At 73.7% G+C, this 57,671-nt stretch carries 54 protein-coding genes (2 of these 54 cut by a window edge); 10 read left to right on the top strand and 44 right to left on the bottom strand.

All coding sequences use genetic code 11. The features are described from left to right. From EDD28_RS16525 to EDD28_RS18125, 10 genes are all read right to left on the bottom strand, one after another. Window positions 1–107 carry the 5' portion of a M50 family metallopeptidase gene (locus EDD28_RS16525; RefSeq protein WP_123740797.1) on the bottom strand. The gene continues 1,186 nt to the left of window position 1, outside the view, so the window shows 107 of its 1,293 coding nt (coding positions 1–107); the start codon lies at window positions 105–107; the stop codon falls past the left edge of the window. A gap of 10 nt (window positions 108–117) precedes the next feature. Further along, window positions 118–684, bottom strand: a complete 567-nt coding sequence (locus tag EDD28_RS16530) for a DivIVA domain-containing protein (RefSeq protein ID WP_123740798.1) — start codon at window positions 682–684, stop codon at window positions 118–120. Continuing rightward, the gene (gene rlmN / locus EDD28_RS16535; protein WP_123740799.1) at window positions 681–1,991 is read right to left on the bottom strand and encodes a dual-specificity RNA methyltransferase RlmN; all 1,311 of its coding nucleotides are present in this window, start codon (window positions 1,989–1,991) and stop codon (window positions 681–683) included. Before rlmN ends, EDD28_RS16530 begins: the two co-directional genes overlap by 4 nt. A gap of 51 nt (window positions 1,992–2,042) precedes the next feature. Then, window positions 2,043–3,692, bottom strand: a complete 1,650-nt coding sequence (locus EDD28_RS18155; RefSeq protein WP_342769950.1) for a phosphatidate cytidylyltransferase — start codon at window positions 3,690–3,692, stop codon at window positions 2,043–2,045. A gap of 6 nt (window positions 3,693–3,698) precedes the next feature. Continuing rightward, on the bottom strand, window positions 3,699–4,256 hold the full coding sequence (gene frr / locus EDD28_RS16545; protein ID WP_123740800.1) for a ribosome recycling factor: 558 nt from the start codon (window positions 4,254–4,256) through the stop codon (window positions 3,699–3,701). 77 nt (window positions 4,257–4,333) lie between these two features. Continuing rightward, window positions 4,334–5,056 carry a UMP kinase gene (gene pyrH / locus EDD28_RS16550; protein ID WP_123740801.1) on the bottom strand — a complete coding sequence of 241 codons (723 nt, stop codon included), beginning with the start codon at window positions 5,054–5,056 and terminating at the stop codon, window positions 4,334–4,336. 124 nt (window positions 5,057–5,180) lie between these two features. Continuing rightward, entirely contained in the window at window positions 5,181–6,026 is an 846-nt protein-coding gene (tsf, locus tag EDD28_RS16555) for a translation elongation factor Ts (protein ID WP_123740802.1), read from the bottom strand. Between the two features lie 48 nt (window positions 6,027–6,074). Then, window positions 6,075–7,034 carry a 30S ribosomal protein S2 gene (gene rpsB, locus EDD28_RS16560; protein ID WP_123740803.1) on the bottom strand — a complete coding sequence of 320 codons (960 nt, stop codon included), beginning with the start codon at window positions 7,032–7,034 and terminating at the stop codon, window positions 6,075–6,077. 290 nt (window positions 7,035–7,324) lie between these two features. After that, complete coding sequence (locus EDD28_RS16565; protein WP_123740804.1) at window positions 7,325–7,882, bottom strand: M23 family metallopeptidase; 558 nt, start codon at window positions 7,880–7,882, stop codon at window positions 7,325–7,327. A gap of 426 nt (window positions 7,883–8,308) precedes the next feature. Then, window positions 8,309–9,481 carry a tyrosine recombinase XerC gene (locus EDD28_RS18125; RefSeq protein WP_281272587.1) on the bottom strand — a complete coding sequence of 391 codons (1,173 nt, stop codon included), beginning with the start codon at window positions 9,479–9,481 and terminating at the stop codon, window positions 8,309–8,311. A 348-nt stretch (window positions 9,482–9,829) separates the two neighbouring features. Here EDD28_RS18125 and EDD28_RS16575 point away from each other — a divergent pair, with 348 nt between their 5' ends. Both EDD28_RS16575 and EDD28_RS16580 read left to right on the top strand, forming a co-directional pair. Next, complete coding sequence (locus EDD28_RS16575) at window positions 9,830–10,069, top strand: hypothetical protein (protein WP_148059653.1); 240 nt, start codon at window positions 9,830–9,832, stop codon at window positions 10,067–10,069. A 95-nt stretch (window positions 10,070–10,164) separates the two neighbouring features. After that, window positions 10,165–10,458 carry a hypothetical protein gene (locus EDD28_RS16580; protein ID WP_123740806.1) on the top strand — a complete coding sequence of 98 codons (294 nt, stop codon included), beginning with the start codon at window positions 10,165–10,167 and terminating at the stop codon, window positions 10,456–10,458. Here EDD28_RS16580 and dprA read toward each other — a convergent pair. The 16 genes from dprA to EDD28_RS16660 all read right to left on the bottom strand — a co-directional run bounded on the left by dprA (window position 10,437) and on the right by EDD28_RS16660 (window position 26,433). Then, a complete protein-coding gene (gene dprA, locus EDD28_RS16585) occupies window positions 10,437–11,606 on the bottom strand; it encodes a DNA-processing protein DprA (protein WP_123740807.1) in 1,170 nt (389 codons plus the stop codon). The genes EDD28_RS16580 and dprA overlap by 22 nt on opposite strands. Continuing rightward, on the bottom strand, window positions 11,599–13,152 hold the full coding sequence (locus EDD28_RS16590) for a YifB family Mg chelatase-like AAA ATPase (protein WP_123740808.1): 1,554 nt from the start codon (window positions 13,150–13,152) through the stop codon (window positions 11,599–11,601). The genes dprA and EDD28_RS16590 overlap by 8 nt, the downstream gene beginning before the upstream one ends. Next, a complete protein-coding gene (locus EDD28_RS16595; protein WP_123740809.1) occupies window positions 13,152–13,562 on the bottom strand; it encodes a YraN family protein in 411 nt (136 codons plus the stop codon). Before EDD28_RS16595 ends, EDD28_RS16590 begins: the two co-directional genes overlap by 1 nt. 288 nt (window positions 13,563–13,850) lie before the next feature. Then, window positions 13,851–14,153 (bottom strand): DUF2469 domain-containing protein, encoded by a 303-nt coding sequence (locus EDD28_RS16600; protein ID WP_123740810.1) that lies wholly within the window; start codon window positions 14,151–14,153, stop codon window positions 13,851–13,853. Beyond that, window positions 14,150–15,022 (bottom strand): ribonuclease HII, encoded by an 873-nt coding sequence (locus EDD28_RS16605; protein ID WP_342769951.1) that lies wholly within the window; start codon window positions 15,020–15,022, stop codon window positions 14,150–14,152. The genes EDD28_RS16600 and EDD28_RS16605 overlap by 4 nt, the downstream gene beginning before the upstream one ends. Continuing rightward, entirely contained in the window at window positions 15,019–15,879 is an 861-nt protein-coding gene (lepB, locus tag EDD28_RS16610) for a signal peptidase I (RefSeq protein ID WP_245968137.1), read from the bottom strand. Before lepB ends, EDD28_RS16605 begins: the two co-directional genes overlap by 4 nt. A 79-nt stretch (window positions 15,880–15,958) precedes the next feature. Beyond that, window positions 15,959–16,300 carry a 50S ribosomal protein L19 gene (gene rplS, locus EDD28_RS16615; RefSeq protein ID WP_123740811.1) on the bottom strand — a complete coding sequence of 114 codons (342 nt, stop codon included), beginning with the start codon at window positions 16,298–16,300 and terminating at the stop codon, window positions 15,959–15,961. A 183-nt stretch (window positions 16,301–16,483) separates the two neighbouring features. Then, window positions 16,484–18,031, bottom strand: coding sequence for a tRNA (guanosine(37)-N1)-methyltransferase TrmD (locus tag EDD28_RS16620; protein WP_123740812.1), 1,548 nt, complete (start codon window positions 18,029–18,031; stop codon window positions 16,484–16,486). Then, entirely contained in the window at window positions 18,028–18,606 is a 579-nt protein-coding gene (gene rimM / locus EDD28_RS16625; RefSeq protein ID WP_123740813.1) for a ribosome maturation factor RimM, read from the bottom strand. Before rimM ends, EDD28_RS16620 begins: the two co-directional genes overlap by 4 nt. A 132-nt stretch (window positions 18,607–18,738) precedes the next feature. Next, the gene (locus EDD28_RS16630) at window positions 18,739–18,975 is read right to left on the bottom strand and encodes an RNA-binding protein (protein WP_123740814.1); all 237 of its coding nucleotides are present in this window, start codon (window positions 18,973–18,975) and stop codon (window positions 18,739–18,741) included. A 5-nt stretch (window positions 18,976–18,980) separates the two neighbouring features. Then, entirely contained in the window at window positions 18,981–19,442 is a 462-nt protein-coding gene (gene rpsP / locus EDD28_RS16635; RefSeq protein ID WP_123740815.1) for a 30S ribosomal protein S16, read from the bottom strand. Window positions 19,443–19,656: 214 nt separating this feature from the next. Next, window positions 19,657–21,234: a signal recognition particle protein gene (ffh, locus tag EDD28_RS16640; RefSeq protein ID WP_123740816.1), complete on the bottom strand. Its 1,578-nt coding sequence runs from the start codon at window positions 21,232–21,234 to the stop codon at window positions 19,657–19,659. 76 nt (window positions 21,235–21,310) lie between these two features. After that, on the bottom strand, window positions 21,311–23,185 hold the full coding sequence (locus EDD28_RS16645; RefSeq protein ID WP_123741001.1) for a [protein-PII] uridylyltransferase family protein: 1,875 nt from the start codon (window positions 23,183–23,185) through the stop codon (window positions 21,311–21,313). Window positions 23,186–23,198: 13 nt separating this feature from the next. Beyond that, on the bottom strand, window positions 23,199–23,537 hold the full coding sequence (locus EDD28_RS16650) for a P-II family nitrogen regulator (RefSeq protein ID WP_123740817.1): 339 nt from the start codon (window positions 23,535–23,537) through the stop codon (window positions 23,199–23,201). Between the two features lies 1 nt (window position 23,538). Beyond that, complete coding sequence (locus EDD28_RS16655) at window positions 23,539–24,867, bottom strand: ammonium transporter (protein WP_123740818.1); 1,329 nt, start codon at window positions 24,865–24,867, stop codon at window positions 23,539–23,541. Between the two features lie 180 nt (window positions 24,868–25,047). Further along, a complete protein-coding gene (locus EDD28_RS16660; RefSeq protein ID WP_123740819.1) occupies window positions 25,048–26,433 on the bottom strand; it encodes a family 4 glycosyl hydrolase in 1,386 nt (461 codons plus the stop codon). A gap of 74 nt (window positions 26,434–26,507) precedes the next feature. On the opposite strand from EDD28_RS16660, the gene EDD28_RS16665 reads away from it, so the two are divergent. Beyond that, window positions 26,508–27,572 carry a carbohydrate kinase family protein gene (locus tag EDD28_RS16665; RefSeq protein ID WP_123740820.1) on the top strand — a complete coding sequence of 355 codons (1,065 nt, stop codon included), beginning with the start codon at window positions 26,508–26,510 and terminating at the stop codon, window positions 27,570–27,572. A 69-nt stretch (window positions 27,573–27,641) separates the two neighbouring features. Here EDD28_RS16665 and EDD28_RS16670 read toward each other — a convergent pair whose 3' ends face one another. Continuing rightward, window positions 27,642–28,016 carry a VOC family protein gene (locus EDD28_RS16670; protein ID WP_123740821.1) on the bottom strand — a complete coding sequence of 125 codons (375 nt, stop codon included), beginning with the start codon at window positions 28,014–28,016 and terminating at the stop codon, window positions 27,642–27,644. Between the two features lie 25 nt (window positions 28,017–28,041). Further along, complete coding sequence (gene ftsY / locus EDD28_RS16675) at window positions 28,042–29,226, bottom strand: signal recognition particle-docking protein FtsY (protein ID WP_123740822.1); 1,185 nt, start codon at window positions 29,224–29,226, stop codon at window positions 28,042–28,044. Window positions 29,227–29,481: 255 nt separating this feature from the next. On the opposite strand from ftsY, the gene EDD28_RS16680 reads away from it, so the two are divergent. Both EDD28_RS16680 and EDD28_RS16685 read left to right on the top strand, forming a co-directional pair. Then, window positions 29,482–32,223 carry a DUF7507 domain-containing protein gene (locus EDD28_RS16680; RefSeq protein WP_170169531.1) on the top strand — a complete coding sequence of 914 codons (2,742 nt, stop codon included), beginning with the start codon at window positions 29,482–29,484 and terminating at the stop codon, window positions 32,221–32,223. A gap of 93 nt (window positions 32,224–32,316) precedes the next feature. Continuing rightward, window positions 32,317–34,596, top strand: a complete 2,280-nt coding sequence (locus EDD28_RS16685) for an ATP-binding protein (protein ID WP_123740824.1) — start codon at window positions 32,317–32,319, stop codon at window positions 34,594–34,596. 55 nt (window positions 34,597–34,651) lie between these two features. Here EDD28_RS16685 and EDD28_RS16690 read toward each other — a convergent pair whose 3' ends face one another. The 16 genes from EDD28_RS16690 to EDD28_RS16765 all read right to left on the bottom strand — a co-directional run bounded on the left by EDD28_RS16690 (window position 34,652) and on the right by EDD28_RS16765 (window position 52,484). Further along, on the bottom strand, window positions 34,652–34,999 hold the full coding sequence (locus tag EDD28_RS16690) for a hypothetical protein (RefSeq protein ID WP_123740825.1): 348 nt from the start codon (window positions 34,997–34,999) through the stop codon (window positions 34,652–34,654). An 88-nt stretch (window positions 35,000–35,087) separates the two neighbouring features. Beyond that, complete coding sequence (smc, locus tag EDD28_RS16695) at window positions 35,088–38,714, bottom strand: chromosome segregation protein SMC (RefSeq protein WP_123740826.1); 3,627 nt, start codon at window positions 38,712–38,714, stop codon at window positions 35,088–35,090. A gap of 203 nt (window positions 38,715–38,917) precedes the next feature. Continuing rightward, window positions 38,918–39,337, bottom strand: coding sequence for a nucleoside-diphosphate kinase (ndk, locus tag EDD28_RS16700; RefSeq protein WP_123741002.1), 420 nt, complete (start codon window positions 39,335–39,337; stop codon window positions 38,918–38,920). A gap of 12 nt (window positions 39,338–39,349) precedes the next feature. Further along, a complete protein-coding gene (locus EDD28_RS16705) occupies window positions 39,350–39,862 on the bottom strand; it encodes a DUF4233 domain-containing protein (RefSeq protein WP_148059654.1) in 513 nt (170 codons plus the stop codon). Between the two features lie 2 nt (window positions 39,863–39,864). After that, window positions 39,865–40,650, bottom strand: coding sequence for a dihydroxyacetone kinase phosphoryl donor subunit DhaM (dhaM, locus tag EDD28_RS16710; RefSeq protein ID WP_245968138.1), 786 nt, complete (start codon window positions 40,648–40,650; stop codon window positions 39,865–39,867). A gap of 2 nt (window positions 40,651–40,652) precedes the next feature. After that, complete coding sequence (gene dhaL, locus EDD28_RS16715) at window positions 40,653–41,327, bottom strand: dihydroxyacetone kinase subunit DhaL (protein ID WP_123740828.1); 675 nt, start codon at window positions 41,325–41,327, stop codon at window positions 40,653–40,655. After that, window positions 41,324–42,322 (bottom strand): dihydroxyacetone kinase subunit DhaK, encoded by a 999-nt coding sequence (dhaK, locus tag EDD28_RS16720; RefSeq protein WP_123740829.1) that lies wholly within the window; start codon window positions 42,320–42,322, stop codon window positions 41,324–41,326. The genes dhaL and dhaK overlap by 4 nt, the downstream gene beginning before the upstream one ends. 159 nt (window positions 42,323–42,481) lie before the next feature. After that, complete coding sequence (locus EDD28_RS16725) at window positions 42,482–43,525, bottom strand: class I mannose-6-phosphate isomerase (protein WP_123740830.1); 1,044 nt, start codon at window positions 43,523–43,525, stop codon at window positions 42,482–42,484. Further along, on the bottom strand, window positions 43,513–44,592 hold the full coding sequence (locus EDD28_RS16730; RefSeq protein ID WP_170169532.1) for a DUF4432 family protein: 1,080 nt from the start codon (window positions 44,590–44,592) through the stop codon (window positions 43,513–43,515). The genes EDD28_RS16725 and EDD28_RS16730 overlap by 13 nt, the downstream gene beginning before the upstream one ends. Window positions 44,593–44,654: 62 nt before the next feature. Continuing rightward, entirely contained in the window at window positions 44,655–45,923 is a 1,269-nt protein-coding gene (locus tag EDD28_RS16735) for an ADP-dependent glucokinase/phosphofructokinase (protein ID WP_123740832.1), read from the bottom strand. 126 nt (window positions 45,924–46,049) lie between these two features. Beyond that, a complete protein-coding gene (locus EDD28_RS16740; protein ID WP_123740833.1) occupies window positions 46,050–46,910 on the bottom strand; it encodes a ketose-bisphosphate aldolase in 861 nt (286 codons plus the stop codon). Window positions 46,911–47,018: 108 nt separating this feature from the next. Continuing rightward, entirely contained in the window at window positions 47,019–47,924 is a 906-nt protein-coding gene (locus EDD28_RS16745; RefSeq protein ID WP_123740834.1) for a carbohydrate ABC transporter permease, read from the bottom strand. Between the two features lies 1 nt (window position 47,925). Continuing rightward, window positions 47,926–48,864, bottom strand: coding sequence for a carbohydrate ABC transporter permease (locus EDD28_RS16750; protein ID WP_123740835.1), 939 nt, complete (start codon window positions 48,862–48,864; stop codon window positions 47,926–47,928). A 79-nt stretch (window positions 48,865–48,943) separates the two neighbouring features. Then, window positions 48,944–50,251: an ABC transporter substrate-binding protein gene (locus EDD28_RS16755; RefSeq protein ID WP_123740836.1), complete on the bottom strand. Its 1,308-nt coding sequence runs from the start codon at window positions 50,249–50,251 to the stop codon at window positions 48,944–48,946. 293 nt (window positions 50,252–50,544) lie between these two features. Further along, window positions 50,545–51,366: a DeoR/GlpR family DNA-binding transcription regulator gene (locus tag EDD28_RS16760; RefSeq protein WP_211339258.1), complete on the bottom strand. Its 822-nt coding sequence runs from the start codon at window positions 51,364–51,366 to the stop codon at window positions 50,545–50,547. 116 nt (window positions 51,367–51,482) lie between these two features. Continuing rightward, complete coding sequence (locus tag EDD28_RS16765; protein ID WP_123740837.1) at window positions 51,483–52,484, bottom strand: ketose-bisphosphate aldolase; 1,002 nt, start codon at window positions 52,482–52,484, stop codon at window positions 51,483–51,485. 201 nt (window positions 52,485–52,685) lie between these two features. Here EDD28_RS16765 and EDD28_RS16770 point away from each other — a divergent pair, with 201 nt between their 5' ends. From EDD28_RS16770 to EDD28_RS16790, 5 genes are all read left to right on the top strand, one after another. After that, window positions 52,686–54,071, top strand: coding sequence for an FGGY family carbohydrate kinase (locus EDD28_RS16770; protein ID WP_170169533.1), 1,386 nt, complete (start codon window positions 52,686–52,688; stop codon window positions 54,069–54,071). A 64-nt stretch (window positions 54,072–54,135) separates the two neighbouring features. Next, a complete protein-coding gene (locus EDD28_RS16775; protein ID WP_170169534.1) occupies window positions 54,136–54,891 on the top strand; it encodes a DeoR/GlpR family DNA-binding transcription regulator in 756 nt (251 codons plus the stop codon). A 273-nt stretch (window positions 54,892–55,164) separates the two neighbouring features. Beyond that, window positions 55,165–56,487, top strand: a complete 1,323-nt coding sequence (locus tag EDD28_RS16780; protein ID WP_170169535.1) for an ABC transporter substrate-binding protein — start codon at window positions 55,165–55,167, stop codon at window positions 56,485–56,487. Between the two features lie 126 nt (window positions 56,488–56,613). Next, window positions 56,614–57,546: a carbohydrate ABC transporter permease gene (locus tag EDD28_RS16785; protein WP_123740841.1), complete on the top strand. Its 933-nt coding sequence runs from the start codon at window positions 56,614–56,616 to the stop codon at window positions 57,544–57,546. Between the two features lies 1 nt (window position 57,547). Beyond that, window positions 57,548–57,671, top strand: partial view of a carbohydrate ABC transporter permease gene (locus tag EDD28_RS16790; RefSeq protein WP_123740842.1) — the beginning only. Its footprint extends 764 nt past the window's final position; only the first 124 of its 888 coding nucleotides appear in the window; it begins with the start codon at window positions 57,548–57,550; the stop codon falls past the right edge of the window.

Here is a 57,671-nt window from a genome sequence, read left to right on the forward strand (position 1 = left end):
TGGACGAGGACGCCGAACCGTTTCGCCGGCAGGAGGTGACCGAGCTCGTGCCAGGCGATGGACACGAGCAGGCCGAGGAGGAAGACCCCGACGCCGACCCAGAACACGGTGGCGGTGCTACTCGACGGCGAGGAGCACGTCGACCACGCGGTCGAGGTACGCGTCGACGGGACCCTCGGCGTAGGCGCGCGAGCGCGGCGCCGAGGCGAAGGAGGCCGTGCGCACCTCGGCGGCGGTGATCGGGGTGCCGTCGTCGAAGTAGGCGACCAGCCGGTCGAGCAGGGCGTCGACCTGCTCGGGGTCGTAGCCGCGTCCCCGCTCCGGCGGCGCGAAGCGCTGGCCGTCGGGCCGCTTGAGCCGGTCGTAGAGGGACGTCGCGCGGTCGACGACGGCGTCCATCCACGCGTGCTGCCCACGGTCGGCGATGAAGTCGGTGCGCTCGGCCGCGACGAACGCGGCCTCCAGCCGGTCCAGCGCGGCATCGACGCTGGCCGCGTGGTAGCCGCGACGGACCAGGTCGAAGGCCGCGGAGCGGACGTCCGACGCGCCGAAGTCGGCGGCGTCCTGGCCGCCGGGCGTCACGCCGTTCTCGTAGACGGCACGCGCGTGCGCGAAGAACTCCTCGACCTGCTTGGGGTCGTATCCCCGCTGGGTCGGTGCCACCCGAGGAAAGAGCTGGCTCACCGGCTCGCCTCCTTCGTCGTCTCGTCGATCGTCTCGCTTGTTGCTCGGGATACTGCTGCAGACGCGCTGTCGTCGGAGCCCCGTCCGCGACGCGGACGGGCCCCCGGCTGGTCCTCGGCCCCCGCCGCGAGCTGGCCGCACGCGCCGTCGATGTCGCTGCCGCGTGTGTCACGGATGGTGGTCGGGATTCCCGCTGCACGCAACCGTGCCACGAACTCGGCCTCGACGGCGGGATCGCTCGCCGTCCACTTCGAACCCGGTGTCGGGTTGAGCGGGATCGGGTTGACGTGGACCCAGCCGCGGCCGCGCTTGACGAGCTCGTCGGCCAGGAGGCTGGCCCGCCAGGCGTGGTCGTTGATGTCCCGGATGAGGGCGTACTCGATCGAGACGCGCCGGCCCGTGACGTCGAAGTAGCGCCGCGCCGCGTCGAGCGCCTCGCCGACCTTCCAGCGCGAGTTGATCGGGATGAGCTCGTCCCGCAGCTCGTCGTCGGGCGCGTGCAGCGAGAGCGCGAGCGTCACCGGGATGCCCTCGGCCGCGAGCTTGTCGATCGCCGGCACGAGACCGACGGTGGAGACGGTGACGTTGCGCGCCGAGAGCCCGAGACCCGACGGAGCGGGCTCCACCATGCGGCGGACGGCGTTCACGACGGCGCGGTAGTTGGCGAGCGGCTCGCCCATGCCCATGAAGACGACGTTGGACAGCCGGGTCGGGCCGCCCGGAAGGTCGCCGTCCCTGCTGGCCCTCGCCGCGAGGCGGACCTGCTCGATGATCTCGGCCGTCGAGAGGTTGCGGGTGAGGCCGAGCTGGCCCGTGGCGCAGAACGGGCAGGCCATGCCGCAGCCGGCCTGGCTCGAGACGCACAGCGTCGTCCGGTCGCGGTAGCGCATGAGCACCGACTCGACCTTCGCGCCGTCGTGCATCGACCAGAGTGTCTTGACGGTGTCGCCGCCGTCCGCCTCGAGCGTGCGGACGGGCGTGATGAGCTCGGGCAGCAGCGAGGAGACGAGGTCGTCACGTCCCGTCGCGGGCAGGTCGGACATGGCGTCCGCGTCGCGCGTGAGGTGCGTGAAGTAGTGGCGCGAGAGCTGGTCGGCCCGGAACGCGGGGATCCCGAGCTCCTTGGCCGCGTCCTTGCGCTCGGCGACCGTGAGGTCGGCGAGGTGGCGCGGCGGCTTGCCGCGCCGCGGCGCGGCCATCTGCAGGCGCGGTCTGGCCCCGGGGGCCGGCGCGGTCGTGGTCGACGCGGACGACGGCGCGGCCGTCGCGGTCGACGGCGCGGCGGGGGCCGGCAGATCGGTGGTCATGGAGTCCTCACAGTGGTCATTGTCCCCTCGTCGGGGCGGCGCCGCACCGGATCAGGCGGGCACCAGGTAGGCGAGCAGCACGGTCACGACGGGCGCGACGACGAGCAGGGCGTCGATGCGGTCCAGCATCCCGCCGTGGCCGGGCAGGAACGAGCCCATGTCCTTGATCCCGAGATCGCGCTTGATGAGCGACTCGGCGAGGTCCCCGACCACCGCGGCGAGCACCGCGACCACGCCGAGGAGGAGGCCGGCCCACCACGCCAGGTCGAAGAACCAGATCCCGAGCCCGACCCCGACGGCGACCGCGAGCGCGATCGAGCCGCCGAAGCCCTCCCAGGACTTCTTCGGGCTCACGGTCGGCGCGATCGGGTGGCGTCCCCAGAGCACGCCGGCGGCGTAACCACCCGTGTCGCAGGCCACCGCCAGGGCGGTGATGTAGAGGACGCGGAGCGCGCCGTCGCCGGCCGCGAGGGCGATCCCGAGGAACGAGCCGAGGAACGGGACGTAGGCGGCGACGAAGACGGAGGCGCTGGCGTTGCGCAGCGCGAGCGCCCCGGGGGTGTCGATGACGCACCAGACCACGAGTGCCCCGGCCGTGACGACGAGCGCGACGACGAGCGCCTCGGGACCGACGAGGTAGGACGACACCACCATCCCGGCCGTTCCGACGACCAGCGGGAGCAGCGGGATCGCCACGCGGACCTTCGCGAGGGCCGTGCGCAGCTCCATGACCGCCATCACCATGACGGTGATGGCGAGGACGCCGAACAGCTCCTTGCGGATGAACAGGCTCGCCAGGAACAGCGCCCCGAGGCCGAGGCCGACCCCGATGGCGACGGGAAGGTTGCGCCCGGCGCGCGAGGACGGGGCCGCGACGACCGGCATGGTCGTGATCGGGTCGAGGGGCGCGGCCAGCGTCGGGATCGCGGCGGGGGGGGGCTCGTCCGCGGCGGACGCGGGCTCGACAGTGGGTTCGGCGACGATCGTGGGCTCGGTGCCGGAGGCGGGCTCGGCACCGTAGGCGGGCTCGGCCGCGGCGGCGATGGGATCGCCGGAGCTGGACGCCGATCCGGCCGTGGCGGAGGCACCGGCGTTGGTCGGGGCCGGTCGAGTCGGTGCCGAGGCCGGCTCGGCCGGCACCGTCCCGGTCGGCGTGGCGGAGGTCGGTGTGGCGGAGGTCGGCGTGGCGGAGGCCTGCGTCGCCGAGGCCGGCGCGGTCGCGACAGGTGCTGCGGTCACGCTCACGGTCGATACGGGTCCCGCCGGAGCGCCGGCAGCGACATGGGTCCGGTCGTCGGCGCCCTCCGCCGGGCGCCGGGACCGGTCCGCAGCCCCGGGCTCGGCGGCTGTCGGCTCGACGACGACCGGAATGGCTCCCGTCTCTGCCCGCAGGGCGCGCAGCTCGCGCCGGCTGAGGATGACGGTGGCCGTGTCCGAGAGCCGGTCGGGGCCCTGCGGCGCGGCGGGCTCGACCGTGGCGTCCGGGGCGGGAGTCCCGGGCGCGGTCGACGTCCGGACGGACGTCGATGCCGAGCCCGGACGCGTGCCCTCGTCGCCGGCCGTCTCCTCGACGGCGGGCTGGTCGACGGCGGGCTCCGGCCCCCGAGCGGTCGCCGACGTCGCGGCCGCCCGGCGCAGGGCGCGTCGGGAGACCGGGGGCGAGTGCTCGGGTTCGGTGGCGGGAGCGTCCGGGGTGGTCACGCGGTGTCAGACCTCGAGGAGCTCGCGCTCCTTGTGCGCGACCAGGGAGTCGATCGTCTCGACGTGGCCCTTCGTGATGCCCTCGAGCTCCTTCTCGGCGCGGGCGACCTCGTCCTCGCCGACCTCGCCGTCCTTGACGAGTCGCTCGAGCTCGTCCTTGGCCTTGCGACGCACGGCGCGGACGGAGACGCGGGCCTCCTCGCCCTTGTGCTTGGCGAGCTTCACGTAGTCGCGGCGGCGCTCCTCGGTGAGGACGGGCATGGAGACGCGGATGACGTTGCCGTCGTCGGTCGGGTTGACGCCGAGGTCGGAGTCGCGCACGGCCTTGACGATGTCGTTCGTCGCGGCGCGGTCGTACGGCTGGATGAGCACGGTGCGCGCCTCGGGGATGGTGACGCCGGCGAGCTGCTGGAGCGGCGTCGGGGCGCCGTAGTAGTCCACGAGGATGCGGTGGAAGAGGCTCGCGTTGGCACGGCCCGTGCGGATCGCGGCGAACTCCTCCCGGGCAAACTCGACGGCCTTGTCCATCTTGTCCTCGGCCTCGAGGAGAATGTCGTCGATCACTGCTGCTCCTAACGTGGCGCCCGGTCGGGCACCGCTGCTGTCGTGGTGGTCGGCCCGGTGAGGCCGTCGGGCTGGACTCAGGCCGTGACCACGGTCCCGATCTTCTCACCCCGGAGGGCGCGCGTGACGTTGCCCCGCTCGTTCATGCCGAAGACGCGCATCGGCAGGGCGTTGTCCCGGCACAGGCTGAAGGCGGTCGCGTCGAGCACGCGCAGGTCGCGCTGCAGCGCCTCGTCGAAGGTCAGGTGGTCGAGCTTCGTCGCCGTCGGGTCGACCTTCGGGTCGGCCGTGTAGACGCCGTCGACGCCGTTCTTGCCGACGAGCACCTCGTCGCAGTGGGTCTCGAGGGCCCGCTGGATCGAGACGGTGTCGGTGGAGAAGTAGGGCATGCCCGCCCCGGCGCCGAAGATGACGGCGCGGCCCTTCTCGAGGTGGCGGATCGCGCGGAGCGGGATGTACGGCTCGGCGACCTGTCCCATGGTGATGGCCGTCTGGACGCGCGTGCTCACCCCGGCCTTCTCGAGGAAGTCCTGCAGGGCGAGGCAGTTCATGACGGTCCCGAGCATGCCCATGTAGTCGGCGCGGGCGCGGTCCATGCCCCGCTGGGAGAGCTCGGCGCCGCGGAAGAAGTTGCCGCCGCCCACGACGATGGCGACCTGGACGCCGTCCGTGACGGCCTCGGCGATCTCACCGGCGATCCTCGAGACGACGTCCGGGTCGAGACCGATCTGGCCACCACCGAACACCTCCCCGGAGAGCTTGAGCAGAACGCGGCGGGGGCGGGCGGTGGGCTCGGACATCGCGGTTCCTACGCTTCCTTCGGCTGGCAGGCGGTGGATCGACTGCGCTGGCGGCTGGGACGAACGGGTGGTGATGTGCGACGGCGGCCCCGACCACGTGCGTGGTCGGGGCCGCCGTTCGGTGTCAGGCGCCGACGCGGAAGCGGACGAAGCCGGTCACGTTGCCACCGGACTCGGTGACGACCTGGCCGACCGTCTTCTTCGGGTCGCGGGCGTAGGCCTGCTCGACGAGGACCTGGTCCTTGAAGAACCCGTTGAGGCGGCCGTCGACGATCTTGGCGAGCGCGGCCTCCGGCTTGCCCTCGTTGCGGGCGATCTCCTCGGCGATGCGACGCTCGTCGGCGACCGTCTGCTCCGGCACGTCCTCACGGGTGAGGTACAGCGGGGAGTAGGCGGCGATGTGCTTCGCGATGTCGTCGGCGATCTCCTGGGCGGCGACGTCCGACGCGACGAGCACGCCGATCTGGGCCGGGAGGTCCTTGGCCGTCTTGTGCAGGTAGACCGAGATGCGCTCGCCCGGGACGCGGGTGACGCGACGCACGACGATCTTCTCGCCGAGCGTGGCCGCAGCCTCGTCCACCAGGTCCGCGACGGTGCCACCGTCGACGGCTGCGGACAGCAGCGCGTCGGCGTCGGCGGCCTGCGAGGCGACGGCGGCACCGAGCACCTTGTCCGCGAGGGCGAGGAACTTCTCGTTCTTCGCGACGAAGTCGGTCTCGGCGTTCAGCTCGACGAGGACGCCGACCTGGCCGTCGGCGTCGGGGGCGTCGACGACGGCGGCGGTCACGAGACCCTCCGACGCGGCGCGACCCTCGCGCTTGGCGACGCCCTTGAGGCCCTTGACGCGGATGATCTCCAGAGCCTTCTCGGAGTCGCCCTCGGCCTCGTCGAGCGCCTTCTTGACGTCGAGCATGCCGGCACCCGTGCGCTCACGGAGCGCCTTGATGTCAGCGGCGGTGTAGTTCGCCATGACTGTTCTCTCTTCCGATCGTGTAGTCGAGTGGTGAGCTGGCGCCGGTCAGGCGTCGCGGCCCTCGGCCGCGGCCTCGACCTCGTCCGCCGCGACCTGGGCCGCGTCCGCCACGACCTCGGCGACGACGGCGGCAGCCTCGTCGGCCTCGGAGCCCGTGACCTCGGCCACGGCCTCGGCGACCTCGGCCTCGACGAGGACCTCGTCGGCGGCGAGCTGCGCGTCAGCGGCAGCCTCACCGGCGGCGACCTCGCCCGCGAGGAGCTCGGTCTCCCACTCGGCGAGCGGCTCGGCCTCCTCGCCGGTCTGGGAGCCGGAGTGACGGGCGATGGTGCCGTCGGCGACGGCGTCCGCGACCACGCGGGTGAGCAGCGCGACGGCGCGGATGGCGTCGTCGTTCCCGGGGATCGGGAAGTCGACCTCGTCCGGGTCGCAGTTCGTGTCGAGGATGGCCACGACCGGGATGTTGAGCTTGCGGGCCTCGGCGATCGCGAGGTGCTCCTTCTTCGTGTCGACGACCCACACGGCCGAGGGCACCTTGGCCATGGTGCGGATACCGCCGAGCGTGCGCTCGAGCTTCTCCTTCTCGCGGCGCATCATGAGGAGCTCCTTCTTCGTGCGGCCGGAGGCGGCCACGTCGTCGAAGTCGACGTCCTCGAGCTCCGCGAGGCGCGCGAGGCGCTTGGAGACCGTCTGGAAGTTGGTGAGCATGCCGCCCAGCCAGCGCTGGTTGACGTAGGGCATCCCGACGCGCGTGGCCTGCTCGGCCACCGTCTCCTGGGCCTGCTTCTTCGTGCCGACGAAGAGGATCGTCCCGCCGTGCGCGACGGTCTCCTTGACGAAGGAGTACGCGCGGTCGATGTCCGCGAGCGACTTCTGCAGGTCGATGATGTAGATGCCGTTGCGCTCGGTGAAGATGAAGCGCTTCATCTTCGGGTTCCAACGGCGGGTCTGGTGCCCGAAGTGAACGCCGCTCTCGAGGAGCTGACGCATGGTGACGACGGCCATGGCACGTCCTTTCGGCGTGGGCGAGCCCACGCATCGTGCGGCGCGCGTCGGCGGGTCCTGCCCACGACGCTGCCGCGTGTCGGTTGCTGACCGTTCCCCTCTCGGGGCGGTCCCTGGTGCTCACGACGCAGCACTGCCACTCGGATCGATGTCCGAGATGGACCGAAGAACTGCGCCCCGGGCGGCTCGGTCCGCCCGCGCGAGGACCATGACGGGACTCGTGCTGGCGGCTGCCGACCGGTGGGTGGGCACGCGATGTCACTCGGCACGGACCGAGTGCGCCTTCCATCCTACTGCCTCAACGGATAGAGGCGGATCACGGGCCGCGGACTCACGAGCAGGACGGGGTCGACGTAGTCGTCACGACCGCGGCGCGCACCCCAGTGCAGGTCGGCGCCCGTGCCGTGGCCCGCCTCCAGCGTGCCGATCACCTCTCCTCCAGCGACCCGCTGCCCCGCCGCGACGCCGGGCAGGACGGGCTCGTAGGTCGTGCGCAGCCCGTCGTCGTGGTCGATCGACACCACGGGCCTGCCCGCGACGCTGCCGGCGAAGGCGACGACGCCGTCGCCCGCCGCGCGCACCTCGTCCCCCTCGCTGCCGGCGAGGTCGGCGCCGCGATGCCCCGCCAGCCAGGGAAGGGCCGGATCGTCGAAGGGGCGCGTGACGTCGCCGTCGCCGATCGGCCAGTCGTAGACGACGTCGGCGTGACGGCGCGCCGGGCGAGCCGAGGCATCGGGGGCGACGACGAAGGAGAGCGCGACGAGCGCCGCAAGGATCGCCGCGAGGGCGAGGTGCAGGGTCCGGTGGTTCGGCCCGGTCGGCCGATTCCGTCTGATCGACTGGTTCATCGCTCGAGCGTGCCGGTTCTCCGCGGCCCGCGCGGGGGGCTGGCGGGACACGGTGGACGCACGCACATCTCGCGACGCTGTGGACAGCGAGCGCCCCGGGTCAGGGGCTCGAACCGGGGCGGGCGGCGACCGTGAGCCGACGGGGTCTCGCGCGCACCACCACCCCGTCCGGCGTGCGGGTGGCCGCTCGGCACCGTTCGCCTCCGCACTCACGCGCGGGTTGGCGTGAGCGGACCGGCTCGACCGGCGATGCGTTCGGCGCCGGTGGCGGACGCGGTCCGGCGCAAGCGAGCGCCCCCTCGGCATCGTGCAGAGCACCGGCTCCAGACGCGGGATGGGCGCGAGCCTTCGGTCGCTCGGCGGCGCCCTCCGCACGCCCCAGCGCGCCGGACCGGCGCAAGCCGACCGTGCCGCCGGGCGCCGGTCTCAGGCGCGTGGGTGCGCCTGGCGGAACGTCGCGAGCAGCCGCTCCGGTGAGACGTGCGTGTACCGCTCGGTGGTCGCCAGCGAGGCGTGCCCGAGCATCTCCTGGATGGTGCGCAGATCGCTGCCACCCTCGAGCAGGTGCGTGGCGGCGGAGTGGCGCAGCCCGTGGGGGGCGATGTCCGGGACGCCGGCGATCGTCGCGGCCCGGTGGACGATCGTGCGGACCGTCCGCGGGTCGATCCGACCGCCCCGGACGCCGACGAACAGCGCGTGGCCGGCGCGTGGGCCGGCGAGGTCGGCGCGACGGGTCAGCCACCGACGCAGCGCCTCGGCCGCCGGCGTCCCGAACGGCACGACGCGCTCCTTGTTGCCCTTCCCGAGCACGCGGACGAGGCCGGCGGGCAGGTCGAGCGCGTCGACGTCGAGGGCGCACGCCTCCGACACCCGGATCGCCGCCCCGTAGAGCAGCTCGAGGATGGCAGCGTCCCGCGCCTGGACCGCCGCCAGCTCCGCGGAGTCGCCCGCCCCACGGCGTGCCGCGGCACCCGGACCACCGGAACGGCGCGCCGGATCGGCCTCGACGGCAACGCCGGAGTCGGCTCCCGTCGAGTCGTCGTCCGGACGGTCCGGACCGACCCAGCCGTCGGGGTCGGTGGAGCCGTCGGGGTCAACGGAAGGACGGTGCGCCGTCGCCACGTCACGGGCGGCATCGACGGCCAGGGCCGCCTGGCGTGCGCTGAGGACGGTCGGCAGGGTCCGGTCCGCGCGGGGCGCCTTGAGCCGGAGGGCGGGGTCGATCGCCAGATGCCCCTGCGCCGTCGCCCAGGCCGTGAACGTCCGGACGGCGGAGGCGCGCCGCGCCATGGTCGAGCGGGCGAGACCGCGCGTCGTCTGACCGGCCAGCCACCGCCGCAGAACGGCGAGGTCGAGCCGCTCCAGGTCGGCGCGCGCGGCCGTGCCCGGCGTCTCGGCGAGCAGGTCGGCGACGTCCCCCAGGTAGGCGCGCACGGTGTGCTCCGAGCGCCCCCGCTGCAGGGTGAGGTAGCTCGCGAACTCCTCTAGCAGCGCCGCGTCGCCGGGCCGTGTCCCGTCGGGCACACCGACCGACGCGCGACGGGAGGACGCCGAGCGGGCGCGCTGCGCCGCCTGCTCGACGTCCCGCGCTCCGCTCACTCCCCCACGCTCGCCTCCGAACCGCCCCGACGCAACCACCGACACCCGCCCACGTCGCCCACGTCGCCCCCGTCGCCCCGGCCGTGAACCCCGCGGAACCGAATCCACACCGCCCACCCCCTTCGTCCGGGATTGACGCAAACCGAGCACTCTCCTTAAGATGGCGCTACCCAGAAGTATCGGACGCGCCAGTGGTCACGACCGGCACTCGCGGACCGAGCAGAAGTACATCGCGGGCCCGGCGGGGAAAGCCTTCGGTATGTGCCCGGCCAGCCACCCACGGTTGGAGCTGCGGCTCGGCTACAGCACGTTCGCCGGGATCCAGTGCGTCAGGTGAAGGGGCTCTCGTTGAACAAGCGAATCCTGTACCCGAGTCTCTCGGTCCTCGCCCTCACGCTCGCGTGGGCCGTGCAGCGGACGTGGGACATGGCGGCCATCTGCCTCGTCGCCGGTGTCGTCGTCGTGGGCATCGTGTGGTTCGGCGAGAGGTCGGCCGCCCGTACCCGCGCCAGAACGGAGGCGGCGGCGCCCTCGACTCCGCCGCCCGGCGGCCCCGGTCTCCCGCCTCGGGCGCCCGACCAGCGGTAGTCGACCGGTGCTCGCCGACGCGCAACCCGCCACGGGCGTAGCCCCGTCGGACGCCACGGCGGCGGGCACCGCGTCGGCGTAGTAGAGAGGAAAACATGGACAAGGGTCTCGTCCGCGCGATCATCGCGACTCTCGTGATCGCGCTCCTGAACGCCGTGCAGTCCCGATGGGACATGGCGGGGGCCAGCCTCGCGGGCGGCGGTGCCGCCAGCGCCCTCATGTGGTGGGGGAACGTGTCGGCGGCCCGGTCGCGTCGCAGGCTCGCGGGGGCGGAGTCGTCGGGGATGGCACCCAGCGGCTCGACCCGCCCGGGCACGTCGTCACCACACGCCGCGTCCCCACCCGTCGACCCGCCGGCGACACCACCTCAGGACCCCGACCTGCGGTAGCCCTCACGCCCCTCCACGACGTGCTGCCGGGCCGCCAGCCGCCCCAGGGCTGCCCGGGTCTCCGCCACCGTGAACCCGGCCGCCCGGGCCACGGCGTCGAGCCGGACGGCCCGACGCGTCGGCAGGGCATCCCACACCCGTCGCTCGCGCTCGCTCAGCCCCGGCGCGTCCCCCAGCCGGCCGACGTCCGGCTCCGGCACCAGCGCGCTCGCCGCGACGGGACCGAGCAGCTCGCGCACCTCGTCCGCGTCCCCGACGCACACGGCCTGCCCCTCCCGGATGAGCCGATGACACCCGGCCGACGCGGCCGACGTCACCGGGCCCGGCACCGCGCCGACCGGTCGCATCAGCTCGGCTGCGTGGTTCGCGGTCGACAGCGTTCCCGACCGCCACGCCGCCTCGACGACGACGCACCCGGCCGCGAGCGCCGCGATCAGCCGGTTGCGCGTGAGGAACCGGAACCGCGTCGGGGTGCAACCGGGCGGAACCTCGGCGACGACGCAACCCTCCCGTGCGACCCGTCGCAGCAGGCCGCCGTTGGCGGCCGGGTAGAACCGGTCGAGCCCGCCGGCCATGACGGCGACGGTCGACCCACCGGCCGCGAGGGTCACGCGGTGCGCGACCGCATCGATCCCGAACGCTCCACCCGACACGACGACCCGCCCCTCGGCGGCGAGCGCCGCGACGAGGTCCGCCGCGACGTGCTCGCCGTAGGAGGTGCTCGCCCTCGCACCGACGACGGCGACACCCCCCACGCGCGCCGCCGAGAGGAGCGAGGGATCACCCCGCACCCACAGGCAGTGCGGCTCCGCTCCGCCGAGGTCGAACAGCGACGCCGGCCATCGCGGGTCACCCCGGTGCAGCACGATCCCGCCGAGCGTGCGGATCAGCTCGACGTCCCGCGCCGGGTCGAGCTCACCGACGCGGGTGCGCCACCGCTCGACAGCGGCGTCGAGATGTGGCTCGCCCAGATGCTCGCCCCCGAGGACGAGCTCGAGCGCCGGTGCCGCCCCGAGCGCCGCGACCACCTCCCCGGCTGCGCGGTCGCCCGGCTCGACGAGCCGCGACCAGGCGGCCGCCACGAGGACGGGGTCGTCGCGGTCGAACGGCACGAACGCCGCCCCGGACCACGCCCGCCCGCTACCCATGACTCCCTCGCATCCGGAGCGTCATGGCCTGACCGACGTCGTCCACCCCGGGCTCATCCCGCCCGGCCAGGTCCGCGATGGTCCACGCGACCCGGTGCACCCGATCGGCGCCGCGCAGGGTGAGCAACCCGTGCTCGACCGCCCACACCAGGTCGGCCCGGGCCTGCGGGGACAACGGGTGCGTCTTGCGCAGCCACGCGCCGGGGACCGCCGCGTTGGTCGACCAGGGCCGATCGCGCCACCGTTGCCGCATCCGTCGCCTCGCCGCCAGGACCCGGGAGGCGATCGTCGCGCTGGACTCCCCGCCCTCGACCGACAGGGACGCCGCGCGCGTCTGGGGCACCTCGACCTGGAGGTCGACCCGGTCCAGCAGCGGCCCGGACAGGCGACCCAGGTAGCGCCGACGCTGGACCGAGGAGCAGGAGCACTCCTCGCCCTTCCCCGCCGCGTGGCCGCAGGGACACGGGTTCGCGGCGAGGACGAGCTGGAACCGCGCCGGGTAGCTCGCGGACCCGAGCGCGCGGTCGAGCGTGAGCGTCCCGTTCTCCAGCGGCTGGCGCAGCGTGTCGAGCACGCGCGGACTGAACTCGGGTGCCTCGTCCAGCGCCAGCACCCCCAGGTGGGCCCGGCTCGCGGCGCCGGGGCGAGGCACGCCCGACCCGCCGCCGACGATCGCGGCCGCACTCGCCGTGTGGTGCGGCGCCTCGTACGGCGGACGGACGATGAGGCCGCGGGAGGGGTCGAACGTGCCGGCGACCGAGTGCAGCGACGTCACCTCGACGGCCTCCGCCTCGGTCAGGTCGGGCAGGATCCCCGGCAGCCGCGCGGCGAGCATCGTCTTGCCGGTCCCCGGCGGGCCGACGAGGAACAGGTGGTGTGCTCCGGCCGCGGCGACCTCGAGGGCGAACCGCGCCTGGTCCTGCCCGACCACGTCGGCCAGGTCGAGCGCGGCTCCCGGCAGCGCGGCACCCGCCTCCGCGGCGGGCGCACCACCGGCGACGGCGCGCTCCACCGGCTGGAGTCGCGGCACGGTCACCTCCGCGCCGTACCGCTCCAGGAGCTCCGCCAGATGGCCGACCCCGAGCACCTGCGCACCGGGCACGAGCGACGCCTCGGCGACGTCGGCCAGCGGGACGACGACGCGGGGGCACCCGGCCCGGACGGCCGCGTGCACCATCGGCAGCACGCCCCTGACCGGGTGGACGCGGCCGTCGAGTCCGAGCTCGCCGAGGTGCACGACGCCGCGCGGCCGAGCGGGTGCGGCGTCCGCCCCGGCGAGCACCGCGACCGCGACCGCGAGGTCGAACGACGACCCGGCCTTCGGCAGCTCCGCCGGCCAGAGGTTCACCGTGACCCGCCGCTGCGGGAACGTGATCCCGCACGAGTGCACCGCGGCGCGCACGCGCTCGCGGGACTCCGAGAGCGCCCGGTCCGGGCGACCGACGAGCGTGAAGGCCGGCAGGCCCGCGGCCACGTGGGCCTCGACCTCGACGACGTCCCCCACCAGCCCGCGCAGCGCGATCGCGGAGGTCCGACCGAGGCCCATCAGCCGGCGCCCCGGACGTGGACCAGGCGGGGCTCCGACCCGTCGGGCCAGAGGATGCCGAGCACGTCGATCCGCACGTCGCTCGGACCGCCACCGCGGCCACGCGCGCGGCCCCCGGTCCCCTGCGCCTCGCTCGACCCGGCCTCGTCGGCGCGCGCCAGCCACTCCCCCGTCAGCAACCGGAGCCGCGCGAGCTTGCGCGGTGTCACCGCCGCGAGCGGGCCGCCGAGCACCATCGAGGAGCGCGTCTTCACCTCCAGCACGACGAGGCAGTCCCCGTCCCTGGCGACGACGTCGATCTCCCCGCGCTCGCCCCGCCAGTTGCGGGCGAGCACGGACCATCCCTGCTCCTGAGCCCAGGCGACGGCGAGGTCCTCCCCGCGCCGGCCGAGCGTGTCCTTCGCTGCCATGGCCACCTCCTCGGACCCACCATCGGGCACGGGAGGAGCAGGCCGCGCGGGGCCTGTGCACGGTCAGGAGAGGGCGTCGTCTCGCGACCGTGTGGACAGCGCTGGTCGGCGTCGGATCAACGGTCGCGGCGGCATGGGCCGGCCGTCGGAGCCAGGTCGTTCACCGGCTGATCAGGCGCGTCCGGTCGCGGGCGCGGGAGACGACGGTCGAGCCGGCGGATCGGTCAGCCGCGACGACGCGGCGGGCCGGCAGCGGCTCCAGAGCGCTTGGAAGGGCTCGGGTGAGGCTCAGGGAACCTGGAGGTCGGCCTTGGACAGCTCCTCGACGTTGACGTCCTTGAACGTCACGACGCGCACCTGCTTGACGAACCGCGCCGAGCGGTAGACGTCCCAGACCCACGCGTCGGCGAGGGAGAGCTCGAAGAACACCTCGCCGCCGGCCGAGCGCACCTGCAGGTCGACGTGGTTGGCGAGGTAGAAGCGGCGCTCGGTCTCGACCACGTAGGAGAACAGTCCGACGACGTCCCGGTACTCGCGGTAGAGCGCGAGCTCCATCTCGGTCTCGTAGTTCTCCAGGTCCTCTGCACTCACGAGACCATCATGCCGCGTTCGAGCGTCTCCTCCGAGTCGAGCCCGCCGGCCGGACCGAGCCCGGCGCCCGTCGGCGGCTCGGCGCCGACTGCCGAGCCGAGACCCGCCGACCCGACGCCGGGCAGCCGCCAGCTGCGCCGGTGCAGCCCGGACGGTCCGTGCTGCGCGAGCGCGGCGATGTGGCTCGGCGAGGCGTACCCCTTGTTCTCGTCCCACGCGTACCGCGGGTCCGCGGCGTGCGCCTCGCGCATCATCGCGTCCCGCTCGACCTTGGCGAGGATGCTCGCGGCGGCCACCCCGGTGCACGTCATGTCCGCCTTGATCCGGACGACGACGCGCGGCTCGTGCTCGGGCAGGATCGCCGGCCCCGCCGGGACCCGCTGCCCCGTCGGGATCGCCGGCCCCGCCGGGAACGACTGCCCAACCGAACCGTCCTCCAGCGCGGAGAACAGGTCGACGCGGCGCGTGAACCAGTCGTGGTTCCCGTCCAGCAGCAGGACGGCCGGGACCAGGCCGGCCGCGTGGATCGCGGCGAGCGCCCGCCGACCGGCGAGGGCGAGCGCGGCCATGATGCCGACGTCGTCGATCTCGGCGGCGCTCGCGTGCCCGACGGCGCAGGCGAGCGCCCACGACCGGATGGGCCGCACCAGCGCCTCGCGGCGGTGGCTGGGCAGCAGCTTGGAGTCGCGCAGCCCCGTCGGGACGCGGCGCACGAGATCGGACACGACGATGCCGACGCTCACCGGCCCGGCGAGACAGCCGCGGCCGACCTCGTCCATCGCCCCGACGACGACGTGCTCGCCGGAACCGTCCCGCGCCGCGGCGAGCTCGCGCTCCAGCCGACGGCTCGGCGGCGTCCCGGCGGTCACGGCGTCGGGTCGGGGACGTCGACGAAGGTCGCCCCCGGGTTGTGCAGCACCCCGAACCGGTCGAAGGGCCACAGGCGGACCTGCGCGACGCCGACGACTCCCTCCATCGGGACGAACCCGCCGCCGGGACCGCCCATGTGGGCGCGGGAGTCGCCCGAGTTGCCCCGGTTGTCCCCGAGCACCCACAGGTTGCCGTCCGGCACGACGACGTCGAACTCGGTGAGGCTGGGCGCGGCGCCGGGCATGACGTACGGCTCGTCCAGGGAGACGCCGTTGACGGTGATCCGGCCGGTCGGGTCGCAGCACACCACGTGGTCGCCCGGGAGCCCGATCACCCGCTTGATGAGGTGCGAGCCGGTGTTGGCCGGCAGGAGACCGACCCACTCGCCCGCCGTGACGAGCACGCGCTGGACGGGGTTCATCGTCTCCTGCGGGTCACGCAGCCAGTCGCCCGGGTCGACGAACACCACGATGTCGCCGCGGTGGAGGTCGAGAGGTCCCGGGACGAGCCGCGAGACGAGCACCCGGTCGCCCTTCACGAGCGTCGGCTCCATCGACTCGCTCGGGATGAAGAACGACTGGACGAGGAACGTCTTGATGAGCAGGGAGAGCACGAGCGCCGTGCCCAGCACGATGGCCGTCTCCCGCAGCGCGGACATCCGGCGGGGCGGCTTGCCGTCCGTCGCCCGGCGTCCCCGCCGCGTCTCGGCCGTCGGCGTCTGCCCGGAACCGGCCGCATCGCGTCCCGTGCCGGTCGCGCTCCCCTCGGCACCCGTCGCATCGCCGCCCGCGTCCGGACCCGCGCCGCCCGCGGCGTCGTCGGGAACGGCCGAGCCCGGCTCCTCGAGGTCGGTCAATGGTCCTCCTCGTGGGCCGGGCTCGGTGCGTCGGTGTGCGTGACGGGCCTGCGGTGACCGGGTCACCGCAGGGCTGAGGTCAGCGCTTCTCCTTGATCTTCGCAGCCTTGCCGCGGAGGTTGCGCAGGTAGTAGAGCTTGGCGCGGCGCACGTCGCCGCGGGTGACGACCTCGATGCGGTCGATCGTCGGGGTGTGCACGGGGAACACGCGCTCGACGCCGACGCCGAAGCTCACCTTGCGGATCGTGAAGGTCTCGCCGATGCCGCCACCCTGGCGGGCGATGACGACGCCCTGGAAGACCTGGACGCGGGAGCGGTTGCCCTCGACGACCTTGACGTGCACCTTGAGCGTGTCGCCGGCGCGGAACTCGGGGATGTCGGAGCGCAGCGAGGCTGCGTCGATCGCGTCGAGCGTGTTCATGTTGACTCCTCGTCGCGGGCCACAGGTCCACGCGATGATCTGGGCGCGTGCGCGCCCGTCGTTGGTTCGGGTGGGGTCCGCCCCCTGAGTCGACCCACCCCTGTGGCAGTGGACCGGAACGGCGCGAGACCCAGCGGACCAGTCTGCCACAGCCGCGGGGCCGGGTCGAACCGGCCCGCCCGGTCAGAACCGCCGGAGCATCACGACGTCGTCGTGCAGGTCGTCCCCGACGCGGTACGTCCGCGTCCCGACGGCGACGAACCCGTGCCGCAGGTACGCGCGCTGGGCCGGCGAGTTCCCGGCGTTCGTGCCGAGCCACACCCCCGTGAGGCCGCGTCCGTCGCGCGGCGCGACGGAGGCGAGCGTCGCCGTCATGAGCGCGTCGGCCGCACCCGTCCCGCGCAGTCGCGGGAGCAGGTAGAACTTCGAGAGCTCGACCAGCTCCTCCGGCGGCACCCCGACCTGCCGGACGTCCTCGCCCTGGGCGTCGCCGCGCAGCAGGAGGCTGAACCCGGACGGCGTGCCGTCGGCGTCGCGCAGGAGGAAGGTCGTGTGCGCCGGGTCGGACAGGTGGCGCTGCCACGCGCGCTCCGACAGGTGCTGCGCCACGTGCCGGCGCACGTCGCCGAGCACCGCGCCGTCCGGGCAGGCGAGCGGGAACGTGACCGCGGCGACGTCGGCGAGCACGGCCTCGCAGCCCAGCTCGGCGCGCTCGACGGTGAAGGGGCCGGCGAGCCGGCCGTCCCGCGCGACGACGACGCCGACGGACGCGAGCACCTCGCGGTCGTGCCCGTCCAGACGCGCGACGTCGAGCCGGCGCACGAGGTCGGGGCGGCGCTCGGCGGTCCGCCGCAGCGAGGCGTCCCGACGCCAGCGCCGGATCGCCGCGTGGTGCCCGGACAGGAGGACGTGCGGCACCGCGCGTCCGTTCCACTCGGCCGGGCGTGTGTAGACCGGGTACTCCAGCAGGGGCTCGGACGCATCGCCGAACGACTCCTCGACCACCGACTCCGGGTTGCCGAGGACGCCCGGCAGCAGCCGGACCACGGCCTCGAGCAGGGCCATCGCCGCCACCTCGCCGCCGTTGAGGACGAAGTCGCCGAGGGAGAACTCGACCACCTCGCTCACCCGGGGGTGCTCCCGCAGCTCCTCGACGACGCGGGCGTCGATGCCCTCGTACCGTCCGCACAGCACCAGGCCGCGCACCCGCGGCACCCCGTCGCGACCAGCGGCGTCGTCGCGGTTCCGCCCGGCCTCCGGACCGCCGTCACCGTCAGGACCGCCAGCGCCATCGGTGCCGTCACCGCCGTCACCAGGGAGGCCGCCGAGGCCGTCGGGTCCGACGCGGTCGGCCGGCTCCGTCTCGCGGTGGTCCCCCCGCAGCCCCCCGAGCTCCACCGCGAGCCGGGCCGCGACGGCCTGCGTCAGCGGGGTGCCCGACGGGGTCGGCACGAGCACCACGAGGTCGCGCGGGTCGTCGGCGACGACGGCCTCGACCGCCTCGAACCAGACGTCCGGCTTCATCACCATGCCGGCGCCGCCGCCGAGCGGGGCGTCGTCGACGGTGCGGTGACGGTCGTGGGCGTGCTCGCGCAGGTCGTGCACGCGCAGGTCGACCAGGCCCGAGACGCGAGCCTTGCCGATGAGCGAGAGCTCGAGCGGCGCCAGGTACTCCGGGAAGATCGTGACGACGTCGACGCGGGGCGCGACGGTCGTGGTGCCCGCGCTCACGCCTGTCCCTCCGGCTCCCCCGGTCCCTCGTCCGGTCCGCCGGGCGGCACCACCTCGGGCTCGCCGGGCTCGTCCTGGAGCAGTCCACCGGGCGCGTCGAGCACGAGCGTGCCGCCCGCGACGTCGACCTCGGGGACGATGGCCGCGACGAACGGCACGAGCGTCCGGGCGCCGGACGGCTCGCGCACGACGAGCAGGTGGTGCGCCGGGGAGTCCTCGACCGCGACGACCGCACCGAGCACGCGCCCGTCGAGCGAGCGCGCCTCGAGGCCGACGAGGTCGTCGGGGTACCAGGCGTCCTCCTCCTCGACCGCCGGGGCGAGCAGGAGGAGACCGGTGAGCGCCTCGGCGTCCGCGCGGTCGGTGACCTGGTCGAAGGCGATGAGCTGGGCGGCACCCGACGTCCGGCGGCGGGCGATCGTCAGCTCACCGACCAGCTCGTCGTCCGTGACGACGCTGGTCCCGACGGCGAGCCGGCCGGGATCGTCGGTCCGGATCTCGAGCTTGACGTCGCCGCGCAGACCGTGCGCGGCGCCGAGCCTGGCGAGGACGACGAGACCGTCGGGAACTGGCACGGGAGCCTCCGGTTGGTGGACTTCACGGGTGGCGCGACCGGCGCGCCGCGCGGCGCCACCCAGGCTCCGCGCGGCCGAAACACCGCAGGGCCGTCCGGATGGGACGGCCCTGCGGCGGTGGATCGGTGAGGCTCAGCGGCGGTCGACGTCGACGACGTCGACCCGCACCGGGCCCTTGGCGAGCGCCCCGACGACGGTGCGCAGCGCCCGGGCGGTCCGACCGGACCGGCCGATGACCCGGCCGAGGTCGCTGGGGTGGACCCTCAGCTCCAGCAGGTCCCCGCGGCGCGCGGCGCGCGTGGAGACCCGGACCTCGTCCGGGTGGTCGACGATGCCCCGCACGAGGTGCTCGAGCGCGTCGGCGAGCACGATGCTCAGGCCTCGGTGCTCTCGGCCTCGTCGGCGGCTGCCTCGTCGGCCTCGGCCGGAGCGGCGGCAGCGGCCTCGGCGGCGGCCTTGTCGGCGGACGCCTTGGCCTTGAGCTTCTCGGCGTCGGCCTCGGCGGCGGCGACGGCGGCCTCAGCGGCGACGGAGACGGCGGCGGTGTCCTTGGTGCGCAGGGTGCCCTCGGCGCCCGGCTCACCCTTGAACTTCTGCCAGTCGCCCGTCACCTTGAGCAGCGCGAGGACCTGCTCGGTGGGCTGGGCGCCGACCGAGAGCCAGTACTGCGCGCGGTCGGAGACGATGTCGATGAGCGACGGCTCCTCGGTCGGGTGGTACTTCCCGATCTCCTCGATGACGCGACCGTCCCGCTTGGTGCGGGAGTCAGCGACGACGACGCGGTAGTACGGCGCACGGATCTTGCCCAGGCGCTTGAGGCGAATCTTGACGGCCACGGTGGTGGTTACTCCTAGGTTGGTGGTGAGCTGGCGCAGACGTGCGGGCGTGGGGCACCCACGATCTGCTGCTCGGGACACGTCGCACCGCGGAGAGAGGGCCGCAGGCGCCGGGTTCAACCGACCATTCTGCCAGACGGCGAGCGGTGCCCGTGACGCGCGTCGGCTGGCGCGCACCGGCGACCAGCGCCGGGACGCGCGCCGACGACGCGGGTCAGCGGCCGAGGAACTTCCCGAGCCCCTCGGGCAGGTCGAGCTTCGGCGGTGCGTCGGGGTCGGTGAGCCCGAACGCGCTGCCGGCGGCGGGCCGGACGCCGGACGACTCGGCCCGCTCCGCCGCCGCCCGCTCCTGCGCCGCCCGCTTGGCCGGGTTGCCGGAGCGGGACTTCTTGCCGCGCTGGGGCGGGGCCTGCATGCGGCCCTTGGACTTCTTGCCCATGCCGGGCATCGACCCCATGCCGAAGCCGCCGGGCACGCCGGGGGCTCCGCCGCCGCGAGCCATCGAGCGCATCATCGTCTTGGCCTGCTCGAACCGGTCGAGCAGCCCGTTGACCTCGGTCACGGTGACGCCGGACCCGCGCGCGATGCGCGAGCGGCGCGAGCCGTTGATGATCTTGGGGGTGCGGCGCTCCTCCGGCGTCATGGACCGGACGATCGCCTCGACGCGGTCGACCTCGCGCTCGTCGAAGTTCTCGAGCTGCTCGCGGATCTGCCCCATGCCGGGCAGCATGCCGAGCATCTTCTTCATCGACCCGAGCTGACGCATCTGCTGCATCTGCACGAGGAAGTCCTCGAGCGTGAAGTCGCCGTCGCCGGCGATCTTGGCCGCCATCTCGGCGGCCTGCTCCTCGTCGAACGCGCGCTCGGCCTGCTCGATGAGCGTCATGACGTCGCCCATGTCGAGGATGCGCGACGCCATCCGGTCGGCGTGGAAGCGCTCGAAGTCGCCGACCTTCTCGCCGGTCGAGGCGAACATGACCGGGACGCCGGTGATCGAGGCGACGGACAGCGCCGCACCACCGCGGGCGTCGCCGTCGAGCTTGGACAGCACGACGCCGGTGAAGCCGACGCCCTCGGCGAACGCGTTCGCCGTCGTGACGGCGTCCTGACCGATCATCGCGTCGATGACGAACAGGATCTCCTGCGGGTCGACCGCGTCGCGGATGTCCGCGGCCTGCTGCATCATCTCCGCGTCGACGCCGAGCCGGCCCGCGGTGTCGACGACGACGACGTCGTAGAAGGCGTCCCGGGCGTGCTGGACGCCGGTGCGCGCGACCTCGACCGGGTTCCCGACGCCGTTGCCGGGCTCGGGAGCCCACACCGCGACACCGGCGCCGTCGCCGACGATCTGGAGCTGCTGCACGGCATTGGGGCGCTGCAGGTCGGCGGCGACGAGCAGGGGCGTGTGGCCCTGCTCGCGCAGCCACTTGCCGAGCTTGCCGGCGAGCGTGGTCTTTCCGGCGCCCTGGAGGCCGGCGAGGAGGTAGACGGTCGGGCCGCGCTTGGCGAACCGGAGGTCCCGCGTGTGGCCGCCGAGGATCCGGGTCAGCTCCTCGTGGACGATCTTGACGATCTGCTGCGCGGGGTTGAGCACCTTGGACAGCTCGGCCTGCTCCGCGCGCTCGCGCACCGTCGCCGTGAAGTCCCGCACGACCGGGAGCGCGACGTCGGCATCGAGCAGCGCGCGGCGGATCTCACCGATGGACGCGGCGATGTCGGCGTCGGACAGGCGGCCCTTCCCCCGCAGGGAGGAGAGGGCCTGGGTGATGCGGTCGGACAGGCTGGCGAACACTCAGACCTCGTTCGTTGACGGTTCCGGCGACCGGGAGACGGCACGACCGCCGGGCAGCGCGTGCATGGGGCGAGGTTCAGGGTATCGCGAGCGCCGCGCGCGACCGCCGCGTGAGCGTGTCGACGAGCCCGGCCCGCCACGGTGTCCAGGCCGTCGGTCCCGCGGCGCGGGAGTCGGCCTCGGTGAGCAGTCGCAGCAGCTCCAGCAGGTCGGCGCGGCCCCCGAGCGCCTCGACGACGGTGCCGGCCGTCGCCGGATCCTCCGGGTCGGCCCTCGTCGCCAGCTCGGCCAGCAGGAGGTGGTGCCGCACGAGCAGCTCGACGTCCTCGGCCGGCTCGCGGGGAACGCCGAGCCGCGGCAGCAGCTCCCGGACGATCGCCGCGCCAGCGGCGCAGTGGTCCGTCTCCCCCGCGACCTTCCCGATGTCGTGGAACAGCGCGGCGAGCAGGAGGGTGTCCCGGCCGGACGGGACCGGCCCGGTCGCCGGGTCCACCGACATCGCCGGGCCCACCGACATCTCCGAGGCGTTCGCGGCCGTCTCGACGAGGTGGCGGTCGACGGTGAACACGTGGAACGGGTTGCGCTGCTGGCGGTTGCGCACGTCCCGCCACGGCGGGAACCAGCGGGTGACGACGCCGGCGAGGTCGAGCGCCTCCCACACGGGAAGCTGCGCGCGGCCGGACCCGAGCAGCGTCAGCAGGTCGCGGAGCGCGGGGTCCGGCCACGGCTGCCGCGGGGCCGGGGCCTCGGCGAGCGCCGTGACCGTCACGGGCGACAGGGGCAGCCCGGTGGTCGCCGCCGTGGCGGCCGCGCGCAGGGACAGCAGCCGGTCCTCGCCCGGCCGGGCGTCGGCGGCCAGCACGATCTCGCCGTCGTGCTCGACGAGGCCGTCGGCGAGGCTGCGCAGCCGGGGCGCCTCGCGCCGACCGCGGACGAGGAACGGCCGCGCCACCGCGAGCGGCGAGCGCCGTGCGGCCTTGCGCGCCCGGCGGGTCGTGACGTCGAGCGTGTAGGAGACGGTGCGAGCCGCCTCCGCGAGCGAGGCCGCCAGCTCGTCCCGGTCGGGGTAGCCGAGCCGTCGGGCCACGGCGTCCGCGTCGACCTGGAGCAGCCGGGCGCCCGGACGTCCCGTCTCGAGCGCGACGGCGTCGCGGACCGTGAGGAGGTGGTCGGCGGCGCGGTCGAAGGGGCCGTGCGGCCGGTCGGCGAGCCAGGTCGCCACCAGCGCCTCGGTCACGACGGCGTCCCGGATGCCGCCCCGCGCCTCCTTCAGGTCCGGCTCGAGGAGGTAGGCGAGGTCGCCGCTGCGCTCGGCACGCTCGGCGACGGAGTCGAGCAGCTCGGGCAGCCGCCGCCTGGCCGCCCCGCGCCAGTCGGCGAGCAGCGCGGAGCGGGCGTCGACGACGAGGTCGCGGTCGCCGGCGACCGGGCGCAGGTCGAGCAGGCCGACGGCGGCGACGAGGTCGGCCGAGGCGACCCGGCGGCACTGCGCGAGCGTGCGGACGGAGTGGTCGAGGGCGAGCCCGGCGTCCCAGATCGGGTACCACAGGGCCCTGGCCAGCTCCTCGACCTGCGCCTCGCTCAGCGAGCGGCCGTCGTGGACCAGGAGGCAGTCCAGGTCGCTCGTCGGGCCGGCGTCGCGCCGCCCCTGGGAGCCGACGACGCCGAGGGCGACCCCGGTGTCGGGCACGCCCCCGACCGATCGGGTCGCCTCGGCCCAGAGCGTCTGGAGCGCCCCGTCGACCAGCTCCGCCAGCCGGTGCCGGTGCTCGCGGCCGGTGCGCATGTCGGCCGCCGACCCGGAGGCGCGATCGGGGCCGGGGCGGGTGGCGCGGACGCGGGCGTCGAGCTCGAGACGCAGACGGGGAAGGTCCCGCACACCCGGGTGCGGGACCTCCCCCGTCGATCGTGTCGACGACACCACCTGCTGCGCCGGTGGACGGTCGGTCACGGTGACCTCCGGATCACAGCGCCCCGGCGCCGTGCTCACCGGTGCGGACGCGGACGACGTCGTCGACCGGCACGACCCACACCTTGCCGTCGCCGATCTTCCCCGACGTCGCGGCCTGGACGATGGCGTCGACCACCGTCGCGGCGGTCTCGGCGGCCACGAGGACCTCGAGCCGGACCTTCGGGATGAGATCGACGGTGTACTCGGCGCCCCGGTAGACCTCGGTGTGACCGTGCTGGCGGCCGTAGCCGCTCGCCTCGCTCACGGTCATGCCCCGGACTCCGGCCGCCTCGAGGGCGGACTTCACGTCGTCGAGCCGGTGCGGCTGGATGACTGCGGTGACGAGCTTCATCTCACTTACCCTCCGTTGCGAAGCGACCGGCCGCGATGCCCTCGTAGGCGGACTCGCCGTGCTCGGTCAGGTCGATGCCGCTGATCTCGCTCTCCTCGGTGATCCGCCAGCCGACCGTCGCCTTGATGGCGATGGCGACGAGCCACGTGATGACACCGGAGAAGACGAGCGCGACCAGCGCGATGATGACCTGGATGGCGAGCTGCTCGAAGCCGCCGAAGCCCAGGTGGCCGTCGGAGAAGAACACGGAGCCGTCGACGGCGAGGAAGCCGATGAGGACGGTCCCGACGAGCCCGCCGACCAGGTGGACGCCGACGACGTCGAGCGAGTCGTCGAAGCCGAGCCGGTACTTCAGGCCGACGGCGTAGGCGCAGGCGACACCGGCGATCGCGCCGAGGACGAGCGAGCCGACCGGGTTGAGCGCACCGGCCGCCGGCGTGATCGCGACGAGACCGGCGACGACCCCGGACGCGGCGCCGAGCGACGTGGCGTGACCGTCACGGATCCGTTCGACGGCGAGCCAGCCGAGGATCGCGGCGGCGGTCGCGGCCGTCGTGTTGACCCACGCCCAGCCGGCGAGCCCGTCGGCCGCGAAGGCCGAGCCGGCGTTGAACCCGAACCAGCCGAACCACAGGAGGCCGGCCCCGAGCATCGTGAGCGTCAGGTTGTGCGGCTTCATCGGGACCCGGCCGAACCCGCGGCGCTTGCCGATGACGAGCGCGAGGACCAGCGCGGCGATGCCGGCGTTGATGTGGACGACGGTGCCGCCGGCGAAGTCGATGGGCGCCGTGTTCGCGACGCCGTCGGCGTCGACCCCGAACAGCGCGGCCGCGATGGAGCCCTCGGCCCCGGAGAGCAGGCCGCCGCCCCAGACCATGTGGGCCATCGGGAAGTAGGCCAGCGTCACCCAGATGCCGGCGAAGATCATCCAGGCGGAGAACTTGACGCGCTCGGCGAGCGCACCGGAGATGAGGGCGGTCGTGATGATGGCGAACGTCACCTGGAAGGCGATGTCGATGATCTGCGGGTAGGCGCCGAGGCCCTCGATCCACTCCCCACCCGCGTCGTAGATGACCCCCGAGAGGCCGAAGCTCTCGAAGGGGTTGTTGAAGATGCCCCCGACACTCTGGGTGCCGTACGACATCGACCATCCCCACAGGATGTAGATGACGCCGACGATCCCCATGACGCCGAAGGACATCATCATCATGTTGAGCACGGACTTGGCTCGGGACATGCCTCCGTAGAAGAGCGCCAGTCCCGGCGTCATCAGCAGTACCAGGGAGGATGCCGTGAGCATCCATGCCGCGTTTCCGCTGTCCCACTCCATGCGGGATACCTCCTCGTCTACCCGGGCCGGCCGATGCGGCCGCCGGTGGAACGAGAATCACGGCGCGCGGTTTCGAGCAGCCCCTCCGTGGATTTCCGGGACGTCACGATCGCGAGTCGGGACGTCGCGCGCGTGAACGTCGCGTTGCGGGCGCGTCACACGGGGCGGACGACGCGGCGCCTACGGCGCCGTCAGCACCTCGCGCAGCCTCGGCTCGGCTGCGAGGTAGCCGTCGAGCAGGCGCCGGCCGAGCTCGGGCGAGCTGACCAGCGGGTGCTCGGCGAACGCGCGCCACGCCAGCTCGCGGGAGCCGGTCCGCGCGGCCTCGATGGCGAGGCGCTCGCACGCCTTCACGCCGGCGACCAGCCCGAGCTGCGCCAGCGACAGCTCCGCGTGCGGGCCGGCCGGTCGCGCGCCACCGGCGTCGACGCGGGCCGACACCTCGATGACGGCGTCGTCCGGGAGCGCCGGGACGACGCCGTCGTTCGCGAGGTTGAGGATCATCCACGCGGGGTCGCCGCCCAGGAGCGCCGCCATGAGGTCGACCGCGACCTCGTGGTAGCCGCCGCCCTGCCGATCGCCCTTCTCGTCGCGCCCGAGGTCGGTGTGCTCCCGGGTCCTGGCGTCGGCCATGTAGGTGTTCTCGCGCTCCGCGAGCGCCGCACGCCATCGCCGCGCCGCCCCGACCCCCGGTCCGGCGGCGAAGAACTCCCCCTGCTGGCGGGCGAGGTAGGCGGCGCGGCCCTCGTCGTGCCCGGCCGGTCCGTCGCCGCCCTCGTGGCTCCCGGCCGGTCCGTCAGGCGCCTCTCGCTCGTAGTAGTGCAGGTACTCCCCCGGCAGGCAGCCGATCGCGCGAAGCCACGCGACGTCGTAGAGCGCGGCCTCGTCGAGCCGGAGCAGCGCCTCGTCGCTCGCGAGCAGCGCCGGCAGGTGGTCGGTGCCGTCGTGGACGAGCGAGCGCAGCCAGCCGAGGTGGTTGAGCCCGAGGTAGTCCCCCGTCGCGCCGCGCTCGGGCAGTCCCGCCGCCCTGGCCGCGCTGCGCACCAGCCCGATGGGCGTGTCGCAGATCCCGACGACGCGGTCGCCGAGCCGCGCGCGCATCGCCTCGGTCACGAGGCCGGCCGGGTTGGTGAAGTTGACGACCCACGCCTGCGGTGCCGCCTGGGCGACGACGGACGCGATCGCGTCGACCACGGGCACGGTCCGCATCGCGTAGGCGAGCCCGCCCGGGCCGACGGTCTCCTGGCCGAGCAGCCCGAGGTCGCGCGCCACCCGCTCGTCGTCCACCCGGCCCCGCGTGCCACCGACGCGGATCGCCGAGAACACGATGGCGGCGTCGGCGACGGCCGCGCGCAGGTCGCGCTCGACGCGGACCCGCGGCGCGTCGGACCCGCCGGCGCGTCCCGCCACCTGCTCGGCCACCACGGCCCGGATGACCGCGAGCCGCTCGGCGTCGACGTCGTGGAGCACGATCTCGTCGATGTCGACGCGGTCGCGGGCTCGCGAGACCGCGTCGACGACCAGCGGGACGCGGAACCCTCCGCCGCCAAGGATCGTCAGTCGCATGGGTCCAACGCTATCCGGCCGCGCCCGCACGGCGGAGCCCGGCGCGGACGTCGCGGGATGACAGACTCACGGCCATGACCGACGAGCCCGAGCTGGATCTCCTCCTCGCGGGGACCGTGTTCTTCGACATCGTGTTCACGGGGTTCCCCCACCTGCCGCGACCGGGGACCGAGGTGTGGGTCGACGGCATGGGAACGGCGCCCGGCGGCATCGCCAACCTCGCGGTCGCGGCGGCGCGGCTGGGTCTGCGGACGTCGGTCGCCTCGGGCTTCGGCGACGACCTGTACGCGGACTGGCTCTGGTCGGTGCTGCGCGACCAGGAGCGGATCGACCTGCGCTACTCCCAGCGCCACCACGGCGAGCACACGCCCGTCACCGTCGCGCTCAACTATGACGACGACCGGGCGTTCGTCACGCACGGGCACCCGTGGCCGACGTCGGTCGCGCAGATGCTCCGGACGACGCCGCGCACGCGCGCCGTGCTCGTCGACATCGGCGACGAGACGGTCCGCGAGGAGGACTGGTGGCGCCGGTGCGCCGCCGACGGCGCGCTCGTGTTCGCCTCGGCCGGGTGGGACTCGGCGCAGCAGTGGGACCGCCGCATCCTCGACGCGCTCGCCGGGTGCCACGCGTTCATCCCGAACGCCGGCGAGGCGATGGGCTACACGCGGACCGACAGCGTCGACGCCGCCGTCGACGCCCTCGCCGAGCGCGTGCCGCTGGCGATCGTCACGTGCGGGCGGGACGGCGTCACGGCCGTCGACGGCACGACCGGCGAGCGGGCGAGCGTCCCCGCCGTCCCGGTGGCGCCGATCGACACCACCGGCGCGGGCGACGTGTTCGCCGCCGCGATCGTGCTCGGCACGCTGTCCGGCTGGCCCCTCGACCAGCGGCTGCGGTTCGCCTCGCTCTGCTCGGCGCTCGCCATCACCCAGGTCGGCGGCTCGCTCGCTGCGCCCGGCTGGGGCGACGTCGCGGACTGGTGGCGCGAGCGCCAGACGGCCGCGCGGGAGGGCGACCCGGTCGCCCTCGACCTCGTGACGCGCTACGGGTTCCTCGCGGACTGCCTGCCGAGCGTCGACGCGCCGCGGGTCCGGCGCGCCGAGGCGACCATCGCGCGGTTCTCCGACGCGGGCTGAACCGACGAGCACCGGCACCCCGGCGAGCACCGGCTCGACGCCCGCTGCGGGCCGAGCGGTCGCCGACTCCTAGGACGACGGCGGAAGCTGCTCGACGAGACCGACCAGGTTCCCCTCGCTGTCGCGGATGAACGCCTGCCACTCCCGGGTGCCGGTGGGGCCGAGGCGATCGTCGGCGTGCTCGAAGATGACGTGCGGCTCGCCCTCGATCGGGACGCCGGCCGCCCGCAGCTCCTCGACCAGCTCCCGGAGCCGCGCGACGCGGAGGTAGACCAGGGCGGACGGCGCTCCCCGGTCCAGCAGGAGCCGCGTCCCGCCGAGGTCGAAGAACAGCAGGCCGGGCGGGTCGAACCGTCCGGTCGGCCCCGTCCCGAGCAGGTCGGTGTAGAACCTCTCCGCTCGGTCGAGGTCGTCGGCGTGCTGGGCGATCTGCACCAGGTCCATCGTCGCTCCTCCCGCCGGTCGTCGGTCAGCCGAGGAGCGCGTCGACGAAGGTCTCGGGGTCGAACGGCGCGAGGTCGTCCGGTCCCTCGCCGAGGCCGACGAGCTTGACCGGGATGCCCAGCTCCCGCTGGACGGCGACGACGATGCCGCCCTTGGCCGAGCCGTCGAGCTTCGTCAGCACGATCCCGGTGAGCTGCGCGACCTCGGCGAACACGCGCGCCTGACGCAGGCCGTTCTGACCCGTGGTGGCGTCGAGCACGAGGAGCGACTCGGCCACGGGGGCCCGCTTCGTCACGACGCGGGTGATCTTCCCCAGCTCGTCCATGAGGCCGGACTTGTTCTGCAACCGGCCGGCCGTGTCGACGATGACGACGTCGACGCCGTCCCGCGCGCCGCGCAGCACGGCGTCGTGGGCGACGCTCGCGGGGTCGGCGCCCTCGCGGTCCGAGCGCACGACGTCGACCCCGACCCGCTCGCCCCACGTCTGGAGCTGGTCGGCCGCCGCGGCGCGGAACGTGTCCGCCGCACCGAGCAGGACCGTCTTGTCCTCCGCGACGAGGAGCCGGGCGAGCTTGCCGGCCGTCGTCGTCTTGCCGGTCCCGTTGACGCCGACCATGAGGAACGTCGCCGGGAAGTAGACGACGGAGTCGGGGTCCTCGGCGCTGCCGCCGAGCACGTGCCGCTGCGTGTGCAGCGTGCGGTCCATCGTCGGGTCGACCTCGGCGAGCAGCAGCTCGCGCAGGATCGACCGCACCTGCGCCGGGTCCTTCGTCCCGTCGACCCGGATCCGGGTGCGCAGCTCCGTGAGGATGCGCGTGGTCGGGTCGATGCCGAGGTCGGCCTGGAGCAGCGTCTCCTCCAGCTCCTCCCACGCGGCCTCGTCGAGGTGGTCGCGCCCCAGCACGGCCAGCAGCGCCTGCCCGAGCGCGCCCGAGCGGGCGAGCCGGGCGCGCAGCCGGACGAGCCGGCTCGCGACGTTCTCCGGCTTCTGGATCGCGCCGTGCGGGTGGGTGATGACGACGCCGTCGATGGCGCCGGGATCGGCGGGCTCACCCGTGCTGGGCGGGAAGGCCGGGATCTCGCCGCCGGTCTGGGCGTCGCCCGGCCCGACCTCCCCGGCGCCGCGCCGCGAGCGCCTCGCGAGCACGAGCCCGACGACCACGACGACGAGCACCGCGACGGCGAGGATGATCCAGACGGTCGTGTCCATCCCCTCAGTCTGCCCCAGTCCGCGCGATGGGATCGGTGCCGGACGCTCCGTAGCCCGTGAGTGGCCGCCCCCGAAAGACAGGTAGTACGCGGACGGTTTCAGGTAGTCCCACGGCCAAGTGCCGCCAGAACCGCACCGACACTGGAAGTCCTCGGGGCATCTCACCCCGGGTGTTCTTTTGTTCCGAAGAGGGGGACTCACCTGATGGACATGACAACTCGCGGGCGCCAACGCGCCTGGCGACGGCCTGTGGCGATGGCAGCGACCGGACTCGTCGCCGCGGCGGGAGCGCTGACGCTCGCGGCGACGCCCGCCGCCGCCGCGACCAACGTGCCGATGGGGCTGCTGCAGCCCATCGAGACGGGCTTCGTCGTCAACGGCGACGTGCTGACCTTCGGGAACGGCCTGCTCGTCTGCGCCCAGCCGAACCCGTCCCTGCCCCAGCTCGCGTGCCCGAGAATGCACAACGGCACCGACGGCAACAACGGCTACGTCATGAACTACGTCGACGTCGACGACGACCCGACGACGTTCAACTCGAGCAGCTCGACCGTGACGATCCCGGCTGGCGCCACCGTCGCCAAGGCGTGGCTGTTCTGGTCAGCCGACGGCTTCGACCCCGAGACCGGCGGAACCGCCGAGAACGCTCAGTGCGGCGGCGGTGCGTCCGCCGACCCGAGCTACCAGCTCCCACGGACGCCCGCCTCGATCGACGACGTGGTGGCGTCCGACCCGCAGGTGTCGATCGACGGCGGGGCCTACGCCTCCGCCGGCCTGGCCGACTACATCGCCGAGGTGCCCGCGAACAACCGCGAGCACAGCATCCGGACCCACGGCGCCGTCGAGATCACGGACGTCCTCGGCGGGCTCGGCGGCGGTACCCACACCATCACCGTCGGCAACGTCGCGGGCTCCCAGGGCATCTCGTGCGCCGCCGGCTGGGCGATCCACCTCGCCTACGACCACGGCTCGTTCGACCCGGGTGACATGGACACCGCCGCACGCAAGGTCTACACCTCCTTCGGCATCGACACGGGACGCTGGGCTGACCAGCGCCAGACGCCGCTCGTCTTCGACGGCTTCAAGACGACGACCCCCGGCGCGCGCGTCCTGGTCACCGCGACCGAGGGTGACAACTCCGACGGCCCCGGCTTCAACGAGGACTTCCTCGTCGCGAGCTGGGACGGCGGCTCCGCCAACGTCGCCAACGCGCTGGGCCAGACCGTCAACGTGTTCCGCTCGCACGCCGAGAACAACGTCTCGTTCTACCCCGGGGTGGACACGGCCGACTTCTTCAACGGGAGCCAGGACACCTTCACGAGCACCATCGCCGGGGTCCCGGCGGGCACCACGTCGATCGCGCTCCTGTTCCGGTCGGCCGGCTACGAGGGCTTCAACCCCGAGGCGGTCACCCTCGCGGTCCCGGTCGGTGCCGTGATGATCGACAAGACAGCCCCCGACGGCAACGACGGGCAGGTCCTCGTCCCCGGTGGCACGCCGGCCTACAACATCGCCGTCACCAACGCCGGCGCCGTGCCGCTGCAGAACGTCGTCGTGAGCGACCCGCTCGCACTGGCGTGCTCGGTCGACGGCACGCCGCTGACCCTCACCGACGACGGCTTCGTCGTCGGAAGCCTCCCGGTGCAGGGCGAGGTGCTCCTGGAGTGCACAGGCGAGCCCGTCGCCTCCGGCGACGACAACTTCGTCAACACCGCGACCGTCACCGGCGAGGACCCGACCGGCGACCCGGTCGAGCCGGACAGCGACGACTCCGCGGTGTTCATCGGCGAGATCGAGCTGACGAAGACCGTGTCGCAGCCGGTGGTGCCGATCGGCGGCGACGTGACGTGGGACATCGTCGTCGGCAACGTCGGCCAGACCCCCATCAGGGACGTCGAGCTGACGGACGAGGACTGCACCGGCACGCTCGAGGGTCCGACGGGCCCCGGGAGCGACACGGGCACGCTGGCCCCGGGCGACACCTGGGCCTACGCCTGCACCGAGCCGCTCGAGGAGGGCAAGGTCAACCACGCCTCCGTCACCGGCACGCCGTTCGTCGTCGTGGACGGCGAGGAGGTCACGGGACCGCAGGTCGCCGACGAGGACGACGCCGAGGCGTCCGTCGCCGGGCTCGCCCTCAAGAAGTACACGAACGGCGAGGACGCCGACGAGCCGACCGGTCCCTACGTACCCGTCGGCGACGAGGTGGTGTGGACCTACCAGGTCACCAACGTCGGCGAGGTGGACCTCTACGACGTCGTCGTGACCGACGACCAGGGCGTCGTCGTCCCCGTGACGCCGACCTCCGGCGACACGGACGAGGACGGCGTGCTCGACGTCGGCGAGGTCCGGGTCTTCTCCGCCACCGGCACGGCGACCGCCGGGCAGTACGCGAACATCGGGACGGCGACGGCCGCCTTCGACGACGACCTCGACCCCGAGACGCCGCCGGTCCCGCTCGCCCCGGTGGACGACCCGTCGCACTACTTCGGCTCGGCTCCGGCGATCGACCTCGTGAAGACGCCGGACCGCACGACGGCCGCCCCGGGCGACCTCGTCACCTACACCTTCGTGGCGACGAACACGGGCAACGTCGAGCTGACCGACGTCGTCATCAGCGAGGAGTCCTTCACCGGCGGTGGGACGGTCTCCGACCTGACCTGCGCGCCCGCCCAGCCCGCCGTCCTCGCGCCGGGTGCGTCGATGACCTGCACCGCGACGTACACGGTGCAGGCCGGTGATCCCGCGACCATCGACAACGTCGCAGTCGTGACGGGTGAGCCGCCGGTCGGTCCGCCGGTGACCGACCGGGACGACGCGAGGGTCACCACGCCTCCGCCCGCGGCACCCTCGTCGCCCTCAGCCCCGGCCACCCCCTCGTCGCCCTCCGTGCAGCTCCCTCGCACGGGTGCCGCGATCGGGCTCGCCGGACTGGGTGCTCTGATCCTGGTCGCCGGTGGCGTCACTGCCCTCACAGTGCGCCGCCGAACCAGCTGATCGAGTGCCCGACACCGTGAGGCCGGACCCTAGGGGGGGTCCGGCCTCACGGCCGTTCCGGGGCGGGGACGGCGTCGAAAGTACGGTGGCAGCATGAGGCAGATCCCGGTGCTCGGTGGTCGGTTCGTCGGACGCAGGTCCGAGCTGGCCTCCGTGAGACGCGCGTTGCAGCGGGGCGAGGTCGTCACGCTGCACGGTCCGGGCGGCGCGGGCAAGACCCGGCTGGCCGTCGAGATCATCGAGGCCCGCAGGCGACGCGGCGGCGGGACGGTCTTCGTCGACCTCGGGCCGGTCAACGCTCCGGAGCTCGTCCAGCCCGCCTTCGCGTCGGCCGTCGGGGTGTCCCCCGCGCCGGGCAGCGCCGTCGACCGGGCGCTGCGGGCCCTCGCCGAGCGGTCCGACCTCGTCGTGCTCGACAACTGCGAGCACGTCCTGGACGAGTGCCGCACCCTGATCGGCCGGATCAGGGCCGAGGTGCCCGACGCGCGGGTGCTCACGACGTCGCGCGAGGTGCTGGGGCTTCCCGGCGAGTGCGTCGTCGGCGTCGGGGCGCTGCCGCTGGACCGCGGACCCGGACACCTGAGCGACGCCGAGACGCTCTTCCTCGACCGGGCGGCCCGCGTGGACGCGGCTCAGGACCCGTCCGAGCTGGACCTCGACCTGGTGAGGCAGGTCTGCGAGCGTCTGGACGGCAACCCGCTGGCGATCGAGCTCGCGGCGGCGCGCCTGGCCGTCCTGTCGCTCACCGAGCTGGCGGAGCGGGTCGAGGACCCGCTCCAGCTCCTGCGACAGCAGGGCGGCGGCCGACGCCTGCCCTCCATGGAGGACTCGCTCGACTGGACCTTCGAGCTGTGCTCACCGCGCGGTCAGGCGATGTTCCTCGACGCCAGCGTGTTCCGGGGCTCCTTCACGGTCGCCGCGGCGGAGGCGGTCACCGGGGCCGGGCCGGACGCACTCGACGTCCTGCACGAGCTCGTCGCGAAGTCCGTCCTCCTCACCGTCCGCGGCACGGGCCCGCGGCGCTTCCGCATGCTCGAGGTCGTCCGGCGCTACGCCGCGTCGCGACTGCGCGCCACGGGGCGCCTCGACCGGCTCCGGCACGCCCACGCCGCCTGGTACGCCGGGCGGGGCGCCGACCTGGAGCTGCGCTGGCTCGGCCCGGGACAGCTCGACCGGTTCCACCAGGCGCAGGCCGACCTGCCCAACACGCGGGCGGCGCTCGAGCACGTCCTCGGCCGCCCCGCCGGGCCGGACGCCGACCTGCTGCTCGGACTGGCGGTGCTGCCGAACCCGCAGCAGTGGTGGACGGCGGGACTCGTCGAGGAGGGACGGATCTGGCTCGACCGGGTGCTGGCGGTGGCGAGCGACCCCGACCTGCGAGCCCGCACCCTCTACGCCGGCACGACCTACGCGGCCGCGCTCGGCGACGAGGCCGGGACCCGCGAGCTGCTCGCGGCCTCCGTCGAGATCGCGGCCCGGCTCGACCGCCCGGAGGACCGGTCCGGGGTCGCGTTCGTCCGGGGCTTCGTCGCCCTCCTGTCGGGCGACCCGGTCGAGGCCCGGCGGATCGCGCGGGACGGGCTGCGCGAGCTCGCGGAGGACTCGGTCGAGCCGACGGCCTTCCGGCTGCTCCAGGTCCTGACCTACGCCCAGCACCTCCTCGGCGAGACGGACGAGACGGCGGCCGCGTGCCGGGAGGTGCTGCGGCGCTCGGACCTGTGCCAGGACGAGGTCTACTACCGGTCGTTCGCCCAGCACGTGCTCGGCGCGCTCGCCTGGCGCGAGGGCGACCTCGACGGGGCGTGCGCCCTCCTGACCCGCGCGCTCGGCGTCATGGGCGAGGTCCCGCTGCGGCCGGAGAACACCGACGCGCTCGTCGTGGCCGCGAACGTCGCGTACGAGATCGGCGAGCCGGGTGCCGCCGCCCGGCTCCTCGGCGCGACGGAGACGACGCGGCGGACCGAGATCCCGCTGACCCCGGGGCAGCACGCGCTCGCCGTCACCCTCGGCCAGCGCTACGCCGAGCTGCGGCGCGACCGTCCGGACGAGTGGGCGCTGGGTCGCGAGCTGACGCCGGCCGCGGCCTGCGACCTCGCGCTGGAGGTCCTCTCGCCGCGGGTGCCGGAGGACGGGAGGGCGGGAGACGGCGAGCCGCTGCCCGCGTGGCTGCTGACGCCCCGGGAGGTCGAGGTGGCGCGGCTGCTCCTGCTCGGCAGCACCAACCGTCAGATCGCCGCGCACCTCACGGTGTCCGTGCGGACGGCGGAGGGCCACGTCGAGCGCCTCCGGGTGAAGCTCGCGGCCTCGTCGCGACGGGAGATCGTCGCGCGGCTCCGGGTGAGCGGCTTCGCCCGCGCCGACGAGGAGCGCTAGTCCTCGCGCGCGGCAGCCGGCGCGGCGCTGGGTCGGAGCCCGGCGCGGCGCTGGGTCAGTGCCCGGCGCGGCGGGCGGCGACGCGGTCGCTCAGCGCGCCGATCCCGTGCTCGATCGGCTCGGCGATCGTCTCGAGGCGGTGCTCGATGGCCTCGGGGACGGTGACGTAGCCGGGCGCGTGCTCGGCGTCGGCGAGGATGTCGACGAGCGAGACGGTGTCGCCGTCGGCGGCCTCGCGGTGCTCGGTGAGGATGCTGGTCCGCTCGCCGCCCTGCGTCGCCAGGTTCGCTCGCAGCCACGTGCCCCAGCCCTGCTCGGGGCGACGGCGGACGACCATGACCACGAGCGCGACCGCGGCGAGGACGAGGGCGACGAGGAGGGTCCACACGACTGAGGTGAGCATGCGTCCAGTATCACCGCGCGGGCGTCACCAGCTCGGGCAGGAAGGCCGGTGACCGCGTGAAAGGTTGGTGAGATCCCTCACGCGGGGTTCACACGGCGTCCTCGACGTCGTCCTCCCGCTCGATCCGCTGGGAGATGATGGCGGTGACGCCGTCGCGCATCGTGACGCCGTAGAGGGCGTCCGCCACCTCCATCGTCCGCTTCTGGTGGGTGATGACGATGAGCTGGGAGTCGTTGCGCAGCTCCGTGAAGATCTCCAGCAGCCGGCCGAGGTTCGTGTCGTCGAGGGCCGCCTCCACCTCGTCCATGACGTAGAACGGACTCGGCCGCGCCTTGAAGATGGCGACCAGCAGCGCCACGGCCGTGAGCGAGCGCTCCCCGCCGGACAGCAGGGAGAGCCGCTTGACCTTCTTGCCGGGCGGGCGCGCCTCCACCTCGATGCCGGTCGTGAGCATGTCGTCCGGCTCGGTGAGCACCAGCCGCCCCTCCCCGCCGGGGAAGAGCCGGGAGAACACACCGCGGAACTCGCGCTCGGTGTCGACCCACGCCTCGGTGAACACCTGCTCGACGCGTTCGTCGATCTCGCGGACGATCTCGAGGAGGTCCGCGCGCGACTTGCGCACGTCCGCGACCTGCTCGACGAGGAAGGCGTGCCGCTCCTCCAGCGCCGCGTGCTCCTCCAGCGCGAGCGGGTTCACCCGGCCCAGCAGCGCGAGAGCGCGCTCGGCGGCCCGCAGCCGCTTCTCCTGCGCCGCGCGGTCGAACGGGACGGTCGGGAGGGTGCCGTCGTCGTCGAGCGGCTCGGCGTCCAGGACCGGCACCGGCACCTGGGGCCCGAACTCCTCCAGCAGCGCCTCCGGGTCGACCGCCAGCTCGTCGAGGCTGCGCCGCTCCAGCTCCTCGACCCGCAGGCGGTGCTCGGCGCGCGCCAGCTCGTCGCGGTGGAACGCCTCGGTCACCTCCCGCAGCCGGGCGCTCAGGTGATCGGCGCGCGCGCGGGCCGAGGCGAGGTGCTCCTCGATCTCGCCACGCGCGTGCTGTGCCTGGTCGCGCTCGTCGGCCGCCCGCGCGAGCGAGCCGTCGAGGAGCTCGAGCGCCCGGGCCGCGATCTCGCGGACCTGGTCGGCGACGGCCGCCCGCGCCTGCCGCCGCCGCTCGAGCTGCTCGGCGCGCGCCCGCGCCTCGCGCTCCGCCCGCGCCGCGCGCTCCAGGCTGGCCACCCGGCCGTCGGCGGCGCGCTGCCGCTCCTCGACCGTCCGCAGCACCAGTCGGGCGTCCGTCTCGGTCGCGCGCGCGGCCCTGGCCGCCTCGGCAGCACGGTCCCGGGCGGCGCTCGCCGCGTCGAGGTCGTCGGAGGACTCGGTCGGCTCGGCCTGCGCCCGCTCCAGCCGGTCCGCCAGCTCGGCCAGCTCCGCCTCGCGCTCGACGCGACCGGTCGTCGCGGCCTCGATCGCCTGCTCGGCCCGCTCGGACTCGCCCTTGGCGGCGCGGATCGCGGCCGAGAGCCGGCCGAGCCGCTCGGCCACGGCGGTGTAGGCGGCGTCGGACTCGTGCAGCGCCGCGAGCGCCGCCTCGACGTCACGCGCGGCCGCGGCGAGCGGGTCGGCCAGGGCCGCGAGGGCGAACCGCGACCGGTCGGCCCGCGCGAGCGCGGCGTCCCGGGTCGCGACGGCCTCGTCGCGGGCCGCCGTGAGGGCGAGCACGTCGGCGCCCGACCCCGTGCCGCCGGCCAGGTGGGTCGGGGCGACGACGTCTCCGTCGCGCGTCACGGCCAGGCGGACGCCGCGGACCGCGCTCGCGCCGTCCGCGCCGCGCACGAGCCCGAGGCCGGCCGCGAGATCCGGCACGAGCACGACCCCCGTCAACGCCGCGCGCAGCGCCGCCGCGACCACGGGCTCCGCGCTCACGACGTCGAGCGCCCACACGGCGTCCTCGGGCAGGTGGGCGTCCGCCGGGGTCGTGGCCTCGAAGGCCGTGCTGCCGTCGACGGCGCTCCCGTCGACGGGCTCCGCGAGGAGGAGGACGGCGCGGCCGGCCTCGTGCTCTCGGACCCAGCCGAGGATCGACGCGGCGGCGTCGGCGTCCCGGGCGACCACACCGTCCACGAGCGGCCCGAGCGCGGCGGCGACCGCACCCTCCCAGCCCGGCGTCACGGTGAGGTGGTCGGCCAGCGCGCCGAGGACGCCGTCCGGCCCGTCCTGCGCGAGCAGGACGCCGGCGGCGTCGCCCCGCTGCAGCGAGAGGGCGAGGGCGTCGATGCGGGCGGTGAGGCGGTCGGCCTCGGCGGTCGCGACGCGCTGCTCCTCCGCGAGCGCGTCGCGCTCGGCCTCGAGCTCGGCCAGCCGGGACTGCGCGGCCTCGTGCGCCTCGTCCAGCCCCTCCTCGCCCTCGCCGAACCCGGTCGCCTGCAGCTCGAGCTCCGCGAACTCCAGCTCGGCCTCGCGCCGGCGGGCGGCGGTCTGCTCCCGGACGGCGTCGAGCCGCTCCAGCTCGGCGGCCTGCGCCTCGAGCCGCGACCGCACGGCACCCACCTGACCGGCGAGCCGGGCGAGGCCCTCGCGGCGGTCGGCGACGGCGCGGTGCACGGCGGCCAGCTCGCGCTCCGCGGCGAGCGCGGCCGACTCGGCCTCCTGCCGCGCGGCGACGGCGGCGGTCAGCGCCTCCTGGGCGGCCGCGAGCTCGGCGGCGATGCCCCGGGCGTGGACACGGGCGCGCTCGGTCTGGGCGTCGAGGTCGTCGGGATCGGGGCCGGTGGGCTGCGCCTGCGCGACGCCGAGCAGTCGGCAACGTTCCTGCGCGAGGGTCGCGGTCCCGCGCAGCCGTTCCCGCAGACCGGACAGGCGGTACCAGACCTCGGTCGCCTCGGCCACGGCCGGAGCCAGGCGCGCGGCCTCGGCCTCGGACCGCGCCAGCACGTCGCGCGCGGCCGCGAGCTCGGCCTCGATCTCCTCGCGGGTGCGGGTGAGCACCGCGACGTCCGCCGACTCCTGGTCGTGCGCGGCGCGGGCGGCCGCGAGGTCGTCGGCGAGCAGGCGGGACCGGGCGTCGCGCAGGTCGGCCTGGACGACCGCCGCCCGACGCGCGACCTCGGCCTGCTTCGCCAGCGGGCCGAGCTGGCGCCGGATCTCGGTGACGAGGTCGCTCAGCCGCGCCAGGTTTGCCGCGACCTGCTCCAGCTTGCGCAGCGCCTTCTCCTTGCGCCGACGGTGCTTGAGGATCCCGGCGGCCTCCTCGATGAAGCCGCGCCGTTCCTCGGGTGTCGCGCGCAGGACGGCGTCGAGCTGCCCCTGCCCGACGATGACGTGCATCTGCCGGCCGAGGCCGGAGTCCGAGAGCAGCTCCTGGATGTCCAGGAGCCGGCAGGGCGTGTTGTTGATCGCGTACTCCGAGCCGCCCGAGGCGAACATCGTGCGCGAGATCGTCACCTCGGTGTAGTCGATCGGCAGCGCGCCGTCGGAGTTGTCGATCGTGAGCGAGACCTCGGCGCGACCCAGCGCCGGACGGCTCGCGGTACCGGCGAAGATGACGTCGGCCATCGCGCCGCCGCGCAGCGTCTTGGCCCCCTGCTCGCCCATCACCCAGGCGAGCGCGTCGACGACGTTCGACTTGCCCGACCCGTTCGGACCGACGACGCAGGTGATCCCCGGCTCGAGCGTCAGGGTGGTCGCCGACGCGAAGGACTTGAATCCTCGCAGCGTCAGCGTCCTCAGGTACACGGCAGGAAGCCTAGTCGGCGGCGCCGCCGGCCGCCCTCCCGGCGTCGGTGCCCCCGCACCCCCCACCTCCGACATCGGGGTGGGCTCGATCGCCATTCACGATGCGATCCACCCCGTTGTCGGAGCAGGAGCAGGTGCGGGCGTCGACCCAGGTGCGGGTGCCGACCCGTTGTCGAAGCAGGAGCAGGTGCGGGCGTCGAGGATCAGGCGAACCAGAGCGCGATCTCGCGGGCCGCAGCCTCCGGGGAGTCCGAGGCGTGCACGAGGTTGCGGTGCACCGGCGCGTCCGTGGCCGAGGCGAGGTCGCCGCGCACGGAGCCCGGCAGGGCGAGCGTCGGGTCGGTCGCGCCGATGAGCGTGCGGATCCCCTCGATGACGCGGTGGCCCTCGATCACCGCGGCGACGAGCGGCCCCGAGGCCATGAACTCGGCGAGCGGCGCGTAGAACGGCTTGCCGACGTGCTCGGCGTAGTGCTGCTCCAGCAGCTCGGCGTCGGCGGTGCGCAGCTCCAGGGCGACGATCCGGTACCCCTTCGCCTCGATCCGGGCGAGGATCTCGCCGACGAGGTTGCGGGCGACGCCGTCGGGCTTGACGAGGACGAGGGTCTGCTGGGGCTGGCTCACGAGCACCAGAGACTACCGGCCGGCGTCCCGCGCGCCGCGGTCCGCCCAGTAGTCGAGCTCGCCCTGGTACCGCTCGGCGCGCTCGACGTCGATCCTGCGCCCGACGACGAGCGAGACCACCCACAGCAGGGCGAAGGTGACGGCGACCGCGAGCAGGTGGACGCGCAGGTCGGCCACGAGCGCGCCGGCGAGCAGGAACGCCACCTGGATCGCGCTGCCCGCGACGTATCCGGCGACGCCGCGGAGCATGCCGGCGGCGAGGAAGCAGACGAGCGCCCCGCCGATGCCGACCGCCAGCAGCACCGGACCGGACGCGGTCCGCATCCCGTACGCGGCGAGCGTCGCGAAGAACACGACGAACGCCTGGCAGGCGAGCACGGTCGCGCAGAACATCCGCCGGGCCGACCGGGGTGGACGCGGCGGCCCCCCGGCGGGCGTCGGGTCCGCGGCCTCCGGCGCGCCGGACCCGTCCCGCGGCGCCTCGGGGGTGCCGGGGTCGGTGGGGCCCGTGGGGTGCTCGGTCACGGTCACAGCTCGCCGAACCCGTCCTCGAACGCCGCGACGACGGACGCGAGCGCCGCGGCGGCCTGCGGCCCCGTGGCCACGACCTGCGCGGTCGCGCCAGCGGCGAGGCCGAGCCCCATGAGCGAGAGCAGGCTGGAGGCGTCGACGCCGTCGAGCGTCACGGCGGCGTCGAACTCGGCGACCTGCCGGGCGAGGAGCGCGGCCGGCCGGGCGTGCAGCCCCTCCGGGTTGACGACGGTCACCGTCGCCCGAGCCTCGCCGTCGGTCGCCGGGCCGGCGTCGGCGGCCGCGTCGAGCTCCGTCCCCGCGAGCGGGTCGATCGCGCCGGCATCCTCGGCGTCGCCGCCGGCGGAGAGTGGAGCGCCGGCAGCCGGGAGCTGGTCCGCGAGCTCGCGCGTCGTCCGCGCGACCACGGCGACGACGCCGGCGGCATCCGCCCCGGTCTGCGCGGCGACGGCCCCGGCGACGGTGCCCTCGACGAAGGCTCCGGTCGCGAGGTGCAGCCGCGGGTCCTCCGTCAGGTCGAGCACGGCCTCGGCCGTCATCCGCGCCGACCCGAGGTCGGCGAGCACGACGACCCCGGAGCACCCGGCCTCGAGCACCTCCTGGACCGCGGCCTCGACGACGTCGAACCCGGTGCCGAGCCGGCCGTCCGAGGTCCCGCCAGCCGGCCGCAGCACGACGTCGGGCGCCATCTGCCCCGCGAGGTCGGCGAGACCGGAGGCGAGGGCCGCCGAGTGCGAGACGAGCACGAGGCCCGTCCCGCGACCCGGCTGCGACCCGGCCACGCTCAGCTCTCGGCCGCGGCGCGCGCCGCGGCATCGAGCAGGAGCGCCGTCGAGGCGGCGCCCGGGTCCTTGTGACCCGCGCTGCGCTCGCCGAGATAGCTCGCCCGGCCCTTGAGCGCGACGAGCGGGATGGTCGCCTCGGCACCCTCGCCCGCGGCGCGGGCGGCGGCGGCGAGCGCGTCGGCGGCCGAGCCACCGGCCGCGGCGACCTCGCTCGCGGCCGCCACGGCGGGCGTCCAGGCGTCGACCATCGTCTTGTCGCCGACGTTGGCCTTGCCGCGCGCGACGATGCCGCCGAGGGCCGCCTCGAGCAGCGCGTGGACGCCGGCCGCGTCGACGTCGGCGACGTCGCTCACCTTGGCCGCGCGCAGGAAGGCGGTGCCGTACAGCGGACCGGCCGCGCCGCCGACCGTCGACATGAGGGTCGTCGCCACGAGCTTGAGGATGCCGCCGACGGTCGTCGCCTCGCTGGCCTGGACGGCCGCGTCGGCGGCGGTGAACCCGCGGGCGAGGTTCTCGCCGTGGTCGCCGTCGCCGATCTCCCGGTCCAGCTCGGACAGCTCGACCCGGTGCGCCAGGACGTCCGCCGTCGCGAGGGCGATGAAGCGCCGCGCCCAGGCGACGTCGATGGTCGATCCGTCGGGTGCTCCGGTCGGGGTTCCTGCGTCAGTCGTCACAGTCCCCACCGTAGCGCCGCGGTCCGGACGGGGGCGTCGTAGAGCTCGGTCAGCTCGTCGTCGAGACGCAGCACGGTGACCGACGCGCCCTGCATCTCCAGCGAGGTCACGTAGTTGCCGACGAGCGAGCGAGCCACCTCGGCCCCCATCGCCTCGAGCCGCTGCCGCGCGTGCAGGTAGACGATCGACAGCTCCGACGCCGGCGTCCCGCCCATCCCGTTGACGAGCAGGAGCACCTTCTCCCCCGCGGCGAGGCCGAGGTCCTCGACGACCGGGTCGAGCAGCATGTCGGTGATCTCGTTCGCCGAGGCGATCGGGATGCGGTGCCGGCCGGGCTCGCCGTGGATGCCGATGCCGATCTCGATCTCGTCCTCGCCCAGCTCGAACGAGGGCTTGCCGGCGTGCGGGACGGTGCAGGCCGTGAGCGCGACGCCCATCGAGCGGACGTTCGCGTTGACCCGCTCGGCGATCGAGAGGACGCCGGCGAGCGAGTCCCCGCGCTCGGCGGCCGCCCCCGCGATCTTCTCGACGAGGACGGTGCCGGCGACCCCGCGGCGCCCGGCCGTGTAGAGGGAGTCCTCGACCGCGACGTCGTCGTTCACGATGATCGTGGCGACCTCGATGTCCTCGGCGTCGGCCAGCTCCGCCGCCGTCTCGAAGTTGAGGACGTCGCCCGTGTAGTTCTTGACGATGTGCAGGACGCCGGCCCCGCCGTCGGCGGCGCGGGTCGCCTCGAGGATCGGGTCGGGGGTCGGCGAGGTGAACATGGCGCCCGGCACGGCCGCGTCGAGCATCCCGACGCCGACGAACCCGGCGTGCAGCGGCTCGTGCCCGCTGCCACCGCCGGAGATCACGCCGACCTTGCCCTGGACGGCGCCCCCCACGCGCGCGACGACCAGCCCGTCGAGCTGGGTCACGATGTCGGAGTGGGCCGCCACGAAGCCGGCGACGGCCTCGCTCGTGACGTCCTGCGGATCGTTGATGAGCTTCTTCACGGCTCGCTCCCTTGCGTCGGTTCGTCCTCGGCCGCGCAGGCCGCGCGGCGCCGCCGGGTCCTGCGGACCCACCTCATACTCTGCCGCGCCGGGGGCGAAGTTGGAACACCCCGGAGGACGCGAGGATCCTCCGGGGTGGCACGGGCGCGGTCCGCGCCGTCAGGGAAGCGGCGGGCGGCACAGGACGAGCTCGACCGGCTCGGCGTCACCCGCGTCCTCGACCGTCACGTCCCCCCACGCCGCCGGGACGAGCAGCGTCTGGCCCACCGTCACCTCGACCGGCTCGACGCCTCCGCCGGGCTCTCCGGAGCCGTGTCCGACCAGCCGTCCGACACCGTGCGTCACGACGACGACCGCAAAGCCGGCCGGCCACGCGTCGCCGGCACCGAGCCGGTCCGCGCGGAAGAACGCCGCGCCCCCGGGCAGCAGCTCGCCGCGGGTCCCGGCCCGCGCCTGGACGAGGGCGCGCACGTCGTCGGCGGAGCTGGCGCGGCGGTCGACCGCACCGAGCGCCGTGGGGAAGCCGAGGCCGAGGTGACCGTCCCGCGGGCCGTCGATCGCGAAGTCCTGCCACTCCATGAGGATCGAGAGGTCCGTCGGCTCCTGCAGCTCGACGACGAGCGCGCCCGCGCCGATCGCGTGGGCGGTGCCGGCGGGCACGAGGACGGCGTCACCCGCGGAGACCTCGAGGTGGTGCATCGCGCCGAGCATCCCGGCGACGTCCTGCTCACCGACCCACCGGTCGAGCTCCTCGCGCGAGACGTCGCGCGTGAAGCCGAGCCCGACCCGGCACGGCGCGAGCACGATCCAGGCCTCCGTCTTGCCGTGGGCGAGCCCGAGGTGCTCGCGCGCGAACGGGACGTCGGGGTGGACGTGGACGGGCAGCCGCTCCCCCGCGTCGAGGAGCTTGACGAGCAGGCCGACGTCGGCGCCGTACCGCTGGACGTGGGCGGCGCCGAGCCAGGCGACCGGGTCCGCCTCGACGGCCTCGCGCAGGAGACGGCCGTCGGGCAGGCGGCTGAGACCGAGCTCCCGCTCGCCGAACAGCGTCGTGCACGAGCCGACCCAGTCCTCCGGCGTGCGCAGCAGCGCGGACGCGTCGGGGGCGGGCAGCCGGGCTCCGTCGCGGAAGGCGGCGATGCGCTCGCCCCCGCGGTAGAAGCGGTCGGCTGGCTGGTTCGGCGCGAGGGTCACGGGGTGCACGGGTCCTCCTGGGACGGGGTCGGGGCTGCGGTCGGGCCGGCGGGAACGAGGGACGGCGACGCGGGGTCGACGTCGACGACGACGCGGGCGCGCAGCTCCTCGCCCGGCGCGAGGACGGGGGCGCCGGCCCACGGCCGGGTCCGCTCGGGGCCGAACAGCGCGGCGTTGGCCGGCTCGATCCCGAGCGCCCACGTGCCGGTCTGGGGGAAGCACCAGGTGTCGAGGCGCGGCAGCGTCGCCGTCGTCCAGGTGACGCGGGCGCGGGGCGCGCCGTCCGGACCCGTCAGGACCGCGACGGCGGTGTCGGTCGCCGTCGCGGCGTCCCAGGCGGGGCTGCGGTGCTCGGCGACGACCGGAGCGTGGCCGGGGTCGGCGCCCGGGACGTCCAGCGCCGTGCGACCCTCCGGCAGCGGCTCGCGCGTGCGGGTGGTCAGCCGCCCGTCCCCCGCGTCGACCTCGACCCGGCCGCCGGGAGCGAGCAGCGGCGCGCCGAGGTTGACGTGGTAGAGCAGCGCGATCCCGGCCGAGGCGGCGCCGGCGTTGCGCCACACGTCGTCGACCGTGACGGCACCCGACCCGGTCGCGACGCGGATGGTGCGCCGGACGACGAGCCGCGGGCCGCCGAGGCTCGTGTGCGCGACGCTGCCGGAGACCTCGACGACGATCTCGCCGTCCCGCTCGACGCGGCGCCAGGTGACGTCGTGGGCCGGCGTGCCGTGGTGCGTCCCGTGCTGGCCGCGACCCTCGCGCGGCTCGCCGATGTTGTCCGGCCCGCAGGTGACGAGCAGCCCGCCGCGGAACCGCGACTCCCAGTCGGCCCACGGCCCGGGGTCGACCGGGTTCGGGGAGCGCCACGCGACGGGCACGCCCGCGTACCAGGCCTGGCCGAGGTCGAGGCCGTGGTCGAGCAGCACGTCGAGGTGCAGCCCGCCAGCCAGCCGGAGGCGCAGCACGCGCTCTCCCCCGGCGGCGACGACCTCGCCGACGTCCGCGACCAGGTCGACGAGCGGCGCGTAGCCGGCGGTCACGAGATCGGCCCAGCCGGACGGCTGCGGGGAGATGGGCACGGGGGCTCCTTCGGGTGCTGCGGGAGGGGTCGGGACCAGTCTGCCGCGGTTCCGGCCCCGGGTCAGCGGGTTGGCTCGGGGCGGGCGAGCGCCGCGACGAAGCCCCCGACGAACGTGTCGCCGAGCCCGATCGTCGTGGGGTCTGCCGTGACCAGCCGCAGGGCCGGCTCGACGACCAGACCGGGCACGAGGTCCGCGAGGGCGCCGGCGCGGGCGAGGTTGGCCGGGTCGGGGTCGAGGGCGGCGACGGCGTCGTAGCCGGCGCGGTCGAGGGCGTCACCGTGCAGGTAGCGCGCGCCAGCGGCCGTGATCCCGCCGCGCAGCGCCGGGCGCAGGGCCTCCGCGTCGTCCCCGACGGCGAGCGCCCACAGGCTCGAGTGGACGACGATGGTGCGCGCCGGGACGATGCGGCGCAGCTCGGCGAGGGCGCGCGCGACGTCGTCGACGTCCGCCGGGTCGACGGTCCGCCCGACGAAGGCCCCCAGCTCGTCCTCGTTCATCGAGTAGACATGCGCGAGCGGGGCCATGACCGCGGTGACGCGGGCGCGGAACGACTCGACGTGGTAGCCGGCCTCCTCCCAGAGCACGAGGGTGCCCGGGTCGAGCGAGGCGACGATGGCCCCGAGCTCGGCGAGCCGCTCCGCCAGGACGTCGGCCTCCTGGATCGCGTTGAGCGAGGACAGCACGAGGATGCGGGCGCGGCGAGCCGCCTCGGCGAGACCGGGCGCGAGGCGGAGCGCCCGGTTGGGCGGGTCGTTCGTCAGGATCACCCGGTTGGGCGCCGGCGTGCGGATCTCGCCGTCGGCCAGCTCGATGACCGCGTCCGCCGGGTACTGGACGATGAGGTGCGGGTCGAGGCTCGCCGAGTCGCCGTGGCGCAGCACCGCGACGCCCGGCGGCAGGAGCCGGCGCATCGTCGGGTCGACGTCGACGACCGCGACGGTCGCGGGGATGCCGAGGATCGCCATGAGGATCGCGGCGCGGATGTTGGTGCCGCCGAGCGTGACGCGGTGGGGGAACCGGTCCGCGAGCGCCCACGCGATCGCGGAGCTGGCGAGGAAGACCTCGTTGCCCCGGCCGCGCGCCATGAGCGCGAGCGTCACCCGGAGCGCCGAGCGGACGTCGAGGATCGGGACGAGGGGGTCGAGGTCGGCGAGACGGATCCCCTCCTCCCGTGCGAGCCGGCTCCACGTCTCGGCCGACCACGCGAGCTCGACGTCGACGGTCCCGGCCAGCCCCATGACGATCTCGCCGGCACCGGGATCGGGCCGGACGGGGCCGGGATCACCCGACGTCACGGTGTCGCCGGTGGTCGGAGCGGTCAGGGGCATGGGGGCGTCCTCGGTGGTGCTGGGGGTGGTGGAGGTGGCGTCGGGCGGCCGGTCCGGGCCCGGCGTGCGGGCTCGGTCCGGGGTGCGGTCCCGGGGGTCCGGCCGGCCGCCCGACGTGCTCGGCGACTAGTACAGCGCAGCCTTGCCCGCGGCGCCGAACAGGTCGATCTTCTGCGCGGCCACCTCCTTGAGGGCGGCCCGGCACGGGGGCTGGATCGCGTCGGGCTCGCGGAGCTGGGCGTCCTGGAGGATCTCGCGCTCCCGGTCGTAGTAGGCGATCTTGATGTCGCTGGAGATGTTGATCTTGTTGACCCCGCTGTGCGCGGCCTGACCGATCTCCGCGTCGGGGTTGTTCGACCCGCCGTGCAGGACGAGCGGCACCTCGACGACCCGGTTGATCTCCTCGAGCAGGTCGAGCTTGAGCTCGGGCTGCAGGTCGCTCGGGTAGATGCCGTGCCGCGTGCCGATCGCGATGGCGAGGGAGTCGACGCCCGTGCGCTCGACGAACGAGACCGCGTCGGCCGGGACCGTGTAGACGATCGAGTCGGCGCCCGACTCGGCGTAGGTGTCGGTCTTGCCGATCGTGCCGAGCTCGCCCTCGACGGAGACGCCGACGGCGTGCGCCGCGTCGACGACCTTCTTCGTGATCGCGACGTTCTCCTCGAACGGCAGGAGCGAGCCGTCGATCATGACGGACGTGAACCCGCCCTGGATCGCCTGGAGGATCTGCTCGTAGTCGGCGCCGTGGTCCCAGTGGATCGCGACGGGGACGGAGGCCTTGCGCGCGATCTGGATGACCGACGGCATGACGTCCCAGCCGAGGTTCGCGATCTCGTTCGGGTGGATCGCGATGATGAGCGGCGCCTGCTTCTCCTCGGCGATCTCGACGATCGCGCGGAGCATGGAGTAGTCGCTGACGTTGAAGGCCGGGACGGCGAAGTCGTTCGCGGCGGCGACGGCAAGCAGGTCCTTACCGGAAATGAGCATGACGGGGTCCTCTCGTGAGGTTGGGGAATCGGACGGACTTCGAGGGTTCGGGTGGCTCTGGCGAGCCGGGTCGGCGGCTCGGGCGGGTTCACGCTGGCGGCACAGGCATCAGACCTTGACCGCGCCGGCGGTCATGCCGCCGATGAAGTAGCGCTGGAAGAAGAGGAAGAGGATGAGGACGGGCAGGCAGCCCATGACGCTCATCGCCATCATCTGGTTCCACTCGTAGGAGTGCTGGCCCATGAGGAGCTGGATCCCGATGGGCACCGTGCGCATGTCCTCGGTCCTGGTCAGCGTGAGGGCGAACAGGAACTCGTTCCACGCGATCATGAAGGTGTAGACGCCCACCGACACCAGCCCGGGGACCGCGATCGGCACGAGCACCCGCCACAGCGCGGTCCACGACCCGGCCCCGTCGACCCGGACCGCCTCGTCCAGCTCCTTGGGCAGGGTGTTGAAGTAGCCCGTCAGCATGATGACCGCGTACGGGAGCGTGAACACCATGTAGGTGAGGATGAGACCGGGGTAGGTGTTGTAGAGCCGGAGCGCGACCATGAGCCCGAAGTACGGGATCAGCAGCGTGATCGGCGGCACCGCCTGGACGCTCACGATGACGACGTTGAGCGTTCGCTTGAGCGGGAAGTCGAACCGGCTGAACGCGTACCCCGCGAGGATCCCGACGAAGAGCGTCAGGACCGTCACGGCCCCGGCCACGACGTAGCTGTTGACGAAGAACCGGACCTTGACCGGGTCGGTCAGGATCGCGGTGAACGCGTCGAAGGAGAAGCTCGACGTGATGAGCTGCGGCGGCGACGCGAACATCTCGCCGTTCGTCTTGAACGAGCTCGACAGCATCCACAGCACGGGGAGGCCGGCGAACAGCGCGGCGACGAGGAGCGCGACGAAGGCGCCGATCGACTTGCCCGTGCTGGAGCGCCCGCGCCGCGGCACGTTCAGCGAGCGAGGGGCCGGGGTCCGCCCGGGGACGGCGTCGGTCGTCTCTGCGTAGGCCATCTCAGTCCCTCGCCTTCTGACTACGGGCGTAGAAGAACGCCAGGACCATGGACATGACGAGGATGACGACGGCGCTCGTCGCGGCCATCGCGAACTGGTACTTGGTGAACGCGAGCTTGTACGTGAAGGTGCTGAGCACCTCGGTCGCGTCGATGGGGCCGCCGCCCGTCGTCATCCAGATGAGCGCGAACTGCTGGGTCGTCCAGATGAAGTCGAGCAGCGCGAGGCTGATGAGCAGCGGGCGCAGCTGCGGGATGGTGATGTTGAAGAACCGCTGCCACCAGCCGGCGCCGTCGACCTTGGCCGCCTCGTAGAGGTCGCGCGGGATCCCCTGCAGCCCCGCGAGGAGGCTGATCATGTAGAACGGGTAGCCCGACCAGATGTTGATGAAGGTGACGGCCGCGAGCGCGGTCGCGGGGCTGGCGAGCCACTCGGTCTGCCCGCCCGTGAGGCCGACGGCCTCGAGGATGAAGTTCACCACGCCGTTGGGTGAGAGCAGCATCCGCCACAGCACCGCGATGATCGCGACGGTGAAGAGCCACGGCAGCACGAGGATGACGCGGAACGTCGCCTTGGTCCACGTCCCCAGCAGCTCGGTGTTCAGCAGCATCGCGAACGTGACGCCGAGGACGAGGTGGACGACGACGCTGACGGCCGTGAAGACGAACGTGTTCCTCGCGGCCTTCCAGAAGGCGCCGTCGCCGAGGATGTCGAGGTAGTTCGCCAGTCCGACGAGCTCGGGGTTCTTGTTGGTGATGACGTTGTCCATCACCGAGTACCCGATCACCATGACGATGGGCACCGCCATGAGGACGAGCAGGAGCAGGATCGTCGGGGAGAGGTACCCGAACGGGGTGAGCAGCCGGCCCCAGTGGAGCCGGCGGGGGCGCTGCGACGGCGTCCCCAGCCCAGCCGGCCGGCTGGGAGTCGTGACGGTCATGCGGACCTCCTAGGTCGAGGGTCGCGCCCGCCGGACGCCCGAGGTCGCTCGGACGTCCGGCGGGAGCACGGGGCTGGACCTAGAACTCGGCTTCCCAGGACTTCTGGGCGTTGGCGAGGGCGTCCTCCATCGGCTGGTCACCGTTGAGGGCCTTCTGGAACTCCTGCGAGAACTGGCGCATGAGCTCCTCGGCGACGGGCAGGCCCGTGAACTCGTTGGCCGGGTAGCCGGCCTGGTAGATCTCGAACGCCTTCTCGATCAGCGGGTCGGCGTCCGCGAAGTCGGGCTTGGAGCCGACGTTGCCGGGGAAGGCGTTCGCCATCGTCGAGAGCTCGGAGTTGGTGGACTCGCTCATGAGGAACGAGACGAGCTTCCACGCCTCCTCCTTGTGGTCGCTGTTGTCCGCGACGCCGATGCCCCACGAGGCGTAGGGGATGCCCCGCTCGCCGTCGTAGCCGTCCTGCGCCGGGATGGCCGAGATGCTGAACTCGAGGTCGGGGTTCGCCTCGCGGATCAGGTTGATGTGGGCGAGGGAGTCGATCATCATGCCGACGCGGCCGTTGGTGAACTCCTCGACCATGTCCTGCTCCTTCATGGTGAAGGCGCCGGGCGCGGTGACCCCGTCGTCCCAGAGCTGCTGCAGGAACGCCATGGCCGACGAGACGTCGTCGTTGGTGAGGTCGGGCTGGCCGTCCTTGAGCATCGAGCCGCCCGACGCCCACACCCAGGACATGACGTTGTTCTGGATGCCGCTCGGCTGCTCCAGCGAGAGCGGGAAGATCCACCCGGGCTGGCTCGTGGCGTCCTTGATCTTCTGGGCCGCGGCCGAGAACTCGGAGCGGTTCGACGGGATCGAGGTCACGCCGGCGTCCGCCAGCAGGGCGTCGTTCGTGTAGAGCGGGTAGACGAAGTTGACGACCGGGATCATGTAGGTCGCGCCGTCGACCTGGATCTGGCTCGCCAGCTCGGAGTCGTCGTAGCCGAACTCGCTCATGAGCGCCGTGAGGTCGGCGATGGAGCCCTGCTTGGCGAAGTCGTAGACCCACGCGCCGTCGAGGCCGACGACGTCCGGCATCGTGCCGGCGGCGGCGCTGGCGATCACCTGCTCCTTGGTCGACGCGTACGGGCCGGACAGGAGCTCGACCTTGATCCCCGGGTTCTCGGCCTCGAACTTGTCGATGAGCGCGCGGAACTCACCGCTCGGGAGCTCCGGCTCCCACCACTGCTGGAACTCGAGCGTGACCTGCTCGCCGCCGCCGTCACCACCCGTCGACCCGCCGCCGTCCCCCGTCGACGTACCGCCGCCCGATCCGCCACCGCACGCGGCGACGAGACCGACGGCAGCGAGACCCGCAACCGATGCGAGCCAGTGCTTCCGACTGACCATGACTCTCCTCCTTGAGACGCACAACCACGCGCATTCGTGCGCGGTGCCGCAACCGTACTGCCGATTTATGCGTCTCGGCAAGCCGAGGTGTGCCGAAGTGTGCAACGAATCGGTAACGAAAGCCGCGCGAACCAGCATCGAGAGGTGCGTGAACCGGCAGGGAGGGGCACGGATCCGGGTCGCTCCCACCCCTGGGCGCGTCGATCCGGGGTGGGGCGTCGTCAGCGCGCGGGCGGGCCGAGCCCGGCGGCCGCGTGGGCCGGGCTCAGCGTGCGGGTGGGCCGCACCCGGCGCTAGGGGGTGATGACCTCGACGCCCGCGGCGGCGAGCGCCTCGGCGAGCTCGCCCTCGGGTGCCCGCTCGGTGACGAGGTAGTCGGCGGCCTCGAACGAGGCGATCCGCGCGAAGAGCTGGCGGCCGAACTTCGAGGAGTCCGCGAGGACCGCGACCTTCGCGGCGCGGTTGATCATCCCGGCCATCATCGCGGCCTCGCCGAGGTTGCTGGTCGACCAGCCCTGCTCGACGGAGACCGCCCCGACCGCGATGAGCGCGAGGTCGGCGCGGATGTGCACGTCGCCGGGGTTCTCGGCGGACTCGAACACGACGGGGCCGACCGTCGCCTGCGAGACGAACCGCACGGTGCCGCCGATGAGGTAGAGGTCGCGGACGCACTCGGGGCTGATCTCCTGCGGCAGGCGCAGGTTGTTCGTCGCGATGGTCAGCTCCCGGTGGCCGCGCAGGTGCCGGGCGAGGGCGAGCGTCGTCGTGCCGGAGTTGACCGTGATGGCGGTGTTGTCCTCGACGAGGCCCGCGGCCAGCTCGCCGATCCGCTCCTTCGCCTCGGCCTGGACGCGGATGCGCACGTCGAGCGCCGAGTCGGGCTTGGGGAACCCGGAGAGGCTGACGGCTCCCCCGTGCGTGCGGAGCAGGACGCCGTCGGCGTCGAGCCGGTCGAGGTCGCGCCGGATGGTGTCGGGCGACACCTCGAACCGCTCGGCGAGCTGCGCGACCGTCACCTCCCCCACGCCGTTGACGTAGGACGCGAGCTCGGCCTTGCGCCCGGCGGGAAGCCGCCTACCCGTGCTGATGGTCTCACTCCCCTGCGTCGTTGCCATGTCGCCGTTCTAACACAAAACCGCATGAAGTCGCATCGTGGGCGAGTGCCAACCGACGACACGGGCGTCGCCCGGGGCGACCGTTCGGCCACCCCGGGCGACGCCCGGTGCGATCCTCAGCGCGGCAGCGCGGCCGGCGAGCGGAACACGACGGGCGTGTAGTCCGCCGCCTTCCCCGCCTGGCCGAACACGACCATCCGCTCCGCCACCATGTCCGACATCGCGGTCCGTCCGGCGCTCGCCGCGGGCGCGGGGTCGGCGGCGAGCGGGGTCGAGGCGAGGTGCGCGCGCATCGCGGCCGCGTAGGCCATGTGCGAGTCCATGCCCTGGTTGATCTTCGTGACGCCGAGCGTCGTGGAGCGGGCCTTCTCCTCCTCCGGGACGCCCCACGACTCCGGGAGCGCGCCGCCGTGGGCGTTGATGATCTCGCGCAGGTGCGCCGGCAGCGACGACGAGCCGTGCATGACGAGGTGCGTGCCGGGGATCCGGCCTGCGATCTCCTCGATCAGGTCCATGTGCAGCACGGTCGAGTCGGGCGGGCTGGTGAACTTGTATGCGCCGTGCGACGTGCCGATGGCGACGGCGAGCGCGTCCACGCCGGTGCGCGCCACGAACTCGGCGGCCTCGTCCGGGTCGGCGAGGACGATCTCGGCGTGCGTGGCGCCGTCCTTCGACCCACCGATCGTGCCCAGCTCGCCCTCGACGGAGACGCCGCGCTCGTGCGCGTACTCGACCACCCGGAGCGTGACGGCGATGTTGTCGTCGAAGCTCATCGGCTGGTGCGTCTCGGGGTCGAGGCTGCCGTCGATCATGACGCTGGAGAAGCCGGCGTCGATGGCGCGGAAGCAGGTCTCGGCGTCCGGCCCGTGGTCCAGGTGCACGACGACCGGGACGTCCTCGTAGTGGTCGACCGTCCGCAGCAGCAGGTCCCAGAACAGCTCGTCGGAGGCGAAGGCGGAGGCTCCGGCGATCGTCTGGACGATGACGGGCGACGCGGTGCGACGCGCGGCGTCGAGCACGGCCTCGACCTGCTCGATGTCGGTGACGTTGAACGCGCCGACGCCGTAGCCGCCGGCTCGGGCATGGTCGAGGACCTCGCGGAGTGTACAAAGTGCCATGGGCGGCGGCCTTTCGCTTGCCGGATCGTCGCGCCCACGCCCCCGGACCGGGGCGTCGGACGCCTGGGACAGACGTTGAGTAGAGTAACAGAACGAATGCTAGTTGGCTTCTAATCATTTCGTTCTGTGATGCCGCCGGACCCTCCGGCGGCCGCGGACGACCGCGCCGAAGGGCGCGAGGCCGGACATGGGAGGAGCACCGTGAACGAGGACGTGCTGGTCGGGGTCGACATCGGCAGCTCGCGGGTCAAGGCCGCCGCGTACCGCCGCGACGGGACGCTCGCGGCGATCGCCGACGCGCCGACACCGGTCGTGACGCACGCCGAGGGGGACGACTTCCCGGTGCTGGAGATGCTGGCCGCCGCGGCCGGCGCCGTCCGGGGACTCCGGCTCCCACCTGCGTCGATCGTCGGTCTCGCGGTCACGTCGATGGGCGAGGTCGGCACGGTCCTCGCCGACGACGGGCTGCGGGACGTCGTCTTCCCGTCCTGGTACGACGGACGCGGGGTCGACGTCGTCGACCACCTCGAGCTGACGTGGGGCGCGCGCGAGCTGCGCGACCGGACCGGCCGGCACGCGCGGCTGGTCTCGACCGTCGCCAAGCTCGGCTCCGTCCCGTCCGTGCCCGCCGGCACCTTCGTCGGAGTTGCGGGTGCTTTCGTCTGGCAGCTCACGGGAGAGGCGTGGCAGGAGGCGTCGCTGGCCGCGTCGAGCGGGGTGTACGACGTCGTGCGACGCACGTACCTCGACGACGTCTGGGCGAGCGCCGGGCTCGCGCACGTCGCCCTGCCGCCGGTGCGGCGGCCTGGCGCGTGGAGCCCGGCGAGCACCGACCTGGCGACCGAGCTCGGCCTCGCGCCCGGCGCCCCCGTCGTGATCGCCGGCCACGACCACCCGGTCGCCTCCCTCGGGGCCGGCGCGCGACCCGGCGAGGTGGTCGACTCGATCGGGACGGGCGAGGCGGTCATCGCCGTCGTGCGCCCCGACCTCGCCGCCGACCCGGACCACCTCCCATCGCTCCTCGACCTCGACCCGTACCTGAGCGTCGAGATGTGGCCGTCGACCGGGGAGCAGCTCGTCGTCTGGGAGCGGATGCGGCCGGGTCTCGCGATGCGCACGTTCCTGGACCGGGCGGACCTCGACCGCACGACGCTCGACGCGACCGCGCCCGCCCCGCGCGCGCCCCGCCGCGTCGACGAGGAGGTCTCGCTCGCGCTCGAGGCCGGCCGAGCGGTCGACCTGGCCTACGACGCCACCGCCTGGGGCGAGCTCACCGACTACTACGTCCTGCTCGCGCAGCGCGGCGAGCTGCTGGTGCGCCGGGTGACGGGCGCCGACGGCGCCACCGTCCTCACCGGCGGCGGGCTGCGCTCGCCGCGGTGGCGCGCGGCCAAGGCCGAGCTGGCGACGACCGGCGTGGACGTCTCGACGGTGACCGAGACCGCGACCCGCGGCTGCGCAGCGATGGTCGGCGTCGCCAGCGGCTGGTGGGAGCAGGCGGAGGCGATGCCGGGCACGGGGCGCGTGCACGTGCGCCCCGGCGCCGTCGACGCCATGGACCGCGCGGCGCAGGTGCTCGGTGGCTGAGCTCGGCGCGGCCCCCCGGGTGCCGATCCCGGCGTTCGACGCGGTACCGGTGTACCCTCGCACCGTGCATGCTTCCCAACGTCGCGAAGCGATTCTGGCGGCGGTTTTCGCCCGTGGGACCGTTCTTACCAGGGACCTCGCCGCCCAGCTCAACGTCTCCGAGGTGACGATCCGCAACGACTTCGAGGCGCTGGAGAAGCAGGGACGGGTCGCCCGCGTGCACGGCGGCGTCACGATGTCCGAGGTCCCCCTCATGGGGTTCGCGGCCCGCTCGGGACAGAACGTCGAGGCGAAGCAGCGGATCTCGGCGGCGGCCGCCCGGCTCATCAGCGACGGCTCGACCATCATCCTCGACTCCGGGACGACCATCTTCGAGCTGGCGCGCCAGCTCCCCACGGTCTCCGACCTCGTCGTCCTGACGCCGGGGATCAACATCGCGCTCGCGCTCATGGAGGTCTCCGGGGTGCACGTCCGCCTCCTCGGCGGCCGCGTCGCCCCCGGGATCGCCGCGACGGTCGGTTCGGCCCGTCAGCAGGGCATCGAGGGCGAGATCGCCCACCTCGCGTTCCTCGGCGCCGGCGCGATCGACGCCGACCACGACGTCGTGGAGGGCTCGCTCGACATCGCCGAGTCCAAGCGGACGCTCGCCGGGACGGCCCGGCGACGCGTGCTGCTCGCCGACTCCACCAAGTGGTTCACGTTCGACCGGCACAAGGTGATGAACGTGGCCGACTTCGACACCGTCATCACCGACGACGCCATGCCCGAGTCGACGCGGGAGGCGATCCGCGCGACCGGCACCGAGCTCATCGTCGCCTGACCCCTTCCCGCGCGGGTCGGCCGAGCCCAGCCGCGCGTGCACGCGTGCAGCCCGGCCTGCGGCCGGGGGGCTGGGCCGGCCAACGGACCGGAGCCCGACCGCGACGGGACTCGAAGCACGCCTGCGCCAGGGTGTCACCTCACAACTTGGTAACGATATGAAACGTAAGACTGGCGCTTTCGTATCCTGCCGCCTACAGTCTGTCTTGGCCACATGGCCGTGCGGGCGCGCCGGCAAGCGTGCACCGCCACGTACTCAAGGAGGAGAAGGACTATGCAGCGCAAGCTTGCGATGGTCGCGGCACTCGGGGCGGCGACGGCGCTCGCCCTGGCTGGATGCTCGTCGTCGAACCCCGGCACGGGTGGGACGACCGGCTCGGGCAGCACCGACGGGTCGTCGGGCTCGACCGACGGCGGCGGCTCGGGCGGCGACATCACGCTCGACTTCAGCCAGTGGTGGGAGGTGGAGCTCGCACCGGGCGTCATGCGCGGTCTCATGGACCGGTTCGAGGAGGAGAACCCGGGCGTCACGGTCAACCTCATCTCGAACCCCTACTCGGCCACCGTCGACCTCCAGACCTCCGCCGCCGCGACGGGGACGCTCGCCTGCCTCGTCGCCATCAACGGCGCGAGCGTGTACGACCTGAAGACGCAGGGCGCCATCACGAACCTCAGCACCCTCATGGACGAGGCCGGGTTCGACCCGTCGACGCTGGTCAGCAACGACCAGATCGACGGCGCCACCTACATGGTGCGGGCGCTCAACTTCGCGTACCCGATGTACTACAACCTGGACCTGCTCGAGGCCGCGGGCATCACCAAGCTGCCCGAGACGCGCTCGGAGTTCGAGGACGCGGCCACCAAGGTCACCAACCCGGACACCAACGTCTACGCGTGGTCGCTGCCGATCAACGTCCAGTCCCCCGCCGGGTTCGACTCCCAGTCCTGGCTCTGGGCCTCGGGCGGCCGGTTCCTCAAGGACCGCAAGCCGAACTTCGAGACCCCGGAGATCGCGAACTGGCTCGGGTTCCTCAAGTCGCAGTACGACGCCGGCGTCATCACGCCCGGTGCCTTCACGCAGCAGGAGCAGCAGAAGGTCGAGGAGTTCACGGCCGGTCGCAACGCCATGATGAACGGCTCGCTCGCCCACATCTCGGGCATCCGCGAGTCCAACCCCGACCTCAGCTTCGACATCGGGTACGTCCCGGTCGAGGACGGGTTCACGGGTGAGCGCGGCCTCGCCGGCGCGAGCTGGGGCATGGGCATCGCCGAGAACTGCGAGCACAAGGCCGAGGCCTGGAAGCTCGTCGAGTTCGTCATGAGCACCGACGTCAACTCGGAGCTCGCCACCGAGGCGACCGGCTTCCCGGGGTCGGTCGACGCCGTCCCGGGCTACGTCGACGGCGACCCGCTGTACGAGAAGGCCTTCGAGGTCTACCAGAACAGCGAGTTCGTGACCGAGCTCGAGGGCCTGCCGAACGCGCTGGACCTCAACCGCAACCTCAACGAGAACCTCGTCCGGCTCCTGCAGGGCGACGCGACCATCGAGGAGACGCAGTCCTCGCTCCAGGAGTACTGGACCGGCGTCCTGGGCTAGTCCTGGGCTGATCGGCCAACACCCGGCCGGCCAGCGTGCGCGGGGCGCGTCACGCGCCCCGCGCACACCCGCGTGACCCCCAGCGCGGCCCACGACGTCCAACCCCCTGTCCCCCGCGAGGTTCCGATGACCGCACCCCCGCTCGTGCGCACGAGTCGCACGCCCCACCCCGTCCGCCGCTCCCGTCGGCTCCGCGACAACCTGACGGCGTACACCTACATGTCGCCGACCATCCTCGTGATGGCGCTCATGATGGCCACCCCCGTCGTCATGGTCTTCATCTACTCCACGCTGAGCAACGTGGTGATGGTGAAGGACTCGACCTTCGTCGGCGCCGCCAACTTCGCCACCCTGTTCGGCGACCCGATCTTCCGCAAGGCGATCGGGAACACGCTCATGTTCACGGCCGCGTCGGTCACGTTCCACCTCGTCCTCGGGATGCTGTTCGCGCTCATGCTCAACAGCACGCTCATGCCGCGGCTGGCGTCGTCGATCTTCCGGGTGGTCTACATCCTGCCGTGGGTGTTCACCGCGTCGATCGTCGTCATCCTCTGGCAGCTCCTGCTCAACCCGAACGGCGTCGTCAACTACCTGCTGCGCACGCTCCACCTCATCGATCAGCGCGTCGAGTGGTTCTCCAACCCCGATCTCGCGCTGCTCACCGTCATCTTCATCAACATCTGGGCCGGCTACCCGTTCTTCATGGTGAGCCTGCTCGCCGGTCTCCAGGGCATCCCGGCCGACCTGTTCGAGGCGGCCCAGGTGGACGGCGCTGGCGGCGTCGGCCGGTTCTTCCACATCACGGTGCCCCAGCTCATGCCGATCATCGTGGCGATGGCGATGCTCGACTTCATCTGGAACATGCAGCAGTTCCCGATCGTCTGGCTCGCCACCGGCGGCGGGCCGCTCAACGCGACCGAGACCATCGCGACCTACACCTACAACCTGGCCTTCTCCAAGCACCAGTTCTCGCTCGCGGCGGCGAGCGGCGTCGTCCTCTTCCTCGTGTCGATGGTCGTCGCCCTGGTCTACGTGCGCCACCAGAAGGCGAGGGACTGACATGACGACCGCAACCCACCCCGCCCGGGACGTCCGGGCCGACCGCGGTCCGAGCGCCAGCCGTCGACGGCGGCTGATCCGCGTCTGGCTGTGGATCGGGACGCTGGTCGGCGCCTTCTACGCCG

Origin of the sequence: Salana multivorans (genome assembly GCF_003751805.1) — a bacterium.
Classification (GTDB): Bacteria; Actinomycetota; Actinomycetes; order Actinomycetales; family Beutenbergiaceae; genus Salana; species Salana multivorans.

Coding starts and splice junctions, on each gene's coding strand:
- rlmN (WP_123740799.1), bottom strand. CDS start 1,991: ATGACCACCGATCTGCCGGCCCCCGCCGCGCCGTCGACCGCGACGGCC.
- pyrH (WP_123740801.1), bottom strand. CDS start 5,056: ATGTCCGAGCCCACCGCCCGCCCCCGCCGCGTTCTGCTCAAGCTCTCC.
- tsf (WP_123740802.1), bottom strand. CDS start 6,026: ATGGCGAACTACACCGCCGCTGACATCAAGGCGCTCCGTGAGCGCACG.
- rpsB (WP_123740803.1), bottom strand. CDS start 7,034: ATGGCCGTCGTCACCATGCGTCAGCTCCTCGAGAGCGGCGTTCACTTC.
- EDD28_RS16565 (WP_123740804.1), bottom strand. CDS start 7,882: ATGAACCAGTCGATCAGACGGAATCGGCCGACCGGGCCGAACCACCGG.
- EDD28_RS16580 (WP_123740806.1), top strand. CDS start 10,165: ATGGACAAGGGTCTCGTCCGCGCGATCATCGCGACTCTCGTGATCGCG.
- dprA (WP_123740807.1), bottom strand. CDS start 11,606: ATGGGTAGCGGGCGGGCGTGGTCCGGGGCGGCGTTCGTGCCGTTCGAC.
- EDD28_RS16590 (WP_123740808.1), bottom strand. CDS start 13,152: ATGGGCCTCGGTCGGACCTCCGCGATCGCGCTGCGCGGGCTGGTGGGG.
- EDD28_RS16595 (WP_123740809.1), bottom strand. CDS start 13,562: ATGGCAGCGAAGGACACGCTCGGCCGGCGCGGGGAGGACCTCGCCGTC.
- rplS (WP_123740811.1), bottom strand. CDS start 16,300: ATGAACACGCTCGACGCGATCGACGCAGCCTCGCTGCGCTCCGACATC.
- EDD28_RS16650 (WP_123740817.1), bottom strand. CDS start 23,537: ATGAAGCTCGTCACCGCAGTCATCCAGCCGCACCGGCTCGACGACGTG.
- EDD28_RS16655 (WP_123740818.1), bottom strand. CDS start 24,867: ATGGAGTGGGACAGCGGAAACGCGGCATGGATGCTCACGGCATCCTCC.
- EDD28_RS16660 (WP_123740819.1), bottom strand. CDS start 26,433: ATGCGACTGACGATCCTTGGCGGCGGAGGGTTCCGCGTCCCGCTGGTC.
- EDD28_RS16665 (WP_123740820.1), top strand. CDS start 26,508: ATGACCGACGAGCCCGAGCTGGATCTCCTCCTCGCGGGGACCGTGTTC.
- EDD28_RS16670 (WP_123740821.1), bottom strand. CDS start 28,016: ATGGACCTGGTGCAGATCGCCCAGCACGCCGACGACCTCGACCGAGCG.
- ftsY (WP_123740822.1), bottom strand. CDS start 29,226: ATGGACACGACCGTCTGGATCATCCTCGCCGTCGCGGTGCTCGTCGTC.
- EDD28_RS16680 (WP_170169531.1), top strand. CDS start 29,482: ATGGCAGCGACCGGACTCGTCGCCGCGGCGGGAGCGCTGACGCTCGCG.
- EDD28_RS16685 (WP_123740824.1), top strand. CDS start 32,317: ATGAGGCAGATCCCGGTGCTCGGTGGTCGGTTCGTCGGACGCAGGTCC.
- EDD28_RS16690 (WP_123740825.1), bottom strand. CDS start 34,999: ATGCTCACCTCAGTCGTGTGGACCCTCCTCGTCGCCCTCGTCCTCGCC.
- EDD28_RS16735 (WP_123740832.1), bottom strand. CDS start 45,923: ATGCCCCTGACCGCTCCGACCACCGGCGACACCGTGACGTCGGGTGAT.
- EDD28_RS16740 (WP_123740833.1), bottom strand. CDS start 46,910: ATGCTCATTTCCGGTAAGGACCTGCTTGCCGTCGCCGCCGCGAACGAC.
- EDD28_RS16745 (WP_123740834.1), bottom strand. CDS start 47,924: ATGGCCTACGCAGAGACGACCGACGCCGTCCCCGGGCGGACCCCGGCC.
- EDD28_RS16750 (WP_123740835.1), bottom strand. CDS start 48,864: ATGACCGTCACGACTCCCAGCCGGCCGGCTGGGCTGGGGACGCCGTCG.
- EDD28_RS16755 (WP_123740836.1), bottom strand. CDS start 50,251: ATGGTCAGTCGGAAGCACTGGCTCGCATCGGTTGCGGGTCTCGCTGCC.
- EDD28_RS16760 (WP_211339258.1), bottom strand. CDS start 51,366: ATGGCAACGACGCAGGGGAGTGAGACCATCAGCACGGGTAGGCGGCTT.
- EDD28_RS16765 (WP_123740837.1), bottom strand. CDS start 52,484: ATGGCACTTTGTACACTCCGCGAGGTCCTCGACCATGCCCGAGCCGGC.
- EDD28_RS16780 (WP_170169535.1), top strand. CDS start 55,165: ATGCAGCGCAAGCTTGCGATGGTCGCGGCACTCGGGGCGGCGACGGCG.
- EDD28_RS16785 (WP_123740841.1), top strand. CDS start 56,614: ATGACCGCACCCCCGCTCGTGCGCACGAGTCGCACGCCCCACCCCGTC.